Annotated in this window: 48 protein-coding genes and 2 pseudogenes; 31 read left to right on the top strand and 19 right to left on the bottom strand. The window is 68.3% G+C overall.

All coding sequences use genetic code 11. The features are described 5' to 3' along the window. Both QM624_RS04560 and murJ read left to right on the top strand, forming a co-directional pair. On the top strand, positions 1-886 hold an 886-nt coding region (locus QM624_RS04560), incomplete at its 5' end, for a DUF6049 family protein (protein WP_415089179.1). Further along, positions 883-4,425, top strand: coding sequence for a murein biosynthesis integral membrane protein MurJ (gene murJ, locus QM624_RS04555; protein ID WP_415089177.1), 3,543 nt, complete (start codon positions 883-885; stop codon positions 4,423-4,425). The genes QM624_RS04560 and murJ, both read left to right, overlap by 4 nt. 2 nt (positions 4,426-4,427) lie before the next feature. Here the strand turns inward: murJ and QM624_RS04550 are convergent, their stop codons facing one another. Continuing rightward, entirely contained in the window at positions 4,428-5,699 is a 1,272-nt protein-coding gene (locus tag QM624_RS04550; protein WP_415089174.1) for an RNA polymerase sigma factor, read from the bottom strand. 5 nt (positions 5,700-5,704) lie between these two features. Beyond that, positions 5,705-6,049: a YciI family protein gene (locus tag QM624_RS04545; protein ID WP_415089172.1), complete on the bottom strand. Its 345-nt coding sequence runs from the start codon at positions 6,047-6,049 to the stop codon at positions 5,705-5,707. Between the two features lie 265 nt (positions 6,050-6,314). Between QM624_RS04545 and QM624_RS04540 the strand changes: the two genes are divergently transcribed. The 3 genes from QM624_RS04540 to QM624_RS04530 all read left to right on the top strand — a co-directional run bounded on the left by QM624_RS04540 (position 6,315) and on the right by QM624_RS04530 (position 8,504). Next, positions 6,315-7,601 carry a DUF222 domain-containing protein gene (locus QM624_RS04540; protein WP_415089170.1) on the top strand — a complete coding sequence of 429 codons (1,287 nt, stop codon included), beginning with the start codon at positions 6,315-6,317 and terminating at the stop codon, positions 7,599-7,601. 68 nt (positions 7,602-7,669) lie between these two features. Next, on the top strand, positions 7,670-8,239 hold the full coding sequence (gene sigM, locus QM624_RS04535; protein ID WP_298132181.1) for an RNA polymerase sigma factor SigM: 570 nt from the start codon (positions 7,670-7,672) through the stop codon (positions 8,237-8,239). A 61-nt stretch (positions 8,240-8,300) separates the two neighbouring features. Beyond that, the gene (locus QM624_RS04530) at positions 8,301-8,504 is read left to right on the top strand and encodes a hypothetical protein (protein WP_415089168.1); all 204 of its coding nucleotides are present in this window, start codon (positions 8,301-8,303) and stop codon (positions 8,502-8,504) included. A gap of 1 nt (position 8,505) precedes the next feature. Here QM624_RS04530 and dhaK read toward each other — a convergent pair whose 3' ends face one another. The 4 genes from dhaK to QM624_RS04510 form a co-directional block, all read right to left on the bottom strand. Continuing rightward, positions 8,506-9,501 carry a dihydroxyacetone kinase subunit DhaK gene (dhaK, locus tag QM624_RS04525; protein WP_415089166.1) on the bottom strand — a complete coding sequence of 332 codons (996 nt, stop codon included), beginning with the start codon at positions 9,499-9,501 and terminating at the stop codon, positions 8,506-8,508. A 19-nt stretch (positions 9,502-9,520) separates the two neighbouring features. Next, entirely contained in the window at positions 9,521-10,156 is a 636-nt protein-coding gene (gene dhaL / locus QM624_RS04520; protein WP_415089164.1) for a dihydroxyacetone kinase subunit DhaL, read from the bottom strand. A gap of 107 nt (positions 10,157-10,263) precedes the next feature. Continuing rightward, on the bottom strand, positions 10,264-11,778 hold the full coding sequence (glpK, locus tag QM624_RS04515) for a glycerol kinase GlpK (protein ID WP_415089162.1): 1,515 nt from the start codon (positions 11,776-11,778) through the stop codon (positions 10,264-10,266). A 114-nt stretch (positions 11,779-11,892) separates the two neighbouring features. Next, complete coding sequence (locus tag QM624_RS04510) at positions 11,893-12,657, bottom strand: MIP/aquaporin family protein (RefSeq protein WP_415089160.1); 765 nt, start codon at positions 12,655-12,657, stop codon at positions 11,893-11,895. Positions 12,658-12,900: 243 nt separating this feature from the next. Here QM624_RS04510 and QM624_RS04505 point away from each other — a divergent pair, with 243 nt between their 5' ends. The 5 genes from QM624_RS04505 to QM624_RS04485 all read left to right on the top strand — a co-directional run bounded on the left by QM624_RS04505 (position 12,901) and on the right by QM624_RS04485 (position 19,911). After that, on the top strand, positions 12,901-13,851 hold the full coding sequence (locus QM624_RS04505) for a sugar-binding transcriptional regulator (RefSeq protein WP_415089157.1): 951 nt from the start codon (positions 12,901-12,903) through the stop codon (positions 13,849-13,851). Positions 13,852-13,853: 2 nt separating this feature from the next. Then, complete coding sequence (locus tag QM624_RS04500; protein ID WP_415089155.1) at positions 13,854-15,614, top strand: DUF4185 domain-containing protein; 1,761 nt, start codon at positions 13,854-13,856, stop codon at positions 15,612-15,614. A 207-nt stretch (positions 15,615-15,821) separates the two neighbouring features. Then, positions 15,822-17,399: an anaerobic glycerol-3-phosphate dehydrogenase subunit GlpA gene (gene glpA / locus QM624_RS04495; RefSeq protein WP_298132166.1), complete on the top strand. Its 1,578-nt coding sequence runs from the start codon at positions 15,822-15,824 to the stop codon at positions 17,397-17,399. After that, on the top strand, positions 17,399-18,679 hold the full coding sequence (glpB, locus tag QM624_RS04490; RefSeq protein WP_415089153.1) for a glycerol-3-phosphate dehydrogenase subunit GlpB: 1,281 nt from the start codon (positions 17,399-17,401) through the stop codon (positions 18,677-18,679). The genes glpA and glpB overlap by 1 nt, the downstream gene beginning before the upstream one ends. Beyond that, entirely contained in the window at positions 18,676-19,911 is a 1,236-nt protein-coding gene (locus tag QM624_RS04485) for an anaerobic glycerol-3-phosphate dehydrogenase subunit C (protein ID WP_415089151.1), read from the top strand. The genes glpB and QM624_RS04485 overlap by 4 nt, the downstream gene beginning before the upstream one ends. 58 nt (positions 19,912-19,969) lie before the next feature. On the opposite strand, the gene QM624_RS04480 is transcribed toward QM624_RS04485, so the two are convergent. Then, a complete protein-coding gene (locus tag QM624_RS04480) occupies positions 19,970-21,037 on the bottom strand; it encodes an NAD(P)H-dependent glycerol-3-phosphate dehydrogenase (protein WP_415089149.1) in 1,068 nt (355 codons plus the stop codon). Positions 21,038-21,341: 304 nt separating this feature from the next. Between QM624_RS04480 and QM624_RS04475 the strand changes: the two genes are divergently transcribed. The 7 genes from QM624_RS04475 to QM624_RS04445 all read left to right on the top strand — a co-directional run bounded on the left by QM624_RS04475 (position 21,342) and on the right by QM624_RS04445 (position 27,291). Then, positions 21,342-22,082, top strand: coding sequence for a DeoR/GlpR family DNA-binding transcription regulator (locus QM624_RS04475; RefSeq protein WP_415089184.1), 741 nt, complete (start codon positions 21,342-21,344; stop codon positions 22,080-22,082). A 221-nt stretch (positions 22,083-22,303) separates the two neighbouring features. Next, entirely contained in the window at positions 22,304-23,326 is a 1,023-nt protein-coding gene (locus QM624_RS04470) for a hypothetical protein (RefSeq protein WP_415089147.1), read from the top strand. 35 nt (positions 23,327-23,361) lie between these two features. After that, positions 23,362-24,219 carry an HAD-IIA family hydrolase gene (locus QM624_RS04465; protein WP_415089145.1) on the top strand — a complete coding sequence of 286 codons (858 nt, stop codon included), beginning with the start codon at positions 23,362-23,364 and terminating at the stop codon, positions 24,217-24,219. Between the two features lie 7 nt (positions 24,220-24,226). Continuing rightward, positions 24,227-25,576, top strand: coding sequence for a sn-glycerol-1-phosphate dehydrogenase (locus tag QM624_RS04460; protein WP_415089142.1), 1,350 nt, complete (start codon positions 24,227-24,229; stop codon positions 25,574-25,576). A gap of 22 nt (positions 25,577-25,598) precedes the next feature. Next, positions 25,599-25,814 (top strand): hypothetical protein, encoded by a 216-nt coding sequence (locus QM624_RS04455; protein ID WP_415089140.1) that lies wholly within the window; start codon positions 25,599-25,601, stop codon positions 25,812-25,814. A 118-nt stretch (positions 25,815-25,932) separates the two neighbouring features. After that, a complete protein-coding gene (trxB, locus tag QM624_RS04450; protein WP_415089138.1) occupies positions 25,933-26,928 on the top strand; it encodes a thioredoxin-disulfide reductase in 996 nt (331 codons plus the stop codon). Positions 26,929-26,967: 39 nt separating this feature from the next. Next, positions 26,968-27,291 (top strand): thioredoxin family protein, encoded by a 324-nt coding sequence (locus tag QM624_RS04445; RefSeq protein ID WP_415089136.1) that lies wholly within the window; start codon positions 26,968-26,970, stop codon positions 27,289-27,291. Here the strand turns inward: QM624_RS04445 and QM624_RS04440 are convergent. Next, the gene (locus QM624_RS04440; RefSeq protein ID WP_415089134.1) at positions 27,284-27,847 is read right to left on the bottom strand and encodes a hypothetical protein; all 564 of its coding nucleotides are present in this window, start codon (positions 27,845-27,847) and stop codon (positions 27,284-27,286) included. The genes QM624_RS04445 and QM624_RS04440 overlap by 8 nt on opposite strands. 49 nt (positions 27,848-27,896) lie before the next feature. Here QM624_RS04440 and QM624_RS04435 point away from each other — a divergent pair, with 49 nt between their 5' ends. From QM624_RS04435 to QM624_RS04425, 3 genes are read left to right on the top strand one after another with little or no spacing between them, the layout of a single operon-like run. Next, the gene (locus QM624_RS04435; RefSeq protein WP_415089132.1) at positions 27,897-29,216 is read left to right on the top strand and encodes a PLP-dependent aminotransferase family protein; all 1,320 of its coding nucleotides are present in this window, start codon (positions 27,897-27,899) and stop codon (positions 29,214-29,216) included. A gap of 9 nt (positions 29,217-29,225) precedes the next feature. After that, the gene (locus tag QM624_RS04430) at positions 29,226-30,185 is read left to right on the top strand and encodes a D-alanine--D-alanine ligase family protein (protein ID WP_415089130.1); all 960 of its coding nucleotides are present in this window, start codon (positions 29,226-29,228) and stop codon (positions 30,183-30,185) included. Positions 30,186-30,188: 3 nt separating this feature from the next. After that, positions 30,189-30,905, top strand: a complete 717-nt coding sequence (locus QM624_RS04425; protein WP_415089128.1) for an SURF1 family protein — start codon at positions 30,189-30,191, stop codon at positions 30,903-30,905. Here the strand turns inward: QM624_RS04425 and QM624_RS04420 are convergent. The 5 genes and pseudogenes from QM624_RS04420 to QM624_RS04400 form a co-directional block, all read right to left on the bottom strand. Continuing rightward, a pseudogene (locus tag QM624_RS04420) lies at positions 30,902-31,288 on the bottom strand (DUF3817 domain-containing protein); the annotation flags it as partial. The gene QM624_RS04425 and the pseudogene QM624_RS04420 sit on opposite strands and share 4 nt — an antisense overlap. A gap of 287 nt (positions 31,289-31,575) precedes the next feature. Then, entirely contained in the window at positions 31,576-32,481 is a 906-nt protein-coding gene (locus QM624_RS04415; RefSeq protein ID WP_415089126.1) for a ParB/RepB/Spo0J family partition protein, read from the bottom strand. A 37-nt stretch (positions 32,482-32,518) separates the two neighbouring features. After that, positions 32,519-33,415, bottom strand: a complete 897-nt coding sequence (locus QM624_RS04410) for a ParA family protein (RefSeq protein WP_415089124.1) — start codon at positions 33,413-33,415, stop codon at positions 32,519-32,521. Positions 33,416-33,636: 221 nt separating this feature from the next. Then, positions 33,637-34,233 (bottom strand): 16S rRNA (guanine(527)-N(7))-methyltransferase RsmG, encoded by a 597-nt coding sequence (gene rsmG, locus QM624_RS04405; protein WP_415089122.1) that lies wholly within the window; start codon positions 34,231-34,233, stop codon positions 33,637-33,639. A gap of 9 nt (positions 34,234-34,242) precedes the next feature. Further along, positions 34,243-35,169: a TetR/AcrR family transcriptional regulator gene (locus QM624_RS04400; RefSeq protein ID WP_415089120.1), complete on the bottom strand. Its 927-nt coding sequence runs from the start codon at positions 35,167-35,169 to the stop codon at positions 34,243-34,245. Positions 35,170-35,278: 109 nt separating this feature from the next. Here QM624_RS04400 and QM624_RS04395 point away from each other — a divergent pair, with 109 nt between their 5' ends. Next, positions 35,279-36,157, top strand: coding sequence for an ABC transporter ATP-binding protein (locus tag QM624_RS04395; RefSeq protein WP_415089118.1), 879 nt, complete (start codon positions 35,279-35,281; stop codon positions 36,155-36,157). Further along, positions 36,154-36,954 carry an ABC transporter permease gene (locus QM624_RS04390; RefSeq protein ID WP_415089116.1) on the top strand — a complete coding sequence of 267 codons (801 nt, stop codon included), beginning with the start codon at positions 36,154-36,156 and terminating at the stop codon, positions 36,952-36,954. The genes QM624_RS04395 and QM624_RS04390 overlap by 4 nt, the downstream gene beginning before the upstream one ends. 65 nt (positions 36,955-37,019) lie before the next feature. Here the strand turns inward: QM624_RS04390 and QM624_RS04385 are convergent, their stop codons facing one another. Genes QM624_RS04385 through rpmH form a run of 5 tightly spaced genes read right to left on the bottom strand, consistent with a single transcriptional unit; the run spans position 37,020 to position 39,485 of the window. After that, on the bottom strand, positions 37,020-37,547 hold the full coding sequence (locus tag QM624_RS04385; RefSeq protein WP_298132136.1) for a protein jag: 528 nt from the start codon (positions 37,545-37,547) through the stop codon (positions 37,020-37,022). Positions 37,548-37,575: 28 nt separating this feature from the next. Further along, complete coding sequence (gene yidC, locus QM624_RS04380) at positions 37,576-38,670, bottom strand: membrane protein insertase YidC (protein ID WP_415089182.1); 1,095 nt, start codon at positions 38,668-38,670, stop codon at positions 37,576-37,578. 26 nt (positions 38,671-38,696) lie between these two features. Beyond that, on the bottom strand, positions 38,697-38,996 hold the full coding sequence (gene yidD, locus QM624_RS04375; protein WP_415089114.1) for a membrane protein insertion efficiency factor YidD: 300 nt from the start codon (positions 38,994-38,996) through the stop codon (positions 38,697-38,699). Beyond that, on the bottom strand, positions 38,993-39,325 hold the full coding sequence (gene rnpA / locus QM624_RS04370; RefSeq protein WP_415089112.1) for a ribonuclease P protein component: 333 nt from the start codon (positions 39,323-39,325) through the stop codon (positions 38,993-38,995). Before rnpA ends, yidD begins: the two co-directional genes overlap by 4 nt. 22 nt (positions 39,326-39,347) lie before the next feature. Continuing rightward, entirely contained in the window at positions 39,348-39,485 is a 138-nt protein-coding gene (gene rpmH, locus QM624_RS04365; protein ID WP_105186735.1) for a 50S ribosomal protein L34, read from the bottom strand. Between the two features lie 307 nt (positions 39,486-39,792). Here rpmH and dnaA point away from each other — a divergent pair, with 307 nt between their 5' ends. From dnaA to QM624_RS04325, 8 genes are all read left to right on the top strand, one after another. Continuing rightward, a complete protein-coding gene (gene dnaA, locus QM624_RS04360) occupies positions 39,793-41,235 on the top strand; it encodes a chromosomal replication initiator protein DnaA (RefSeq protein WP_415089110.1) in 1,443 nt (480 codons plus the stop codon). Between the two features lie 500 nt (positions 41,236-41,735). After that, the gene (dnaN, locus tag QM624_RS04355; protein WP_415089108.1) at positions 41,736-42,896 is read left to right on the top strand and encodes a DNA polymerase III subunit beta; all 1,161 of its coding nucleotides are present in this window, start codon (positions 41,736-41,738) and stop codon (positions 42,894-42,896) included. Between the two features lie 90 nt (positions 42,897-42,986). Then, entirely contained in the window at positions 42,987-43,868 is an 882-nt protein-coding gene (gnd, locus tag QM624_RS04350) for a phosphogluconate dehydrogenase (NAD(+)-dependent, decarboxylating) (protein WP_415089106.1), read from the top strand. 30 nt (positions 43,869-43,898) lie between these two features. Further along, positions 43,899-45,062 carry a DNA replication/repair protein RecF gene (gene recF, locus QM624_RS04345; RefSeq protein ID WP_415089104.1) on the top strand — a complete coding sequence of 388 codons (1,164 nt, stop codon included), beginning with the start codon at positions 43,899-43,901 and terminating at the stop codon, positions 45,060-45,062. Beyond that, positions 45,049-45,531: a DUF721 domain-containing protein gene (locus tag QM624_RS04340; RefSeq protein ID WP_415089102.1), complete on the top strand. Its 483-nt coding sequence runs from the start codon at positions 45,049-45,051 to the stop codon at positions 45,529-45,531. The genes recF and QM624_RS04340 overlap by 14 nt, the downstream gene beginning before the upstream one ends. A gap of 122 nt (positions 45,532-45,653) precedes the next feature. Continuing rightward, positions 45,654-46,964, top strand: a complete 1,311-nt coding sequence (locus tag QM624_RS04335) for a hypothetical protein (RefSeq protein ID WP_415089100.1) — start codon at positions 45,654-45,656, stop codon at positions 46,962-46,964. Next, positions 46,961-47,518, top strand: coding sequence for a hypothetical protein (locus QM624_RS04330; protein WP_415089098.1), 558 nt, complete (start codon positions 46,961-46,963; stop codon positions 47,516-47,518). Before QM624_RS04335 ends, QM624_RS04330 begins: the two co-directional genes overlap by 4 nt. Beyond that, positions 47,515-48,048 (top strand): hypothetical protein, encoded by a 534-nt coding sequence (locus QM624_RS04325; protein ID WP_415089096.1) that lies wholly within the window; start codon positions 47,515-47,517, stop codon positions 48,046-48,048. The genes QM624_RS04330 and QM624_RS04325 overlap by 4 nt, the downstream gene beginning before the upstream one ends. Before the next feature lie 12 nt (positions 48,049-48,060). Here QM624_RS04325 and QM624_RS04320 read toward each other — a convergent pair whose 3' ends face one another. After that, a complete protein-coding gene (locus QM624_RS04320; protein WP_415089094.1) occupies positions 48,061-48,678 on the bottom strand; it encodes a hypothetical protein in 618 nt (205 codons plus the stop codon). A 362-nt stretch (positions 48,679-49,040) separates the two neighbouring features. Between QM624_RS04320 and gyrB the strand changes: the two are divergent. Next, positions 49,041-50,990, top strand: a pseudogene (gene gyrB, locus QM624_RS04315) (DNA topoisomerase (ATP-hydrolyzing) subunit B); the annotation flags it as partial. Positions 50,991-51,262 lie beyond the last annotated feature (272 nt).

Below are 51,262 nucleotides of genomic sequence, written 5' to 3'. Positions count from 1 at the left end.
GTCCGGTTCCACCCTGCTGCGCCTCGCCCCGCCGGCGACGGCGGGCGGGCCCGGCACCGACGACGGGCCGGTGCAACGCGCCCAGCGGCAGTACGCCGAAGCCATTCTGGGCGGCGGGCTGGTCCGGTTGATCGACACCGCGGACGCCGCCGCCGCGGACACCGCCACCAGCCCGAGCTGGGTGACCCGCACGGCACTGGACAGCCTGCTCGATGACCAGGCCGACGTTCCGGCGGCCTCGCTGGTGCTGCCCGCCAAACCGACCACCCTGCCCGCTTTCCGGTTCCGGCAGCTCAGCACACTCACCGGCGATTTCGCCGACTACCGCGATCTGGTGCCGGATTCCGAACTCGCCGGCGACGAGCCGGCCACCCTGAGCCGGCTGGTCTCCACCGGCTGGATCGGCGGCAGCAGCACCGCCCCGTGGCTGGCCGCGGTGAACGGCACGGTCGGCTCGGACGCGGTCGCCGACAACGTCCGGCTCTCGGCCAGTCCGCGGGTGTTGATGTCGTCGCGCAGCAACGAGTTCCCGGTCACCGTGATCAACGACCTCACCGAGCCGATCGTCGTCCGGGTGGTCTTCGCCTCGGACAACCCGCAACGGATCAGCATCGCCGACACGGCGCCGATCACCGTCGGCCCCGGGCAGAGCCAAACCATCAACGTCCGGCCGGAAGCCAGCTCGAACGGCCTGGTCAACGTGACCGCGAGCCTGCGGACGACCTCCGGCGAACCGATCGGCGAAAGCACCCGGATCGCGGTCGAGGTCACCGACCTGGGCGTGATCGGGTGGATCATTGTCATCGTCTCCGGTGTGGTGCTGGTGGCGACGACCGCGCTGCGCATCCGTCAGGTGCGCCGCAAGCAACGCGAGGAGGAGCTTTGAGCGACGAGGGCCGGGAAGCCCCCGCCACGACCGGACGGCGGTTGTTGACCGCCACCGCCGTGATGGCCTCAGGCACCATGGTGTCGCGCATCCTCGGCTTCGGTCGGGCGATCCTGCTCGCCTTCGCGTTGGGCAACAGCACCCGGCAGGTCGAGATGTTCGGCCTGGCCACGCTGATCCCCAACACCCTCTACATGCTGTTCGCCGGCGGTGCGCTGAACACCGTGCTGGTGCCGCAGATTGTCCGGGCCATCAAGAACGATTCCGACGGCGGGCAGACCTACGTCAACCGGGTGATGACCGCCTTCCTGGCGGGGCTGGCCGTGGTCACCGTGCTGATGGTGGCGGCGGTGCCCTGGCTGCTGACGCTGTGGACCGATCCGGCCTGGCAGAGCCTGCCGCACTGGCAGTCGCTGGTCTTCATCACCTACCTGACCATGCCGCAGCTGTTCTTCTACGGCGCGTTCTTCCTGATCGGCCAGGTGCTCAACGCCAGGGACTCGTTCGGCCCGATGATGTGGGCGCCGATCGCCAACAACGTGGTGCAGATCGGTGTGCTCGGCCTCTACGCGGTGCTCTGGGGCGGCCTCGACACCTCGGCTCCGTTCAGCACCCAACAGGCGTTGCTGCTGGGTGGCGGTTCCACCCTCGGCATCGTCGCCCAGACGCTGATCCTGATCCCGTTCTACCGCCGCACCGGCTTCCGCTACCGGCCCCGCTGGGATCTCAAGGGAACCGGACTGGGGCACACGTTCCACCTTGCCAAGTGGATGATGGGCTATGTCGCGCTGACCCTGGTCGCGCAGGCCGTGGTGACCCGGCTGGCCACCTCGGCGGTGGTCGGCGGCTCCGGTGCCGGCAGCAACGTCTACAACCAGGCGTATCTGATCTGGGTGCTGCCGCATTCACTGTTGACGGTGTCGCTGGCCACCGCGATGCTGCCGCACGCGTCCCGGCTGGCCGCCGTGAAGGACATGATCGGTGTCGCCGCCGAGGTGCAACGGGCGACCCGGCTGGCGGTCACCTTCCTGGTGCCCGCGGCGATCGGAATGATCGTGCTCGCCGAGCCGATCGCCCGGGTCGCGTTCGGCCTCGGCCAGGGCGCCACCGACTTCCACTACGTGGCCTGGACGCTGATGGCGTTCGGCATCGGCCTGGTGCCGTACACCATCCAATACCTGTACCTGCGCGGCTTCTACGCACTCGAGGACACCCGGACGCCGTTCCTGCTGCAGGTGGTGATCTCGGGCGTCAACACCGCTTTGGCCGTCGGTTTCATGCTGGCCTGGCACGACGTGAACACGGTGGCGCCCCGGCTGGCGCTGGCCTACAGCCTGTCGTACATATTGGGCGCCTGGCTCTCCCACCTGGCGCTGCGCAAGCGCCTGGTCGGCCTGGACGGCGGCGACCTGATCCGTCACCTCGCCAAGCTGGCCGTGGCGGCCGTGCCCAGCGGGGTGCTGGCCTGGGCGATCACCTGGTACTTCACCCGTTTCGAGTCGGCGCTGCTGACCCTGGTCGGCCTCGGGCTGGCCGCGCTGGTCGCCGTGCTGGCCTTCTTCTTCGCGGCCAAGCGGCTGCGGATCAGTGAAGCCACCCAGGTGCTGGGCGTGCTGCGACGCCGCCGCAATCCGCATCCGGTGGTGACCGGGCAGCCGGACGAGGTCGCCGAGGAGGTCGAGCCGCTCCGTTCCGAGGCTTCGCCGTCCGACAAGGAGGACGACCCCGAGCCGGAACCTGAACCCGAGCAGATCAACACCGACCCGGACGGCGCCGGTCAGTTCATCGTCATCGAACCCGAGGGCGATCAGGCGGTGCTGCACTACCCCGATCCGGACGACCCCGCTGCCCAGGCCGACGACAACGCCGCAGATGAAATGGTCGGCCAAGTGCTCGGCGAGCGCTATCGGCTGGACGAGTTGCTCGCCCGACGCGGCCGGGCCCTCACCTGGCGCGCCTTCGACCAGCGTCTTTCGCGGGCCGTCCTGATGCACCTGCTGCCCGCGGAGGACCCGCGCGGCGAGGAGATGATCGGCGTTGCGAAACGTGCCTCGGGAGCGCCCGATTCGGCGTTCCTGCGGGTGCTGGACGCCGGTGCCTTCGACAGCGGCGAGCACTACATCGTCTTCGAGTACGCCCCCGGAACCTCGCTCGAGCAGGTTCTGACCGGTGGGCCACTGTCGCCGGTCGAGGCGGCCTGGATCGTCAAGGAGTTGGCGCAGGCGCTCGCCGCCCTGCACACCCGCGGCCTCTACCACGAGCGGATCAACCCCGACACGGTGGTGATCACCGCCGCCGGCAACGTCCGGATCGTCGGCCTGCTGGTCGAGGCGGCCCTCGACCCCGACGATCGGGCGCTCACCGGCGAAGCCGCCGACGTCCGGGCGCTCGGTTCGCTGCTCTACGCCTGCCTGGTCAACCGCTGGCCGGACGGCGACGGCTTCGGCCTGCGCGCCGCGCCACGCGACGGCGTCCGGACTCTCACTCCGGCCCAGGTGAAGGCCGGCGTCCCGCGGATGCTGGACACGCTGTGCGACCGCATCCTCAATCCGAACCCGCGCAATCGGCAGACCAGCATCACCACCGCCCGCGCGGTCGCTCAGCAACTGGGTGCGGTGCTGGGGCAGGCCAGCGCCGCGCCGGACCTGGAGCGCCGGTTGCGGCTGCCCGTGGCGATGATCAAGACCTCCGGCACGTCGGTGTTCACCGTGCCCGTGCCCAGCCCGGAAGCAGAGCCCGCCGCACCTCCGGCGTCCCCGGCCTCGCTGGTCGACGATCCGGACGCCGACGACGAGGGCGAGTCGACCGAGCCGTGGCAGTTCCCCGGACTCAAGGCCGACGATCCCAGCACCGAGCCGTTCACCCCGATCCCGCCGCCGGCCCGGGTCGGAACCCAGCAGCTGATCCAGCCGTCCCCGCAGCGTGGCGGCATGGGACGTCCGCCGCGCCGGTTCCTGGCGCTGCTGATCGGACTGCTCGGCCTTGTCCTGGCCGGCTCGCTGGTCTGGGTCGCGGTCAACCAGCTGACCGCTCAGCGCACCCCGGCGACGTCCAGCCCGAGCGTGGCGGCGGTGATCCCGATCGTGTCGGCCACCGATTTCGACCCGGTCGCGGACCGGGGCAGCGGCAACGAGAACGCGCGTCTCGCGCCCCGCGCCATCGACAACGATCCCGACAGCGCCTGGCTGTCCGAGCGGTACCGCGGCGACGCCCGGCTGGGCAGGCTCAAGCCCGGCGTCGGCCTGGTTCTCGACCTGGGCAGCACCAAGACCGTGAGCCAGGTCAGCGTCAGCGTGATCGGCAAGGGCACCGCGGTGGAGCTGCGCATTCCCGCCGACGCGACCGTCACCGCCGCACCGATGCGTTCGCAAGCCGACTGGGCGACGATCGCCACGGTCGGCAAAGCCAGCGGAACGGCGGTGATGAAGCCGGACAAGCCGGTCAAGACCCGCTTCCTGCTGGTCTACCTGACCTCGCTGCCGCCCGAGTCCGGTAACTACTTCCAGGGTGGGATCACGAACATCGAGGTGCGCGGCTGAGCTCAGCCTCCGCGGGGACGAAGCGAATCGCGCAGCCGGGTCAGATAGGCCCGCTCGCCGGCGTTGTCGGCGGTCTCGATCGCCCGGTCGTACTCCTGCACCGCCGGTGTCGTCCGGCCGAGCCGGCGCAGCAGATCGGCCCGGGTGGCGTGGAAGGCGTGGTAGCCGTCCAGCTGGTCGGCGAGTGCATCGACCAGTTCCAACGCGGGTAGCGGGCCTGCGATCTCGGCCACTGCCACCGCCCGGTTCAGCCGGACGACCGGCGTGTCCAGCCTTGTCAGCAGCTGGTCGTAGAGGGTGACGATCTGCCGCCAGTCGGTGTCGGCGGCCGTCAGGGCGTCGGTGTGCACGGCGTTGATCGCGGCAAGCAACTGGTACTGCCCCGGGCGATTCTGCTCCAGGCAGCGCCGAACCAGGGCATGCCCCTGCGCGATCAGATCGGCGTTCCACCGCGTCCGGTCCTGCTCGTCGAGCCGGACCAGGGTGCCGTCGGCGGCGAAGCGGGCCGGACGCCGCGCCTCACTGAGCAGCAACAGGGCCAGCAGGCCGCGCGGCTCCGGTTCGTCCGGCAGCAGTTCGACCAGTTGCCGGCTGAGCCGGACCACCTCGGCCGCCAGATCGATCCGCTGCTCGGGACCGTGCGGCAGATAGGCCTCGTTGTAGCTGAGGAACAGCACCGCCAGGACGCCGCCGAGCCGCTCGGTCAGGTCGTCGGCTTGCGGCACCCGGAACGGGATGCGGGCCTCGGCGATCTTGCGTTTCGCCCGGGTGATCCGCTGCGCCATGGTGCGCTCCGGCACCAGGAAGGCTGCCGCGATCTCGGGCACCGTCAACCCGCCGAGCAGTCGGAGGGTGAGCGCCACCCGGGCCGGCTCGGCCAGCGCCGGGTGACAGCAGGTGAAGATCAGCCGCAGCCGGTCATCGGCGACCGGCCCGTCGTCGGCGGGGTCGTCGAGACGCTCGTCGACGACGCCGGCAGTGACCCGTGCGGTCGGCGACAGCATCGCCTGCGCCGCTTGCTGTTTGGGTCCCCGGTGCTGTTCTCGGCGGAGCACATCGATCGCCTTCCTGGTGGCGGTGGTGGTCAGCCAGGCGCCGGGGTTGGGTGGAATGCCGTCGGTCGGCCACCGTTCCATGGCGCTCACCAATGCCTCCTGACCCGCCTCCTCGGCGACATCGAGGTCACCGAAGCGGCGGGCCAGCGCTGCGACCACACGTCCGAACTCATCGCGGACGATCCGTTCGATCCGCTCGTCCAGCTGGGCCGTGCTCACCCGGCCTAGACCCCTTGGAAGGCGCGGACCTCGACCTTGCCCTCGCAGGCCTTGGCTGCTTCGCGGGCCAGGGCGAGCGCTTCGTCGAGATCGGACGCCTGGATCACCCAGAATCCGCCGATCTGCTCCTTGGATTCGGCGAACGGGCCGTCGGTGAGTTCGCCGCCCGGGCTGACCACGGTCGCCGAGGACGCCGCGGTGAGACCGCCCGCGAAGACCCATTTGCCGTCGCTCTGCAGCTTGGTGTTGAAGGCGTCCACCTGGGCGTACATCCGCTGGGTGTCCTCGTCGCTGACGTTGATCGTGTCGACATCGCCGTCGTGCCAGACGGAGAGCAGGTACTCGGTCATCGTGATCCTCCTGGTTCGCGGACGGCCGGTTGCCGTCCATCTTGGCAACGAACGAGCGGACAGGGATGCGACAGCGTGACCGAAATCAATTCTCCTCGATCGAGTCCTGCACCGTTGGTCGAGCTTGTCGAGACCCAGCCGCGCCATAACTGTCGGTGCCACATGGGACAATGAACTACTGGACGCTCCCTGGTCTCACCGACCACTTCGAGAAACATCCAACCTATCTCTTGTATTCAAACATCTGTACTATTACACTAGAGAGATGGAGACGCTCAGCAGGCACGACACCGCACTGACCGGCATGGTCGCCGCGGTCGTCGATCTGACCTGCGGAGACCCGGTCGAACTCATCGACCACATCACCGAACTGGAACGCCTCAAAAACGCGGCTGCTGCTGCCCAGGCGCGATTGACTGTCGAGCTGCGTCAGGTGCGCGAAACCGAGGCCCGCGCTGACGGCCGCAACGTGAAGCGAGTGCCGGTCTCGGTGGCCGGTGAGATCGGATTGGCCAGGCACGAATCCCCCCACCGGGCCAGCACCCTGGTCGGCCTCGCGGCCGTACTGACCTCCGAAATGCCCACCACGATGGCGGCCTTCACCGCCGGCGAGATCTCCGAGTGGCACGCCACCGTTCTCGCCCGCGAGACCGCGTGCCTGTCGAAGGCCCACCGAGCTCTGGTCGATGCCGAACTCGGCCCCAAGCTCGCCGAGTTGTCGACCCGGCAGGTCGCCGCCGAAGCCCGAAAGCTGGCCTACGAACTCGACCCGCACAGCGTGATCGCCCGCATCGGACAAGCCGAAGCTGACCGGAATGTCACCATCCGGCCGGCGCCCGATTGCATGACCCGCGTCTCGGCCCTGCTGCCCGTCGCTCAGGGCGTCGCCGCCTACGCCGCTCTCACCGCTGCTGCCGACACCGCCCGTGCCGCCGGGGATGAGCGCTCCAAGAACCAGGTGATGGCCGACACCCTCGTTGGCCGGGTAACCGGGGAGGAAGAAGCGGGCGAGGTCGACATCGAGATCCAGTTGGTGATCACCGACGAAGCACTCCTGGGTGGCAGCGAAACCCCGGCCCGAGTCAATGACCACGGGCCCATCCCTGCCACCATCGCCCGCGGACTCGCAGCCGACGCCATCGGCAACAACCGAGCCTGGGTCCGTCGACTCTACGTCCGGCCCGGCAGCGGTCAACTGGTCGCCATGGAATCGAGCCGGCGCCGCTTCCCCAAGGGAATGAAGACCTTCATCAAGGCTCGCGACGAGGTCTGCCGGACGCCGTGGTGCGGGGCACCCATCCGGCACATCGACCACATCACACCGGTACATGCCGGCGGAACCACCAGCCTCACCAACGGCCAGGGCCTGTGCGAACGGTGCAACCAGCTCAAGGAGCATCCCGGCTGGCGGCACAGCCTGCAACCGGACGGCACCAGCACGATCCGAACACCCACCGGCCACCGGTATCGCAGCCGGCCGCCCGACCTGCCCCACGAACCGGCCTTCCTACCGTTCCTGGTGGACCTCCGATTCTCTAGACCCGCAGCCTGACATCCGAGCATCTCCGCTAGCCTCAGGGGCGTGTTCGCCCGACCTGCTTGCCCGCCCAGGGTGCCGGCATGACCAGCGAACCCACCGACGCCCAATTGCTGGCCGCACATGTCGCCGGCGACGATCGTGCCTTCAACACGTTGATGGAACGCCACGCCGACCGGCTGTGGAGCATCGCCATCCGGGTGATGAACCGTCCCGACGACGCTGCCGACGCCCTACAGGACGCGATGATCTCGGCGTTCCGCCGGGCCGCCGACTTCCGCGGCGACGCCGCCGTCACCACCTGGCTGCACCGGATCGTCGTCAACGCCTGCTTCGACCGGCTGCGCCGGATCGCGGCCCGGCCGTCCGATCCGCTGCCCGAGGACGCCGATCGTTCACTCAGCTTCGCCTCCACCCGGGACGACCCGGAGACCGCCGCCGTCCGCTCCAGCCTCGCCGACGAGGTCACCGCCGCACTGCACCAGCTCGGCGCCGATCAACGAGCGGCCCTCGTCCTGGTTGATCTGGAGGGATACTCGATGGAGCAGGCCGCACGCATCCTCGGCTGCGCGCCCGGCACCGTGAAGAGCCGATGCTCCCGCGGCCGGGCCAAACTGGCCGTCCTGCTGCAGCACCTCAAGGAGGTGGACTGAGATGGGAACCGATGACGGGGTCGCTGCGTCCAACCCAGGGTCACCGACAGAGGGAGCGAGCATGATCTCCGAAGAGGACGTCAGCCGCTACCTTCAGGCTGCCCCGACGCTGCCATGCCCCGATGACGTCCTCTCCCGGTTGCGGGCCACCATCGCCGGCGAGGTCGAGTTCCGGCACGCCAGCCGGGTCGAGCCCGACGTGGACACCCCCGAACTGAAGACCCGGTCGCCGCTGTGGGCGGACGACCGGGTCAACGACTGCTGATTCAGAAGATCCGGTTCACAATGGACGCCGGGGCCGCCAGCAAGGCCTCGATCTCATCGTCCAGCCGCACCAGGGTGAGCGACGCGCCCGCCATCTCCAGGCTGGTGCAGTACTCGCCCACATAGCTGCGGGCCACCGTGATGCCCTGATCGGCCAGCTTCTGCGCCGCGATGCCGAACAGCAGGTAAAGCTCGCTGATCGGCGTCCCACCCAGACCGTTGATCATCAGCGCCACCCGGTCACCCGAGGTGAACGGCAGGTCGGGCACCACCGCACCCAGCAGTTCGTCGACGATCTCGTCGGCGGTGACCAGCTTGGCGCGCCGCCGTCCGGGCTCGCCGTGAATGCCGACACCGACCTCCATCTCGTCGTCGGCCAACTCGAACAGCGGCGAACCCTTCGCCGGCGGGGTGCACGCGGTGAGCGCGATGCCCATCGTGCGGGCGACGCTGTTCACCTTCTCGCCGACCCGGATCACCTCGTCGAGGTCGGCGCCCTCCTCGGCCTTGGCGCCGACCGCCTTGATCACGAAGAAGTTGCCGGCCACACCACGCCGTCCGACCGTCCAGGTGGAGTCCTGCACCGCGACGTCGTCGTCGATGAACAGGGTGGCGCACTTGATGTCCTCGGCCTCGGCCAGTTCCTGGGCCATCTCGAAGGCCATCCGGTCACCGGTGTAGTTATTCACCAGCAGCAATACGCCCTTGTCGGAAGCCACTCGCTTGGCCGTCTCGAAGACATAGTCGGCCGGCGGCGCAGCGAACACGTCGCCCGGACAGGCGGCGTCGAGCATGCCCGGGCCGACCGCCATCACATGCGCCGGCTCATGGCCCGACCCGGAACCCTGGACGATGCTGACCTTGTTGTTGTTGGGCGCGTCCGAGCGCATGATCAGGTTGTACTCGGGCACGTAGGTGATGGTGTCCGGGTTGGCCAGGGCGATGCCCTTGAGCATCTCGGGCACGAACTGCTTGGGGTCGTTGACGAACTTCTTCATGGTTTCTCCTCCATGCCTCTCATTGGGTTGGCCACTGCTCGGCCAGGCGTTCGAGGATGACGGCGACGGCCATGGCGCCGGCATCCACCGAACCGATGCTGCGTTCACCGGTGTAACTGGCGCGCCCGCGGCGCGCCTGCAGCTGGGCTGTGTCGTCCGCGGCTTTGCGGGCGGCGGCAGCCATCATCGCGACCGCCTCGGCGGAGCTGACCCCCGCGGCGATCTGCTGCTCGAGGGTGTCGATCGCCGGCACCAGTGCGTCGAGCAGCGTCTTGTCGCCGAGTTCGGCCTTGCCACGCGCCTGAATTCCGGCCACCGCGGCGCGCAGGCCCGCCACCACGTCGGTGGCGGTGAACTCCTCCTTGCCTTTCAGCGATGAGCCCATCCGGAGCATGGCCGTGCCCCAGATCGGCCCGGACGTGCCGCCCATCCGGCCCGAGATGGCCATCGCGATCTTGGTCAGGAACACGCCCGCATCGGTGCGGTCGTAGTCGTCCCAGTTCTCGGCGACCACCTCGAAACCCCGGGCCAGCGAATAGCCGAAGTCACCGTCGCCGACGACCGCGTCCAACTCGCCGAAATAGCTCTCGTTGTCGATGACGGTCTGGGTGAGCGAACGGACGACGAACTCGGCCTCAGTCAGCGAACCGGCCATCTGATCCTCCTTTGGTCAGGACGGAAATCGGACAACGCCGGCAAAGCCGGCGGAAATGCACACGACCCGCCACCGGGAAACTCCGGGGGCGGGTCGTGTGAAAGGGACTACTCGGAAGCGAGGTCGTCGTCGACCCAGTCGAAGGTCCGGGTCACGGCCTTCTTCCACTGCCGGTACAGCCGGTCGCGCTCGCCGGAGTCCATCTTCGGCTCCCAGCGCTTGGCCTCGGCCCAGTTGTCGATGACGTCCTGCTCGCCGTTCCAGAAGCCGACCGCGATACCGGCCGCGTAGGCGGCACCGAGCGCGGTGGTCTCGGCGACCACCGGACGGATCACCGGCACGCCGACCTGATCGGCCTGGAACTGCATCAGGGTCTCGTTCATCGTCATGCCGCCGTCGACCTTGAGCTCGGCCAGCTTCACGCCGGAATCGGCCTCCATCGCGTCCAGCACCTCACGGGTCTGGTAGGCGGTGGCCTCCAGTGCCGCGCGGGCGAAGTGCCGCTTGTCGACGAACCGGGTCATGCCGACGATCGCGCCGCGGGCGTCCGAACGCCAGTACGGGGCGAACAGGCCCGAGAACGCCGGCACGAAGTAGATGCCGCCGTTGTCGTCGGCCGCCAGCTCTTCGACCTCGGGCGCCGAGGAGATGATGCCCAGCTGATCGCGCAGCCACTGCACCAGCGAACCGGCCAGGGCGATCGAGCCCTCCAGCGCGTAGACCGGCTTGTTGTCGCCGATCTTGTAGCAGACCGTGGTCAGCAGGCCATTCTTCGACGGAACGATCTCTTCACCGGTGTTCATCAGCATGAAGCAGCCGGTGCCGTAGGTGTTCTTGGCCATGCCGACCTCGAACGCCGCCTGGCCGAAGGTCGCCGCCTGCTGATCACCCAGGTCGCCGGCGATCGGCACGTCGTAGAGCAGGCCGGCCGGCCGGCCCTTGCCGTACACCTCGGACGAGGACTTGATCTCGGGCAGCATCGACATCGGAATGCCCATGTCGGCGGCGATCTCGGCGTCCCAGGACAGCGTCTTCAGGTCCATCAGCATGGTGCGCGAGGCGTTGGTCACGTCGGTGACGTGGACGCCGCCGTCGACACCGCCGGTGAGGTTCCAGATCACCCAGGTGTCCATGGTGCCCATGATCAGGTTGCCGGCCTCGGCCTGCTCCCTGGCACCGTCGACGTTGTCGAGGATCCACTTCACCTTCGGGCCACAGAAGTAGGTGGCCAGCGGCAGACCGACCCGGTCCTTGTACTTGTCCTGGTCGCCGCCACCGAGCTCCTCGATGATCTTGGCGGTGCGGGTGTCCTGCCAGACGATCGCGTTGTAGACCGGCTTGCCGGTGTTCTTGTCCCAAACCAGGGTGGTCTCGCGCTGATTGGTCACGCCGACGGCCGCGAGGCTGTCCTTGTTCACCTGCGCGTCGGCAAGAGCGATGCCGACGACCTCGCGGATGTTCTCCCAGATCTCGATCGCGTTGTGTTCGACCCAGCCCGCCTTCGGGAGGATCTGTTCGTGTTCCTTCTGACCCGAGCCAACGATCTGGCCCGCGTGATTGAAGACGATCGCACGGGAACTCGTGGTCCCCTGATCGATCGAGAGAACGTATTTCTCAGCCATTGTGTTCCTTCCCACATCTTTGTAGCGGCTTGAGGTACATGGTGCCCGGTGCCGGACGGCAAGGCCAGCGATTTCTCGCCCAGCCGTCCGGAACCAGGTTTCGGTTGCTCCGGTTCAGGCCGGCAGCAGGAATCCGGAGGTGAGGCCGGCGATCACGCCGCCGATGATCGGGCCGACGATCGGAACCCAGGCGTAACCCCAGTCGGAGGAGCCCTTGTTCGGGATCGGCAGGATGGCGTGCGCGATGCGCGGACCGAGGTCACGGGCCGGGTTGATCGCGTAGCCGGTGGGCCCGCCGAGGGAGGCGCCGATGCCGACGACCAGCAGGGCGACGCCGAGCGCACCCAGCCAGCCGAGGTTCGCCGCCGGGGTGGTCCCCGAGCCGGTGAACTTGCCCGCACCGAGCACGACGAAGACCAGCACGAAGGTCGCGATGGCCTCGGTGATCACGTTCCACAACGGGCTGCGGATCTCGGGACCGGTCGAGAAGATGCCCAGCTTGACGCCCTCAGGGGTGTCCTCTTCGAACTGCTTCTTGTAGGCCAGCCAGGCGAGCACGGCACCGATGAACGCGCCGACGAGCTGCGCGCCGATATAGGTGGCGATCGATGCCGCGTCCACGGCGATGCCCGGCACGAACTCCTTGGCTCCCGAGGCCACGATCCCCAGCGTGACGGCAGGGTTCAGATGCCCGCCCGACTTGTACGAGACCAGGACGCCCGAGAAGACCGCCAGGCCCCACGCCCAGTTGATGTGCAAGGTGCCACTGCCGTGGCCTTTGCTCTTGGGCAACAGGTTGTTGGCAACCACTCCGGTACCGAGCAGCAACAGCATGGCCGTGCCGACGACTTCGGAGAGGAAGATGGTTGCGAGATTCACTATGACTCCCTTCAGGCATCGCAGGCGATGCCGAAATGCTGGAGGCCGGGATCCCCGGCCGCCGTTTCCATACGTCGCCGACCGGTTGGATCGGCGGGGAGGCGAGAGGGTGTCGGAGGGGGGTCGCCACCATTGCGACCGGCCCCCGGGCGGCCGTCCGCTTCCGGCCGTCGTGTCAAGTCTTGCCAGGCTCGAACACATGCGCTAGGTCTGTGCACGAACGTGCAGGCAGAGGGAGAACAAATGAACGACCGCTACGACGACATGTACGAAGCGGCCTCCCGCTACTACATCCAGGGCGAAACGATGGAGTCCATCGCCCATCAGCTCGGCCTGTCCCGCTCGACGATCAGCCGGCTGCTGAAGCAAGCCCGCTCTTCGGGTCTGGTGCGAATCAGCCTCGCCCATCACAATGGCTCGCGCTCACCGCTGGCCGCCGCGCTGACCCGCGCGTTCGGCGTCCGGGTGCATCTGGTCGGTGTCCGCGACGGTGCCTCCGACGGACGCCGGCTCGACCAGGTCTCCCGGGTGGCCGGACGGCTGTTGTCCGAGGCCGTCGAGGACCACCAGGTGATCGGGGTGGCGTGGGGCGTCACCACCTCACAGGTCGTCCGCCATCTGATGCCCCGGCCACTGGTCGGCGCCACCGTGGTGCAGATGAACGGCGGCACCAATCAGTGGTCCTCCGGCATCCCGTATGTCGGCGAGATCCTGACCACCGTCGGTGACGCCTTCAATTCGCGAGTCGTCTATTTCCCGGTGCCGGCCTTCTTCGACTACGCGAGCACGAAGCGGGCGATGTGGCGCGAACGCTCGGTGCAGAACGTGATCACGCTGCTGCACCGGATGGACGTCGCGGTGTTCGGGGTGGGCTGCATCAACGCCCAGGTGCCCTCGCACGTCTATTCCTCGGGCTACCTCGACGACGACGAGGTGCGCCGGTTGGCCGCGGACGGCGTCGTCGGCGATGTGTCGACGGTGCTGCTGCGCGAGGACGGCTCGTGGACCGACATCGACTTCAACGCCCGGGCGACCGGCCTGACCCCGTCCGAACTGGCCCAGGTGGGCCGCCGGTTCTGCGTGGTCGCCGACCCTTCCCGGGCCGGAGCGGTGGTCGGGGCACTGCGGGCAGGCACCACCACCGACCTGGTGATCGACGAGGGCACCGCCCGCGCGGTGCTGGCCAGGCTGTAGCAATGGCAGCTACACCCCTGATCGGGCCCGGCTCGCTGCTGGAATCGGACGACCGCCCGGCCTGGTGGACGCCGCCGGGCGCGCCACATCGGCTGGAGGCGGTGATCGGCACCGACAACGGTGACGGCACGCTGACCATTCATCACTATTTCCACGGGCAGGGCCGTCCGGACACTCCCTGGCTGCGCGGCGACGCGATCAGCACGGCGGCCGTGGCTCCTGCGGTGCTGTGGCAACGCGGGCGTGCCGGCACCGCGGCGCACGAGTTGGTCGCCTCGGTGCCCGAGGCGGACGGGGTGATCAGCTACGCGTGGGCGGTGAACGCGGCACGGCCGAATCGCTGGCGCCGGCTCGGGCCCGGCCCGGACGCCCCGGACGACTCCCGCCCGGTGTGGGACGGCCCGTCGGACGCCCGCGAGTGGGGATCGGGCCGGCTGGTCGCGGTCGCCACCGCACGCACCCGGCTGGCCAACCGCTGGGTGCAGGCCCTGGTGCAGGTGGACGGCTCGCTCTACCACCTGCACCGGCAAGTGCGCACCGGCGGCGTCCGATGGATGCGGCACGCCTGCCTGCGGCTGGCCGACCATCAAAGCGTCATCGATGCCGGCGAGCCGTCGACCAAGCTGGCCCAGGTCAGCGGCGAGCGGGACAGCCAGCCGGGCGGCCTGGGGCGCACCTTATCGGCGTCGGAGTCCCGTTCGGGGGTCCGCGGCACCGATCTCGGCGTCCGGTTCGACCATGCCGGGCGCAGCTTCCTGCTGTTCGGTGACACCCATTGGTCCGGACGCTCGTGGCTCGGCACCCGCGACTCCATCGCCGAGGTACTCGATCCGGACGCCGAACTGCCCGATGTCCGGTTCCACGGCTCACCGCTGCGGCTGCGCGGCGGGAGGACGACGATGCGCGAGTACGACGTCCCGCTGGACGCCTTCAGCCTCGACGGCGAGCTGTACGCCTTCTTCACCTCCAACCATTTCCGGCGGCACCAGACGATGGGCCGCAGCGTGCTGGCCAGGGCGACCCCGTCCGGGTTGGCGATCGAGCCCGCCCAGCGGCGGCGTCCGATCGGCTTCCGCTTCCTGACCACCTTCTCCGACCATCGCTTCATCAACGTGTCGGTGCAGCGCCGCGGTCGCCACCTACTGATCTGGGGTACCGGCGCCTACCGCGCCGACGACGTCCGGCTGGCCCGGGTCGACCTGACCGCGCCCGGCGTCGCGTCCGGTCTGCGCCGCGGCGATGCCCGGCCGTTCCTGGCCGCACTCGAGTACTGGGCCGGCGCGGAGACCTGGTCGCCGGTCGAAGCGGACGCGCTGCCGCTGCTCACCCCGGGCGCCCTCGGCGAACTCTCGGTGCGCTGGGTGCCCGCCCTCGGGCGCTACCTGATGCTCACCATGGCCGGACCGGACGACCCGGCCGGTCCGGCGGTGCTGTTGCGCAGCGCCTCCGAACCCTGGGGACCGTGGTCGCCGCGGCTACGGCTCCTGGACTGGATCGCCGGCGGGATGAGTCCCGGCGACCACAACCGAAGGTTCATCCGCTTCGTCGCCGACGGCAGCGATCCGGTCGGCGACGCCATCTTCCGCGGCCAGGACAGCTCCACCGGCGCGGCGTACGCGCCCTACCTCTACGACGCCCGGGCCGACGGGGACGGCGCGGTGCTGCGTTACACGCTGTCGACCTGGAACCCCTACCAGGTGGTGCTGATGCGACACCGGCTCAGCGGCGCCGACCTCGCCGCCACAGGTTCACAACCGATGTGAAAAAGGCAAGAAAAGAGTGTTGTTAATGAGGGCCCTGAGCTATATCAGATGCCCGTCGCGCTGGAGTAGCGTGCGCTTTGATCGGGCTGTGACTAGCGCGTCCGCACAGCATCGTGGCAGTGGGGAGCATGGGAACGACCTGACCGGGCAAGGTCCATCGGGTGGACGTCGTGGCCCACGACTCCGCCCATTCGATCGGAGGATGCAGTGAAGACCCTTACCGCAGACGTCGTGGTGGTGGGCGGAGGATCCACCGGCGCCGGCGTCGTCCGTGATGTCGCCATGCGCGGCTATTCCGCGATCCTGGTCGACCGGGCCGACCTCGGGCAGGGCACCACCGGCCGCTATCACGGGCTGCTGCATTCCGGCGGCCGCTACGTGGTCAGTGACCCGCACTCAGCCACCGAGTGCGCCGAAGAGAACGCCATCGTCACCCGCATCCAGTCCCACGCCGTGGAGCGCACCGGCGGCTACTTCGTCGCCACCCACGTCGACGACCCGGCCTGGGGCGACGACTGGGCCAAGGGCGCCACCGACACCAAGGTGCCGTTCGAGGAAGTCTCGGTCGCCGAGGTGCTGAAGGCCGAACCGCGGGTCAATCCGAAGATCTCCCGGGCCTTCAAGGTCGAGGACGGCTCGGTCGACGGCTGGCAGCTGGTCTGGAGCGCCGCCAACTCGGCCAAGCAGTACGGCGCGAAGATCCTCACCTACCACCGGGTGACCAAGATCAACCGCGACGGCGACCGGGTCTCGCAGGTGGTCTGCACCGACGAGAAGACCGGCGAAGAAGTCCGGATCAACACCAACTTCGTGCTCAACTGCGCCGCCGCCTGGGGTGGCCAGATCGCCCACATGGCCGACTGCCCCGACGTCCAGGTGGTGCCCGGCGCCGGCATCATGATCGCGATGAACCACCGGCTCACCAACTCGGTGATCAACCGGCTCACCTACCCCGCCGACGGCGACATCCTGGTGCCGGTGCACACCGTGTGCATCATCGGCACCACCGACCAGAAGGCCGACGACCCGGACAAGCTGCAGATCGCCTGGGACGAGGTGCAGCAGATGATGGACTGCGGCGAGCTGCTGGTTCCCGGCTTCCGCAACGCGCGCGCCATCCACGCCTGGGCGGGTGCCCGTCCGCTGGTCAAGGACTCCCGGGTCGGCTCCGGCGACACCCGGCACATGAGCCGCGGCATGTCGATCATCGACCACTCCGAACGCGACGGCCTCAAGGGCCTGCTCACCATCGCCGGCGGCAAGCTGACCACCTACCGGCTAATGGCCGAGAATGTGGTGAACGCGATGTGCGCCCAGCTGGGCGAGACCCGTCCCTGTCGGACAGCCGACGAGCAGTGCCCGGGCTCGGAGGACAAGAAGAACTACGTGATCACCCATCGGCTCGAGGAACGTGAGCACGACCGCACCGAGGACCAGATCCTGTGCGAGTGCGAGCTGATGAGCAAGGGCATGTTCACCCGGGCTCTGGCCGATCAGCCCAAGGGCAGCTTCGACGACCTGCGCCGCCAGCTGCGACTCGGCATGGGTCCTTGTCAGGGCGGCTTCTGCTCGATGCGGGCGACCGGCGTGGCGCTGCAGTCCGAACACATCGACATCGAGCGGGCCACCGGCTTGGTCCGGCTGTTCCTGAAGAACCGCTGGATCGGCATCTGGCCGATCCTGTACGGCGACCAGGTCCGGCAGACCGCGCTGGACAACTGGATCTTCCAGGGCACGTTGGACGTCGAACACCTGCCTGGCCCGACTCATGAGGAGGTCGTGTGATGACGCGCGTCGTGGTGATCGGAGCCGGTGTCTCCGGACTGGTCGCAGCCATCCGGCTGGCCCGGGCCGGTGCGGCGGTGACCCTGCTGGCCAAGGGCACCGGCGGCCTGCAGCTCTCCCAGGGCACGATCGACATTCTCGGCTATGCCCCCGACCGGGTGGAGCGGCCGCTGGACGCCCTGGGCGACTTCGCGAAGGCGAACCCCGAGCATCCCTACGCGTTCCTGGACGCCGAACTGGTCGGCGCGTCGGCCAGTTACGTCGCTGAGTTGGTCGGCCCCGAGCTGCTGGTCGGCGACCCGGCGGTCAACCTGCAGCTGCCCACCGCGGTCGGCGCCGTCCGGCCCACCGCGCTGGCCTCGCCCAGCATGACCGCAGGTGCCTGCGTCGACGGCGCGAAGTTCGTGATCATCGGCCTCAAGCAGCTCAAGGACTTCTATCCCGAGCTGGTCGCCTACAACCTGAACCGCACCGACCTGCCGGGCGGCGGACGGCTCGAGGCGCGTCCGGTGATGCTGGGCTTCCCGGCCCGCGAGGGCGAGGTCGACTCCTCCGGCCTGACCTACGCCCGAGCACTCGACGATCCGGCCACCCGCAAGCGGTTCGCCGAAGCGGTCAAGCCGCTGGTGGCCGAGGGCGAGAGCGTCGGCCTGCCGGCCGTCCTCGGCCTGGACGACCACAACGCCTGGAGTGACATCGCCGACCTGATCGGTGCCCCGGTCTTCGAGATCCCGCTGCCACCGCCGTCCGTGCCGGGCATGCGGTTGAACCGCACCCTCACCGCGGTCGCGAAGGCGTCCGGCGTCCGGGTGGTGCCGGGCAGCAAGGTGACCGGCTACCGCAGCGCGGGCGGCTCGGTGGCCTGCGTGCAGCTGGCCACCGCGGGCGGCATCCGCGAGTTCGCGGCGGACGCGTTCCTGCTCTCCACCGGTGGTTTCGAGTCGGGGGCACTGCATGCCGACTCGCACCACAACCTGCGTGAGTCGATCTTCGATCTGCCGCTGCGGCGTCCGGAAGGTGCCCTGGTGCACGGCGACTACTGGGGTGATCCGCAGCCGCTGTTCATGGTCGGTGTCGAAACCGGTCCGGACCTGCTGGTTCGCCATCCCGGCGGCGACGCGGTCTACGACAACCTGTACGCCGCCGGCGGCATCCTGGCCGGCGCCACCCGCTGGCAGGAGAAGTCGGGCGAGGGCATCGCGCTGGCCAGCGCGGTGAAGGCCGCCGATTCGATCCTCGCCGCAAACCAAGCCGTCTCGACGCAAGGAGCAGCCTCATGAACCCCTCCGAGGGCATCGAGTTCGCCCAGACGCAGGTCGCCCGGGCGTCCCTCGACCACTGTGTGAAGTGCACGATCTGTGAGACGCACTGCCCGGTGGCCGCGGTCACCCCGAAGTTCACCGGGCCGAAGTTCGTCGGCCCGCAGGCGGAGCGGTTCCGGCACGGCGAGTCGGTCGACCACTCGCTCGACTACTGCTCGTCCTGTGGCGCGTGCACCTTGGCCTGTCCGCAGGGGGTGAAGATCGCCGAGCTCAACGGTCAGGCCCGCGCGGTGATGAAGGCCGACGAGATGCCGTTGCGCGACCGGCTGATCACCCAGACCACACTGATGGGCCGGGCGATGACGCCGATGGCGCCGGTGGCCAACGCCGCACTGTCGATCAAGCCGCTGCGCACCGTGGTCGAGAAGGTGCTCGGCATCCATCGCGACGCCCCGATGCCGCACGCCAACACCCAGACCATCACCGGCTGGCTGAAGAAGCGGACGAAGACCGCCAAGCCCGCCACCCGCGGCCCGATCATCTTCTTCCACGGCTGCGCCGGCGGGTACTTCGAGGTCGAGACGTCCAAGAAGTCGATCGAGGTGCTCGAGTACCTGGGTTATGAGGTGCTGGTGCCGAAGCAGGGCTGCTGCGGCCTGGCCGAGCAGTCCAACGGCCTGTTCGACGGGGCCAGCGCCAAGGTGCTCAAGCTGTGTGACGACCTGCGCGCGTCCGGACGTGACCTGACGATCATCTCCTCGTCCGGCTCGTGCACCGGCATGCTCAAGCACGAGGCGCACGAGATCATGGGCGTCGACGACGACCGGCTGGCCGACGTCGGCACCCGGATCCGCGACATCATGGAGTTCCTGCTGGAGCTGCACGACGCCGGCGAGCTGCCGACGGACTTCAAGGAGGTCCCGCTGACGGCGGTCTACCACGCCCCCTGCCAGCTCAAGTCGCAGGGCATGGGTCAGCCGGCCATGGAGGTGCTGAAGCTGATCCCGGGCGTCGAGGCGATCGAGTCGGGCGCCACCTGCTGCGGCATCGCCGGCACCTACGGGTTGAAGAAGGAGAAGTACGAGATCGCCCAGGCGGTCGGCAAGCCGTTGTTCGACAAGGTGCGCGAGGTGAACCCCGAGTTCGCGATGTGCGACACCGAGACCTGCCGCTGGCAGATCCGCAAGGGTTCGGGCGCCGCCGTCGAGCACCCGATCTTCCTGGTGCACCAGGCCTACGGCCTCAGCTGAAGGTGACCGAAAGAACCGTCCCCCCGATCCGGGGGGACGGTTCTTTCGGGGACTTCTCTTAGACTCCCGAGCCGTTGCTGCCGAAGAAGGTCTTCCACGGCACGTCGACGGCGGCGTCCTTGGCCACCACGGCGTGTAGGTGGCGCAGCAGCGGGAACTGCCCCGAGGTCAGCACACCGCGCTCGGTGAGCCGCTCGAAGGCGTCCCCGATCACCTTGATCGCCGCTGCACCCTCCAGCGTGACGCCCGGCATCTGGGCACGGGCCTGGGTGAACGTCATGCCCTCGCCGACCAGGGTGCCGACCTTCACGTTGCGGCCGCCCATCGAGGTGACGAAGCAGTCACCGATGCCGGGCAGTCCGAGCACCGTGGACTGCTGCCCGCCGAGCAGGTCCATGAACTGGGTCATCTCGACCGAGGCCTGGCCGAACAGCGCGGCGCCGTAGTTGTAGTTGACGTACTGCGGGTCGGTCTCGCCGAAGGCCTTCAGCTGGCCGTGCATGAAGCCGGCGCCGAAGGCGTAGCAGTTCTTGGTCGCGGCGCACACCTCGACGCCGACGAAGTCGGTGCTCGTCCAGACGTGGTAGAAGTCGGTCTCGAACAGCTCCTTCCACATCGCCAGCACCTGAGGGTCCTCACCGGTGAACACCACGCTGGTGTGCCGCCGGATCGCCACCTCGCCCGCGATCGACGGGCCGGCGATCGCCGAGATCGACACCTGGCTGCGCAACTCGTCCGGAATGTGCGCCATCAGCGCCCGGGGCAGGATGGTCAGATTGCCGTCGGAGTCGGCCTGCATGCCCTTGGCCAGCGCGATCACGTGCTGTCCCGGACGGAGTAGCCCGGCCAGCTGCTCGCCCGCCCAATCGACGCCGAACGAGTTCACCCCGCTCATCACCAGCTCGGCGCCGTCGAAGGCCTCGGCGGCATCCTCCAGCTGATAGGCGGTGACGTTGTCGGGCACCGCCAGGTTGAGGTTCGGATGCACGCGGGTCGCCTTGATCGAGTCGATGATCGCGCGGTCCAAATGGGTTCCGACCAGCCGCACTTCGTGTCCGTTGTCGGTGAAGGGGGTCGCCAGGGCCGTGGCCATGATTCCCGAGCCGAGGACCACCAGTGTTGCCATGAGGGTTCTCCTTTCCGGACGATGCCGGGGTAGCGCCGGCGACGTCGCCGACGGACCTCCAACCTAGTGGCCGACCCGCCCGACGTCACCCGAACCGGTCACCAACCGGCCGAGGGCCGACGAACCGCTGCCGCTCCCACGCCGGATTTCGGAGATCTCCACATTTCGACCGGCCTTCGTGCGAATAACGGGCGCTCGTTGTCATCAAATAGGGCATCATGAGTGTGACAACGAACGAAGGATGAAACTCGTGGCGACCAAAGGGCGCGGCCGAGGTTCTGTCGGTGCGCTGCGCGAACGTCGAATGGCGATCGCCGAACGGGTCGTCAAGAACGGATCGGCCTCAGTCGACGAACTCGTGGAACTCACCGGCGTCTCGGCGATGACGGTGTATCGCGACATCGAGTCGCTCGAGGAGGCCGGCGTGCTGATCCGGCACCGCGGCCAGGTGACCGCCGTGGCCACCGGCCTGAATGAGATCGGCGCCAGCATCAGGGTGAATCAGAACGCCGAACTGAAGCAGGAGGTGGCCCGGGTCGTGGTGGAGCAGATCCGGCCGGGCAGCTCCATCCTGGTCGACGATTCCACCACGGCGCTGTGGGTGCTGCGGATGCTGGAACTCGTGCCGCTCACCGTGGTCACCAATTCGATGCTTGTCGCCCGCGAGTTGGAGCGTCGCTCCGGGATCCGGCTGTTCGTCACCGGCGGCGAGTACCAGGCGTGGTCCGAGGCGATGGTGGGCCAGACCACCACCCATGTGATCGCCGACATCCGTGCCGACTACTGCCTGCTGTCGGCGTCCGGGATCAGCGATCTGCTCTGCTACCACCCCTACGAGGACTGCGCCCAGGTGAAGCGGGCGATGATGGCCTCCGCGGACAAGTCGATCCTGCTGCTCGATCACACCAAGCTCGACCGGCGAGCTCTGCACACCTTCGCCTCGATGACCGATTTCGACCAGGTCATCATGGACTCCCAGACTCCCGACGAGGCCATCGAGGACCTCCGCGAGAAGGGTGTGCGGGTCGTCCGTGCGGGTGGTTGACCTGATCGTTCGACCCGGCGTTTCCTCTCACAAAAGCTGTTACTAACACCTCACCCACTGGTAGGTTCACCCCAGCGGGCCAGTCGGCGGACCCGCCAACCTCGTGCAAAGGAGTACGAATGGCCTCTGCGGCCACCGAGCAGTCCTGCGACTGACTCACCAAAATCCCCCCAGCCCGGTCGGGCTGGACCAACAGCACTCAAATCGAAAGCGTGGCAACCATGGAATTTGTGTTCCTGTTGCTCGTCGCTGCGGCCGGAGGTTTCTTCGGTGCGTGTGTCGGCGGCAACTTCTCCTTCGTGATCACCGGCTTCGCCGGTCTCGCGGCGACGGCGGCCGGTGTGGCCGGCGGCTCCGACGTCTCCAGCTTCCTGTTCAGCTACGTGGCATTCGGCCCGTTCACCGGCCCGCACATCGCGTTCACCGGTGCCGTCGCCGGCTCGGCCTACGCAGCCATGAAGGGGTACACCGATAACGGCAAGGACATCGCGCAGCCGTTGGCCCGCCTCGGCAAGCCCGACGTGCTGCTGGTCGCCGCCGCGTTCGGCGTCGGAGGCTGGCTGTTCAAGACCTACGTGATCGATCCCATCCCGTGGTTCGGTGGCCACACCGACGGCGTGGCCCTCACCGTGGCCATTTCTGCGATCGTCGTCCGTTTCGCCTTCGCCGACCGCTCGCTGCTCAACCCGGAGAACTACAACAAGACCGGCAACAAGTTCTCCCCGCACGAGCACAGCGTCTGGATCCGCTACCAGGAGACCGGCCCCCAGCTGCTCACCATGGGCATCTTCCCGGGCCTGCTCGGCGCCTCGGTCGCGCTGCTGCTGGCAGTCAACTTCCCCGGTGTGGGCATGAGCGCCGCGGCGTTCCCGTGGGCCATCTCGGCGATCACGATCTTCTTCCTGAACATCGGCTACAACTCGCCCGTCACCCACCACATGACGATCATCGGCGGCCTGGGCGCAATCGTGTTCTACCCGATCCTGGCCGGCCAGCACGTGATCTCCGCTGCCACGCTGCACGGCCTGCAGGTGGACACGCCGCTCGGTGTCGACTACGGCCTGGCGGTCGGGGCGATCCTGATCGGAACCGCGTTCGCCACGTTGTCGTCGTTCCTCGGTGAGGCCTCCGCCCGACTGTTCCAGTCCCGCGGCAAGACCCACATCGACCCGCCGGCCGTCGCCATCTTCCTCGCCACCACCCTGATCTGGATCGTGGCTGGACTGATGGGCGCCAGCAACTAACCATTGTTCGACCAGAAAAAGGAGAGCGTGCCGCCATGCAAGATGTCCTGAACCACCCCGATGAGTTCTACGACGCCTATGTGTTCGACATGGACGGCACGATCTACTTGGGGGACCATCTCCTGCCCGGCGCAGCCCGGATGATCAACGAGCTGCGCCGGCGGGAGATCCCCATCCGCTATCTCTCCAACAACCCCACCAAAGACCCCGAGATGTACGCCCGGAAGCTGACCAAGCTCGGGCTCCCCACCCCGGTGGAGGACATCTCCAACACCATCGTCACCACCACCAAGTGGCTGCTGGCGAACCATCCGGACGCGGTGCTGTTCCCGATCAGCGAGGAACCGCTCAAGCGCGCACTGGTCAAGGCGGGCTTCACCCTCAGCGACGATCCCGAAGAGATCGACATCGTGATCGCCAGCTACGACCGGACCTTCGAGTACCGCAAGCTGCAGATCGCCTTCGACGCGATCTGGTTCTACAAGCGAGCCTTCCTGATCGAGACCAACCCGGACCGGTTCTGCCCGTTCCCGGGCGGACGCGGTGAGCCCGACTGCGCCTCGATCACCGCGGCCATCGAGGCCTGCACCCGCACCAAGTGCGTGAAGTCGCTGGGCAAGCCCGACCCGATCATGCTGCAGGTCACCATGGAGGGCCTGGACGCCCGCGTGGAGCACTCGGTGATGGTCGGCGACCGGCTGCAGACCGACATCCAGATGGCGCTGGACACCGGCATGGTGTCCGGTCTGGTGCTCACCGGCGAAGCGACGGCGGCCGACGTCCGCGCGCTCTCGCCGGAGCATCAACCCTCCTACGTAATGGACCGGGTGGATCGGCTGATTCCGCAGTCCGCCTGGGACGAGCTGGGCTGGACCGACGACAACTGGGAGTGAGCGGATCGTGTCCGAACTGATCGAACGCGCCCTGCGCACCTCCACCGACACCAAGGCCGTGCTGGCCGAACCCGGCGCCATCGCCCGGATCGCCGAGGTCTACCGCACCACCTTCCCCGGACGCACCGCGCTGGTGGTCGGCGACGAGCGGACGATGACCGTAGCCGGCGACGCCGTGCTGGAGGCGCTGCGCGCCGGCGGCGTCGACGTCGCCGAGCCCCACGTCTTTCCCGGCGCTCCCGAGCTGTACGCGAAATACGAGAACTGCGAGCTGCTGCGCGACGCGATGAGCGGGCAGGACGTCGTCGCCGTCGCGGTCGGTGCCGGCACCCTCAACGACATCGTGAAGCGGGCCTCCGGTGAGCTGGGCCGCCCTTACCTGGTGGTCGCCACCGCCGCGTCGATGGACGGCTACACGGCCTTCGGTTCGTCGATCGCCGTCGGCGGCTACAAGCAGACCCTCGACTGCCCGGCACCCGCCGCCTGCATCAGCGACTGGACGGTGCTGGCGGCGGCGCCCGCGGTGATGACCGCGTCCGGCTACGGCGACCTGCTGGGCAAGGTCACCGCCGGCGCCGACTGGATCCTGGCGGACGCCGTCGGCGTCGAAGCGGTCGATCCCGACGTCTGGGAACTGGTGCAGGGCCCGCTGCACGCCTCGCTGTCCCGTCCGGAGGCGCTGGCCGCCGGCGACCTGCAGGCCACCGGCGAACTCGCCGAGGGCCTGATCATGTCGGGTCTCGCGATGCAGGCCGCGGCGTCGTCGCGTCCGGCGTCCGGGGCCGAGCACCTGTTCAGCCATCTGTGGGAGATGGAGGGCCACGGCGTCGACATCACTCCGCGGCGACTCTCCCACGGCTTCAAAGTGGCGGTCGGCAGCGTCGCGGTGGCCGCGCTCTACGAGCGGCTGCTGGAACGCGACCTCTCGGCGCTCGACATCGATGCCGCTGTGGCGGCCTGGCCGAGCGCCGAGCAGATCGAGGCCCGGGTCCGCGCCGATCATCAGCCGCATCTGGCCGACGAGATCGTCGCCCAGTCGCTGGCGAAGTACTGCGACGCCGACGCGCTGGCCGCCCGGCTGTCGCGACTGGCATCGATCTGGCCGGCGCTGAAGGAGAAGCTCACCGCGCAGATGATCGGGGCCGCGGAACTGCAGCGGATGCTGCGCGCCGCCGGCGCACCGGCGCACCCGTACGACATCGAGCTGACCTGGCAGCAGTTCCGCGACACCTACCGGCGGGCCCAGATGATCCGCAAGCGATACACAGTGCTCGACCTGGTGCTGGAGGCTAATCTGGCTGCAGAGCTGGTCGATGAATTATTTGCCCCGAACGGCTTCTGGGGCAAGCAATCATGAGCGACCTGAGAAAGAGGGAGTTATGACCGAAGAGCAAAGCCCGAGCGTCGACCCGAGCTACGGCGGGTCCGAGCATCCGCATCCGCACAACGACCCTGAGGTCGATCCGAGCTACGGCGGCGAGAACGCCCCGCACAAGCACGATCCTCGTGAGCCCGGCGTCGACCCGTCCTACGGCGGCGACCAGTCTCCGGGGTACGTCCATCGCGCCGGCCTGGACGCCAAGGAAGGCTCCTGAACCGGCTCACCACTCAACCCAAGCGCCTCCGGGAATACCGCCCGGAGGCGCTTGTGTTGTCCCAGCGAAGCGACCGGCGGTTAGGCTGGCCTTCTCCCCTTACTCCACGAAGGACGCTATGTCAGAGATCCGCGACGTCATCATCATCGGCTCCGGCCCGTCGGGCTACACCGCGGCCATCTACGCCGCCCGGGCCGACCTCAGGCCGTTGGTCTTCGAGGGTGCGCTGGAATCCGGCGGTGCCCTGATGAACACCACCGAGGTGGAGAATTTCCCCGGCTTCCCCGAGGGCATCATGGGCCCTGAACTGATGGCGAACCTGCGGGCGCAGGCCGAGCGGTTCGGCGCCGAGATCGTCACCGACGACATCGTCGAGGCCGACCTGACCGGCCCGATCAAGTCGGTCACCGACTCCGAGGGCGGCACCCACCGCGCCAAGGCGGTCATCCTGGCGATGGGCTCGGGCTACCGGCGCCTCGGCCTGCCCGGTGAGGACCGGCTGTCCGGACGCGGCGTCAGCTGGTGCGCCACCTGCGACGGTTTCTTCTTCCGCGACAAGGACATCGCGGTGATCGGCGGCGGCGATTCGGCGCTGGAGGAGGCCACCTTCTTGTCCCGGTTCGCGTCCTCGGTGACCGTGGTGCACCGCCGCGACGAGCTGCGGGCGTCCAAGATCATGGTGGCCCGCGCAGCGGCCGACCCGAAGATCTCCTTCGCCTGGAACTCGGCCGTGGCGTCGATCAACGGTGAGCAGTCGCTGACCTCGCTGACGCTGACCGACACGGTCACCGGCGAACAGCGCGAGCTGGCCGTGCAGGGCTGCTTCATCGCGATCGGCCACGACCCGCGCTCCGAGCTGGTGCGTGGCCAGGTCGACACCGACCCCGCCGGCTACGTGCTGGTCCAGCCCGGCTCCACCCAGACCAACCTGTCCGGTGTCTTCGCCGCCGGCGACCTGGTCGACCACACCTACCGGCAGGCGATCACCGCGGCCGGCACCGGCTGCTCCGCGGCTCTGGACGCCGAGCGGTACCTGGCCGAGTTGCACGATGCCGGCGAGCCGGGCGCCGACCTGCAGAGCGCTGAATTGTCGGCGCTCGAAGCTATCGTCTGACCGACGCCGCTCCCGCCGTCCGCAACGAGAGGAAACCCCGTGGCCAACGTCACCGCCGTCACCGACGACACCTTCGAGTCAAAGGTCATCCGCGCCGGCAAGCCGGTGCTGGTCGACTACTGGGCCGACTGGTGCGCGCCGTGCCGCCAGATCGCCCCGATCATCGAGGAGCTCGCCGGCGAATACGGCGACCAGATCGACTTCTACTCCCTCGACACCAACACCAACCCGCGCATCCCGACCGAACAGGGTGTGCTCGGGCTGCCGACCATCCAGATCTTCTCCGGTGGCGAGCTGGTCAAGTCGTTCACCGGCGGCAAGACGAAGGCCGCACTGCTCCGGGCCCTCGACGAGTTCATCTGATCCCGTTCCGGCGGGCCGGCTCCGGGGGCGCCACCGGGCGGACCGCCCGCACCAGCCGTCCGAGCCGCACCAGCACGGACCGTTTCGCAACGGGCACGGCCCCGTTGAGGTCCAGTCGCCAGTGGTGGGCGGGGTTCATCGCGATGAAGCCGGTGCCGTCCAGGAAGCCGGACGGCAGCGCGGCACAGCCCCGATGCGGATCGGAGCTGGCGAAGAGGGTGCCGACCCGGGCGCGATGCAGGCCGCCGGCCAGCGCGTGCAGCATGGCCCGGCCGGTTCCCTGCCGGACATCGCCCGCGCGCACCCAGCCGGCACCGATCCTGGCCACCGTCACCCGTGGATCGCCGGACGTGGCGGCCGAGACCAACAGCAGTCCCGCCGTCCGGCCGTCCTCGATCGCCAGCGCACCGCACCAGCCCCAGGCCGCCTGGGCGGCGATCATGCCCGCCTCGTCGAGCGGCATGGGGCGTCCGCAGTAGGGGCAGGCCAGGCCGCGCACGGTCCCCGGTCCGACCAGCTCGATGCTGACCACGGTGTCCTCCTGGGCTCCGACCACCTGGGCACGGAAGTCACGTTCATCTTAGGCAGCTGGATAAGCTGGCGCGGTGAGCCTGCCGGAACCCGTTCAACGTCGTGACACGGTGCTCGATCCGTGGATCGACACCTATGCCGAGCGCACCCACGGGCTCACCGTGTCGGCCGTCCGGGCCCTGTTCGCGGTGGCCAACCGGCCCGAGGTCGTGTCGCTGGCCGGCGGCATGCCGAACATCGCCGATCTGCCCCGCGAAGCGATCGGTGAGGCGATCTCGTCCCTGATCCGCGAGCGCGGCACCCAGGCGATGCAGTACGGCTCGGGCCAGGGTGAGCCGTTCATGCGCGAACAGATCACCCAGGTGATGGCCGAAGAGGCGATCGCCGCCCATCCTGACGACGTGGTGGTCAGCTGCGGTTCGCAGCAGGCCCTCGACCTGGTCACCCGGGTGTTCTGTGACCCGGGCGACGTGATCCTGGCCGAGGCGCCGTCCTATGTGGGCGCGATCGGCACCTTCCGCGCCTACCAGGTGCAGGTCGTGCACGTCGCGATGGACGAGTTCGGCATCGTTCCGCAGGCGTTGCGCGAGGCGGTGGCCGCCTGCCGATCCGCCGGCAAGCGGATCAAGTTCCTCTACACCATCCCGAACTTCCAGAACCCGACCGGCGTCACGCAGACCATCGAGCGGCGACGCGAGCTGATCGCGATCGCCCATGAGCTCGACCTGCTGATCGTCGAGGACAACCCGTACGGGCTGCTCGCCATCGAGGGCGAGCCGCTGCCGGCGCTGCGTTCGATGGATTCCGAGCGGGTGGTGTACCTGGGGTCGTTCTCGAAGACCTTCGCGCCCGGTTTCCGGGTGGGCTGGGCGCTGGCGCCGCACGCCGTCCGGGAGAAGCTGACCCTGGCACAGGAGTCGGCCACGCTGGCGCCGCCGGTGTTCAGCCAGTTCGCCATCTCGACCTATCTGCATCAGTTCGATTGGCGCGGCCAGATCCAGGTGTACCGCGACATGTACCGGGCGCGCCGCGACGCCATGCTGCAGGGGCTGGCCGAGAACCTGCCCGAGGGCAGCACCTGGACGCACCCGACCGGCGGCTTCTTCGTCTGGGTCACCCTGCCGGAAGGGCTGGATTCGCAGGCGATGCTGCCCCGGGCGGTGTCGGCCCGGGTGGCCTACGTGCCCGGCACCGCGTTCTACGCCGACGGGATGGGCAGCCGGAACATGCGACTCTCCTACTGCTTCCCCACCCCGGAACGGATCATCGAGGGCACCCGCCGGCTCGGCGAGGTGCTGCGCGACGAGCTCGACACCCTGCACACCTTCGGGATCAGTGCCGGCGAACACCTGTACCGCGACGTCACCGCCGGTCCCGCACCGGACATCACCTGAGGATCAGTCATGAGCAGCCAACCGGGCACCGTCGTCGTCCTCGCCGGAGGACTCTCCCACGAACGCGACGTGTCGCTGCGATCCGGACGCCGGGTCGCCCAAGCGCTGCGTGACCAGGGCTTGAGCGTGATCGAGGCGGACGTCACCCGCGGGCTGGCCGATCTGCTCGCCTCCACCCCGGACGCCGTGGTGTTCCCGGTGCTGCACGGCGGCGACGGTGAGGACGGTTCGCTGCGCGAAGTGCTGGACCTGTTCGGCGTCCCCTATGTCGGGTCGACCGGGCCGGCCTCGCAGCGGGCTTTCGACAAGTCGATCTGCACGCCGCTGCTGGAGGTTTCCAAGCCGGCCCAGGTCGCCCTGCCGAACTCGGTCTTCCGTGAACTCGGCGCGCAGGCCCTGGTCGCGGCGCTCGTGGAACGGCTCGGACTACCGCTGATGGTGAAGCCGAACCGCAGCGGCTCGGCGCTCGGCTGCACCAAGGTGTCGGTGGCCGAGGCGCTGCCAGCGGCCATGGTGGCGGCGTACGCCTACGGCGAGATGGCGGTCATCGAGCAGTTCATCGAGGGGACCGAGGTCGCCGTGACCGTGGTGGACACCGGTGACGGGCCACGTGCCCTGCCCGCGGTGGAAATCCGGCCGCGGTCCGGGGTCTACGACTACACCGCCCGCTATACCGCCGGCGAGACCCGGTTCATCTGCCCCGCCGAGCTGGACGACGAGGTCGCACGAGCTTGCGCGGAGCTGGCGCTACGGGTGCACGACCAGCTGGGGCTGCGCGATCTGTCCCGCACCGACATCATCGTCGGCGCCGACGGCCCGGTGTTCATCGAGACCAACGTCTCCCCCGGCATGACCGAGACGTCACTGGTGCCGCTGGCGGTCGAAGCGGCCGGCGAGGACTTCGGACGGCTGTGCGCCGCGCTCGTCCGGCAGGCGTACCGCCGGGGCCCGTCCGGCGTCCGGGGCTGAACGATGCCGCTACGAGTGAAACAGGCGCTGGTGCTGCTCGCCGGCGTGGTGGCGGCGGTGGTGATGACCTGGCTCGGGCTGTGGCAGCTGCAGGTGTTCACCGACCAGGGCAACGCGTCCGCACAGGCACGCGCGCAGCAGGCGCCGGTGCCGCTGCTCGACTTCGTCGCGGCCGACGGCACCGTCGGCGACATCTACGGCAAGCCCACCAGTGTCTCTGGGCACTATCTGCCCGATCAGCAGGAGCGGGTGCTCGGCGCCGACGGGGTGGTCCGGGTGCTGTCGGCGCTGCAGTTGGCCGACGGACGGGTGCTCCCGGTGGTGCGCGGCACCATCCCTCAGGGAGCCGACGCACCTGCCCCGCCGAGTGGCGAACACGCCCAGACCGGCATCTTCCTGCCCTCCGAACCCGGTGCCGATCACTCGTTGGCTAGGGGTTATAACCTCGGTTCCGTCCGGCTGCCACAGCTGGCGCAGCTCTGGGACGAACCGCTCATGCCCGGCTTCATCACCCTGGACTCGACCGAGTCCGGGCAGCAGGGGCTGGCGCCGGCGTCCGTCACCCTTCCGGACGGCGAGGGCTCGTGGCGCAACAGCGGCTACGCCCTGCAGTGGTGGGTGTTCGCACTGTTCGCGCTCGGAATGACCTGGAAGATCGCCCACAGCATGGGCAAGCGCGGCGCCCGCACCAGCGGCATGGGCATCGGTAGGGACGCCTAACCCTCTGCTGTCTGCACCTCGGGCTGGTCGTCGCCGACCACTCCCCCGCTCTCTGCCTCGGCCAGCCGCCGATGGACGTCCTTGGTCGCGTAACGCTCGGCCACGAAGGACAGGAACGGCACCGTGCCGGCCAACGCGATCAGGATCAGCCGCAGCCACGGCCAGTTCACCCGGCGGCCGAGGTCGTAGGCGGTGATCAGCAGCAGCAGGTAGAGCCACCCGTGCGGCACACCCGTCCAGGTCACCACGGTGTCGTTGTGCCCGAAGTACTTCATCGGAACGCCCACGCACACCAGGACCACCAGCAGAACGCCGACGATCCAGGCCATCACCCGATAACGCAGCAGGGCGGAGCGAACAGCAGGCACATCTTCGGCGGTGATCACCCTGCCGAGGCTACCCGCGATCGCCGGCGATGGCGCCGCCGTCCCGCCGAGCAGCCTCGCTACAAGGCGATTTGTCGACAAGTATTCTTATAGATAAATCGCTGGGAAATAGGTCGGTTCTTTGGACACCGGGGACGGTTCCGTTGGACACCAGGGTCGGTTCCTTTGGACACCGGGGACGGTTCTCTTGGACACCGGGGACGGTTCCTTTGGACACCTTGGCGGTGGCTCGCGGGAAGAGATCCCGGGGCCGAGCCCGGGATGACGGTGTTTTCGGCTACTGATCAGGCCAAGAGTTCGACGAGGCGTCCGAGGTCGTCGTCGTTGGCGAAGTCGATCACGATCCGACCGCGTCCCTTGGCGCCCATCACCACGTTGACTCGGGTATCGAGGCGTTCGACCAGGCGCTCCGCAAGGCCGCACGCCCGCTCGCTCGGTTCGCGGGCGATCCGCTGCCGGGGAACCTTGGGCTCGCGTCCGTCACCAAGAGCGACGATCTCTTCGACCGCACGCACCGAGAGGTTCTCGGCCACCACGCGCTGCGCCAGCCGTTCCATGGCCAGCGGATCACCCAGACCGAGGATCGCGCGCGCGTGACCCGCGCTCAGCACGCCCGCGGCGACCCGACGCTGAACCGGCGCCGGCAACTGGAGCAACCGGATCGTGTTGCTGATGTGCGGACGGCTGCGCTTGATCCGGGTGGACAGCTCTTCCTGCGTGCAATCGAAGTCGGTGAGCAGCTGCTGATACGCAGCCGCCTCCTCCAGCGGATTCAGTTGCGCGCGGTGCAGGTTCTCCAGCAGGGCGTCCCGCAGCAGGTCGTGCTCGGACGTCGGCCGCACGATCGCGGGAATGGTGGCCAGACCGGCCGCCTGGCTGGCCCGCAGCCGGCGCTCCCCCATCACCAACTCGTAGTGATCTTCGCCCAACGGGCGCGCCACGATCGGCTGCAGCAGCCCGACTTCGCGGATCGACTCCACCAACTCGTCCAGCGCGTCCTCTTCGAACACCTGGCGCGGCTGCTTGGGATTGGGACGGATGCTGTCGACGGGGAGTTCCGCGTAATACGAACCCTCGGGTGGCTCGACCGCCAGCGGCTCGGGCCGCTGCGGTTCCAGCTCCGGATCGGTGCGGTGAATCAGGTCGCCGAGGCCCCGACCCAGTCCGGAACGCGGTTTCGTGACGGTCATCGTCGTCCTTTCACTTCACTCACTTGAGGCTGTTCGGCTACTTGGCGCCGCGTCGGGCGATCTCTTCGGCCGCGGCCAGATAGGCCTGGGCTCCGGCGGACGCCTGGTGATAGGTGATCACCGTCTGGCCGTAGCTGGGTGCCTCGGAAACCCGCACCGAGCGGGGGATCGCGGTGGTCAGCGTTTCGGTGGGGAAGTGGGTCCGCACCTCGTTCGCGACCTGGGTCGACAATCGGGTTCGTCCGTCGAACATGGTCAGGACGACGGTCGAAAGCCGCAGCCGATCGTTCATGCTGCCCTTGACCAGGTTGATGGTGCGCAGCAACTGGGAGACGCCTTCCAGCGCGTAGTACTCGCACTGGATCGGAACCAGGAGTTCCTGGGCAGCCACCAGAGCGTTGAGGGTCAACAGGCCCAACGACGGGGGACAGTCGATGAAGATGTAGTCGATGCGGTGACGGGCGGTCAGCCGGTCGATGGCTCGCAGTAGCCGGCTCTCACGTCCGGGCTTGTCGACCAGCGCGATCTCGGCACCCGCTAGGTCGATGGTGGCGGGAAGCACCCAGAGGCCGTCGACGTCCGGGCAGGGCTGGACGTGGCGCTCGATCGCCTCGCCGTCGATCAACACCTCGTAGGTGCCTGAGACCCCAGCCTCATGCTCGACACCCAGTGCCGTGGACGCGTTGCCCTGCGGATCGAGGTCGATGACCAGGACATTGAGGCCGCCGCGGGCGAGTCCCGCCGCGAGATTGACGGCGGTCGTGGTCTTCCCGACGCCGCCCTTCTGGTTCGCGATGACGATCACGCGAGGCGAGTCCGGCGCGGGGAGCACCGATGTTTCACGTGGAACGGAGGCGTCGGGCAACTCGGCCGGGGGAGGCGTGAACTCGACGGTGTCGTAGGCCACGCGGCGCGGGGCGGTGGATTGCGTCACTGCAGTGCTCCCATCAGAGGGGGAAGTGTTCCACGTGAAACGGACGCCATCGAGGGTTACCTGCCTGCTTTCGTCGGACCGAATGCTCGGTTCCCGAGCCTACAGCCGCAGACCGGGGACGAGCGTCTACGCGCGGGCGTGGCTGGGTAATCGCACCCACACGCCGCTGATCGAGCTTGTCGAGATCCTTCCGAGGGTCTCGACAAGCTCGACCAACAGATTCAGCGGATGCGCACCACCCAGGTGGTCTCGTCAGTGCCGGGCGTGGGCACCTTGACCACTTCGCCGCCCAGCCGCCGCCGGCGGAGCAGCTTCTGCGCCTCGACCAGTTCCTGCTCCGCGCTTTCGCCCTTCAGCGCCAGCAGTTCACCCCGCGGCGCCAGCAGCGGCAAGCACCAACCCAGCAGCTTGGGTAGTGCCGCCACGGCCCGCGCGGTGACCACGTCGTAGCGCTCGTGGTGTTCCTCGGCACGCCCACGCATCACCGTGACGCGATCGGCCAGGCCCAGCTCGGCCACCACCTCGGTGAGGAAGTTCGCCCGTCGGAGCAGCGGTTCGAGCAGCGTCACCGACAGATCCGGTCGCTTGATGGCCAGCGGGATGCCGGGCAGGCCCGCGCCCGACCCGACATCGACCACCGTGCGTCCATCGCCGATCATGGGCTCGATGGCCAGTGAGTTCAGCACATGGCGTGGCCAGAGCCGGTCCACCTCGCGCGGCCCGATCAATCCCCAGTCGACACCTCGATTTGCCAATATGTCGACATATTGCTCGGCCAACCGATAGCTGTCACCGAACACGTCACGCGCGATCTCCACGCCCTATTTCTACCGGGACGCCTGCTTGGCCGCGAGCTTCGCCGCCTCTTTGACCACGGCCTTCGCACGGTCGCGCGCGACCCGCAGTCGGCCCTCCCGCTTCTCCAGCTCACTCGCCCGTCGCTGGGTCGCTCTGCGGAGCGCCTGGGTGGCCGCCAGTTCTGATTCGGCCGCGGCCAGTTCCTGCTCCGGCGTCCGTTCAGGCGGAGCGGGCTCCTCGTGCATGCCGGCGAGCGCACTCTCGATGCCGGGCAGCAGCAACCCGAGCGCGATCCCGAAATCGTCCGCGCCGGTTGCCTCATCGCCGAAGTAGCTGCCGCCCACCACCAGTGGCTCGAGATCCGGCAGCCGACCGTTGGTTGCGACTTCTCTCACCAGGTCCTTCGTCGCGGCACTGATGGCCTGCCCGGGCTTGGAGATGTCCCGCGTCATCAGAGCGAATCCGCGGACCTGCACCGACAGCATCATCAGCACAGCGAGCTTGCCCTCAAGCGGACCGGGCAGCGTGCGCATCGCGCGGAGGCCCGCGTCGACGGCCCGCATCTGGCCCGGCATCAGCAATGCCTCCATCGACACCGGCAGGTCGAGGACCCAGGGGTGCCGCGCATATGCGGCACCGATTATCCGAGCCCACTGCTCCAGTCCGGCCCGCCAATCGTCGGTGTCGACCGCCCAGGCCTCGTCCACAACGGCCGCATCGAGCATGAGTTGGTACAGGTCGTCCTTGGAGGCGACGTAGCGGTACATCGCCATCGTGGTGAATCCGAAACCCTGGGCGATGCGCTGCATGGTCACCGCCTGCAGACCCTCAGCATCGGCCAGTGCTATCGCCGCGTCCACGATGCGCTCGTGGCTGAGTTCACGCTTCGGGCCGCGTTGCGGAGCCGCCGCAACACCCCAAGCCAGCGCCACCAGACGCGAGACCTCGTCACTCATCCGCACCTCGCTCTCCTGATCAGTATGTCGCAACTGTGTTGCCTATATACAGTTACAGTCCTACTGTGTGTCACACATACAGTGTGTGTCGCATACAGAAAGGTTGGCCATGGCTGGTTCCATCGAGATCGCCGGACTCGGCAAGACCTATCGGGAACCTGTTCTCGATGGGCTCGACCTCACCATCGGCGGCGGCGTATTCGCCCTGCTCGGCCCCAACGGCGCCGGCAAGACGACACTCGTCTCGATCCTGACCACCCTGATCCGGCCCAGCACCGGCTCCGCCCACATTCTCGGCGTCGACGTGGTCCGTGAACCGGGGGCGGTCCGGCAGCTGATCGCAGCAACCGGGCAGAACACCACCCTCGACGAGTACCTCACCGGTCGCGAGAACCTGGTGATGTTCGGACGACTGCGCGGACTCGGCCGCCGGTCCAGGGGCCGGGCCGACGAACTGCTCGCACAGTTCGGCCTGGAACAGGCAGGGCCACGCATGGTGAGCACCTATTCGGGTGGCATGCGGCGCCGGCTCGACCTCGCCGCCTCCCTGGTCACCCAGCCCGCCGTGCTGTTCCTGGACGAGCCGACGACCGGGCTCGACCCGGTCGCCCGCCGCTCGGTGTGGAGCGACGTCCGCCGCCTCGCCGACGACGGAACCACCGTGTTCCTGACCACACAGACGCTGGACGAGGCCGAGGCGCTCGCCGACCGGATCGCCGTGCTCCGGGCTGGCCGGATCGTCGCCGACGGCACGGTCGCGGAACTCACCGCGACGGTCGGCGGGCAGCGACTCGTCCTGCTCGATCACGACGGCACCGAGGTCCGCTCCATCGACACCGACGGCACCGCAGCGTCACTGGACGCGGCGCTCGGTGCAGTGCCGGACGCCGAGCGCGCACTGCGCGCGACGCTCCGTTCACCCACCCTGGACGACGCCTTCGTCGCCCTCACCCAGTCCGCGACCGACCATCAGGAGGCAGTGGCATGACCACAACGACGACCAGGACCCTGCCGCCGACGGTCCGCCACGGCAGCGTCGGCGCCTTCCGGTCCGCCGCGATCTTCATCGACCGCAGCCTCAGGCACAGCCTTCGTGACGGCGAAGGCATCATCATGGCGATCGCACTGCCGGTGATGCTGATGCTGATGTTCACCTTCATCTTCGGTGGCGCCATCCAGGCCGATGGCTACGTCGACTTCGTGGTGCCCGGCGTGATCCTGATCTGTGCCGGCTTCGGTGCCTCGAGCGTCGCGGTCTCGGTCAACCGCGACATCACCGACGGCGCCATGCGCCGGTTCCGGACATTGCCGATCCGGTCGGCCACCGTGCTCGCCGGGCATGTGGTCGCGAGCCTGCTCCGCAATCTGGTGGCGACCGCCGTCGTCATCGCGGTGGCGGTCGCGATCGGGTTCCGGCCCACCGCGTCCGCGACCGGATGGCTGGTCGCGCTCGCACTGGTGGCGCTGTGGATTCTTGCCATCACCGCTTTGTTCGCCTTCGTCGGGCTGATCAGCTCGAGCGCTGAGGCGGCCAACAGCTACGGCTTCGCCCTGCTGTTCCTGCCCTACCTCTCCAGCGCGTTCGTACCGATCGCCACCATGCCCGGCTGGATGCAGCCGCTCGCAACTCATCAGCCGATGAACCCGCTCGTCGTTTCGATCCGCGCCCTGCTGGTCGGCCAGGGGGAGGCACAGATCGGGTCCTCGCTCGCGTGGTGCTTCGGCATCGCTGTGACCGCCGTGCTACTCATCGGCTGGAGCTTCCGCCGGTCCCACGACCGCTGAAGTCAGCCGGTGCGAACACGAAAACGGCCGGGGGAGTGATCCCCCGGCCGTTCTGGCGACTTGCGTCAGTTCTTGGGCAGCACCACGACGCGGCGGCGCGGCTCCTCGTCCTCGGACTCGCTGACCAGGCCGGCCCCGGCGACGACGTCGTGCACGATCTTGCGTTCGAACGGGTTCATCGGCGACAACCGGACGGGCTCACCGGTCTCGACGACCTCGGCGATGGCGTCCTTGGCCAGGATCTCCAGCTCCTTGCGGCGCTTGTCGCGGTGACCGGCCACATCGAGCATCAGCCGGGAGCGGTGCCCGGTCTCGGTCATCACCGCGAGTCGAGCCAGCTCCTGCAGCGCCTCGAGCACCTCGCCGTCGCGGCCGACCAGCAGATCGGTGTCGGTGACGATCGACACATGCGCGCGACCGCCCTCGGTGAAGGTGTCGATGTCGCCGTCCAGGTCGGCGATGTCGAGCAGCTCTTCCAGGTAGTCGGCGGCGATCTCGCCCTCATTCACCAAGGCCTGCTCGCGCTTCGACCGGTTCGACTCTTCACCGGCGGGCGCCTCGGCGACCTCAGTTTCGGTTTCCACGTCGCTCATCGTTTCGTTTCTCTCCTGTCGGGCCTGATCAGGCCTGGCCGGGGTTGGTCTTCGGCTTGGGCGGCCCCTGCTTGCGCGAGGCCCGGTTGCTCCGCTGCGGCTGCTGGCGCTGCACCTGCTGACGCTGCACGCCACCCTTCGAGCTGGAACCGCTGCCGCCCGCGGACGGCGTCGAGTCGGACGGCTTGCCACCCTGCCGGGCGACCTTGCCGGTGTCGGTGGCCGGCTGAGCGGGGGCCTGGCGTCGACCCTTGCCGGCCCGCTTGCGCGCCAGATCGTCGGGATCCTTGCCCTTGGCCCGCATCCGCTCCTCCCAGTCGAGGTAGGCGGGGGTGTTCGGGGCCGGGTTGTTGTGGATCAGGATGTACTGCTGCACCATCGTCCAGACGTTCGAGACCAGCCAGTAGAGCAGCACGCCGACCGGAATGTTCACGCCCATGAACAGGTACATGAACGGGAAGACGTAGAGCATGATCTTCTGCTGCTGGGCGAACTGCCCGGTCAGCGCCTCGGGCGGCATGTTCTTGCGCATCAGCTGCAGCTGGGTGACGAACAGCACCGCGGTCATGCTGATCACCAGCACGGCACAGAGGATCTGAGTCGCGCCGAAGCCGTTGGTCAGCGGCCAGAAGATGCCGGACAGCTTGGCGCCGAGGATGGTGGCGTTGCGCAGCGATTCGGACTGCTCGACGCTCAGCACGCCGATCGCGTGACCCTGGGACGCGTTCCACAGCACCTGGTACAGCGCGATGAAGATCGGCATCTGCAGCACCAGCGGAAGGCATGACGCCATCGGGTTGACGCCTTCCTCCTTGTACAGCTTCATCGTCTCTTGACCGAGGCGCTCGCGGTCGTGGCCGTACTTCTCCTGCAGCGCCTTCAGCTGCGGCTGCAGGATCTGCATATTGCGCGACGACCGGATCTGCCGGACGAACAGCGGAATCAACAGGGTGCGGATCACCACGGTCAGCGAGATGATCGCGAGCGCCCAGGACCAGCCGTTCTCGGGGCCGAGGAACGAGGCGTACAGGGTGTGGAAGCTGGACATGATCCACGACACCGCCAGGTACAGCGGCTGCATCATGGTGTTCAGCGCACCGAGGAAATCACCCCACAGGTCCATCGGCACGATCTGCGGAATCGGTGGGATCACGTTGCTCCTCGATATTCGGTTGAAGAGTGGAACTCATGGGGGACGGCGCCGGCCTGCTCAGCGGCCCAGGCCCGAGCGGCCTCGGTACCCGGAACCGGGTCGTAACCGCCCAGTGACCAGGGGTGACAGCGACCGAGCCGACGCAGGGCCAGACCGGTGCCACGCCACGCGCCGTGCACGGTCACAGCCTCCAGGGCGTAGGCCGAGCAGGACGGGTAGTACTTGCACACCTGGCCGTAAATCGGGCTGATCACCGCCCGATACCCCTTGAGCAGGGCGATCAGGACGGACTTCACGAGGCACCCAGGCGGCGGGTGGCCGTCGTCCAGGCCGAGTCGAGGTCGGCGGCTACTCCGCCGGCGTGGGGGAGTGCCCGCACCACGACATCGACTTCGAACGGGGCTCGGGCCAGCCGCTCGGCGACCAGATGCCGCAGTTGCCGCTTCACCCGGTTGCGCCGGACGGCGTTACCGACCGCTTTCGACACCACGAAGCCCGCTCGGGACGGCGGCTGATCGGTGCGCACCATGTGCAGCACCAGGCCGGGACGTCCACAACGGACGCCCCGGCGCATGGTGGAGCGGAAATCCTCGGCGGTGCGAAGCCGCGCGGCCTTGGCCAGCACCTGACGGCTCGTCGGGCGTTGGTCAGCCGGCGAGGCGGGCGCGGCCCCGGCTGCGGCGGGCCGAGATGATGGCGCGCCCGGCGCGGGTGCGCATGCGGAGGCGGAAGCCATGGGTGCGGCTGCGACGCCGGTTGCTCGGCTGGAAAGTGCGCTTGCTCACGGAAGTGCTCCCCGTTCAGTTTCGCTGTCTTGCTTGGCTTGCATAATGTTCTCGAACCGATGCGCCCACTGTGGGCGCACGCGATGGGTCGCTGGTAGCGACCTGCCAAGATTACGCGTCCGGGCCGACTCTGGGCAAACCGAGCGCTCTCCGACGCCGTCGAGCCGACACGCCGAGAGGGTCGGAATTTTCTGGGAATCAGTTTGCGGATGGCCCCCGGGCGGACTAGCGTTTCGCTCCGTTGACCTGTCACGCGGCATCGTTCCCGTGGGGCCGTGCTCCCATTCACACCCTGTGGATAACTTGTGTGGATGACTGGTCGATCGAGCAGTACCTCGTAGGGAAGGGAGCGCAGGTGCCCGACCATCAGGCCACGACTCCCGGTCCCGTTGATCTCGAGGACGCCTGGCGGTTCGTCTGGTCGGAAGCCGATCCCCCTTCTCGCGCGTGGCTACGCAGCACCCATGCGGCCACCATGCAGGACAACACGGTCATCGTCAGCGTTCCCAACGAATTCACCCGCGGCCGGGTGGAATCCCGCCTCCGCGGCTGGGTCGAGGATCAGCTGACCACCTACTTCGGACGTCCGATCGGCATCGCCACGGTGGTGCTGCCCGGTGCCGGAGAACTCAGCGAGGACGACTTCCCGGCCGGCCCGGACGAGACCAGCTCCGAACAGCCCGCCGAGCGCATCGTGGTTGACGACCAGTCCGGCGGCCGGCTGAACCCGAAGTACACCTTCGAGTCCTTCGTCATCGGCAGCTCCAACCGGTTCGCGCACGCGGCCGCGGTGGCCGTCGCCGAGGCGCCCGGCAAGGCGTACAACCCGCTGATGATCTACGGCGAGTCGGGGTTGGGCAAGACCCACCTGCTGCATGCGCTGGGTCATTACGTGCGCAGCTATCACGCCAACCGCCGGGTCAAGTACGTCTCCACCGAAGAACTCACCAACGACTTCATCAACGCCATCAGCGACAACCGGACGGCGGACTTCCGCCGCACCTACCGCGACGTGGACGTGCTGCTGATCGACGACATCCAGTTCCTGGAGTCGAAGATCCAGACCCAGGAGGAGTTCTTCCACACCTTCAACACGCTGCACACGGCGCAGAAGCAGATCGTGATCACCTCCGATCGTCCGCCGAAATCGTTGGAGGCCCTGGAACCCCGGCTGCGCAGCCGCTTCGAGTGGGGGCTGATGACCGACATCCAGCCGCCCGACCTGGAGACCCGGATCGCCATCCTGCGCAAGAAGGCGGCCGCCGAGCGGCTCACCGCCGGCCCGGACGTGCTGGAGTTCATCGCCAGCAAGATCCCCACCAACATCCGCGAGCTCGAGGGCGCGCTGATCCGGGTGACGGCCTTCGCCAGCCTGAACCGCCAGGAGGTCGATCTGCCGCTCGCCGAGGTGGTGTTGCGCGATCTGATCCAGCACGGCGATGACACCCCGATCACAGCGAACCTGATCCAGTCCGAGACGGCCGCCTACTTCTCGATCAGCACCGACGATCTGTGCGGCGCCAGCCGCGTCCAGGGCGTGGTGATCGCCCGGCAGATGGCGATGTACCTGTGCCGCGAACTCACCGACCTGTCGCTGCCGAAGATCGGCCAGTCGTTCGGCGGACGCGACCACACCACCGTGATGCACGCCAACAAGAAGATCCGCCACCTGATGGGTGAGGACCGCAAGGTCTTCAACCAGGTCGCCGAGCTCACCAACCGGATCAAGCAGCGCGCCGTTCAGCGCTGACGCAACAGCTTCCTGCCCAACCGGGCGCCGTCGTCATCCGACCCCTCTTCGTCGACCAGCGAGCTCTTCGTCAACCCGGCGGACTCTTCGTCAACCCGACGGACTTTCGTCATTCCGGCGGACGCCGGGATCTCCGTGCTCGCGCAGACATGAGGTTGCGAGATCCCGGATCAAGCCCGGAATGACGTCGCTCGTCGCGGTGATTCCCGCCGTGGAGAACTCCTGTGGATAACGCGGTGGGCTGTGGACGGCGTTCGCGGCCCCGAAGTCGTCCGCAACTACTACCCGTGTGATTTCGAGTTACGCACAGGCCCCTACCGCCGCGAAACGCCGTCTGACAAGGCTTGTCAAGCGTTATCCACAGTGTCCACAGCAGTGATGACTACCACTGACGGTTACACGTCGAATGACACTAAAAGTAAGCCGGTCCGTGAGGTGTGGAAGAGCTGTCGGACGACACCGTTATGATCGTCGTCCGGAGTACTGAGCAAGGGAGCCCCGTGAAGATCCGTCTCGATCGTGATGTTCTCGCCGAAGCCGTCGCCTGGACGGCTCGTAGCCTGCCGAGCAGGCCCAGCGTCCCGATCCTCGCGGGCCTGTTGGTGAAGGCCTCCGGTGGTCAGGTCGTGATGTCGAGTTTCGACTATGAGACGTCCGCGCAGATCGGTGTGCCGGCGCAGGTCACCGACGACGGTGTCGCGCTGGTTTCGGGCAAGCTGCTCGCCGACATCGCCCGTTCGCTGCCCAACAAGCCGGTCGACATCACCGCTGACACCTCGCGGATGGAGTTGGTCTGCGGCAGCGCGCGGTTCACCCTGCAGACGCTGCCGGTCGACGACTACCCAGCGCTCCCGACGATGCCCGAGGCGACCGGCACGGTGAAGAGCGAAGACTTCTCCCGCGCGGTGGCCCAGGTCGTGGTGGCGGCGGGTCGCGACGAGTTGCTGCCGGTGTTCACCGGCGTCCGGATGGAGATCGAGGGCGACACCCTGTCGCTGCTGGCCACCGACCGCTACCGGATGGCCCTGAAGGAGATTCCCTGGACGCCGAGCGGTTCCGGCGGCGACGGCGCGGCGCTGGTGCCGGCCCGGGTGCTCGGCGAGACCGCCAAGTCGATGACCTCGGGTGAAGTGGTGACGCTGAGCCTGGCCAGCGGCGGCAACGGCGACGGCCTGATCGGCTTCGAAGGTGCCGGGGCGGCCGGCACCCGCGAGATCACCACCCGGTTGCTGGACGGCGAGTTCCCGAAGGTCCGGCACCTGATGAACGTGCAGCCCACGGTCAGCGTGCGGGCCAACACCGCCGAGGTGATCGCCGCGGTGAAGCGTGTCGCCCTGGTGGCAGAGCGCAACACGTCGCTGCGCATGCTGATCGGTGACCAGACGATCACCCTGGAGGCTGCGACCGGTGATCAGGCGCAGGCCGTCGAGGCACTCGAAGCGGTGGTCACCGACGAGACCGGGCAGGGTTTGGCGATGACCGCGGCGGGCTTCAACCCGCACTACCTCGCCGACGCGCTGACGGCGCTGGACGCCCCGTATGTGCATTTCTCGTTCACCGCACCCGGCAAGCCCTGCCTGCTGACCGCGCTGAACGAGCTGGACGGCGAGCAGCAGACCGACTACCGGCACGTGATCATGCTGATGAGGCTCCCCGCCTGAGGCCTGCGGGGTCTCGACAACACCGTTCGTCCGCGACATCCTGACGACGGATCGCGAACGCGCGACCGCACGCCCCGCGGAAGGAACGTCATGGAACTCGGTCTGGTCGGTCTCGGCAAAATGGGCAACAACATGCGCGAGCGGTTGCGGCGCGGTGGCCATACCGTGGTGGGTTACGACCGGAATCCGGAGGTGAGCGACGCCAGTTCGCTCGCCGACATGGTGAACCAGCTGACCGGCCCCCGGGTGGTGTGGGTGATGCTGCCGATCCAGGTGGTCGACGCCACCGTCGAAGAGCTCAAGGGGCTGCTCGAGCCTGGTGACCTGGTGATCGACGGCGGAAACTCCAAATGGACCGCCGACGCCCGGCATGCCGCGAACCTGGGCGAGAAGGGCATCCGGTTCCTCGACTGCGGCGTCTCCGGCGGCGTCTGGGGGCTGCAGAACGGGTACGCGCTGATGGTCGGCGGCGCCGACGAGGACGTGGCGCTGGCCCAGCCGATCTTCGACGCACTCAAGCCGGACGGCGATGTCGGTTTCGTGCACGCCGGGAAGGTCGGCGCCGGGCACTTCGCCAAGATGGTGCACAACGGCATCGAGTACGGCCTGATGCAGGCCTACGCCGAGGGCTGGGAGCTGCTGGAGGCGTCCGGTGAGGTGACGAACGTGCCCGAGGTGTTCAAGTCGTGGCGCGAGGGCACGGTGATCCGCTCCTGGCTGCTCGACCTGATGGTGCGGGCACTGGACGCCGACCCACACCTAGACGGCATCGAGGGCTATGCCGCCGATTCGGGCGAGGGCCGCTGGACGGTGAACGCCGCCGTCGAGCTGGGCGTCCCGGTGCCGACCATGGCGGCCGCCCTGTTCGCACGGTTCACCTCGCAACAGGAGGACTCCCCGTCGATGAAGATGGTTGCCGCGATGCGCAACCAGTTCGGTGGGCACGCGGTGAAGAGCGAGGGCGGCCACTAGGGCACCGCTCTGCTGCCGTAAGGTGACGGGGTGTTTGTCACCCACCTTTCGCTTGCGGATTTCCGCTCGTACGCGAGCGTCGAGCTGGGGCTGGAGCCGGGTGTCACCACGTTCACCGGCGCCAACGGGCAGGGCAAGACGAATCTGGTCGAGGCCGTCGACTACCTGGCCACCCTGGGATCGCACCGGGTGGCGTCCGAGGCGCCGCTGGTGCGGCACACCGCCGAGCGGGCGATCGTCCGGGGCCGGGTGCAGGCCGGGCTGGACGACCCGCGCCAGCTGCTGCTCGAGATCGAACTGCTGCCCGGACGGCAGAACCGGGCCAGCCTGAACCGGGCGCCGCTGCGCCGGCCGCGGGAACTGCTCGGCGCGTTGCGCACCGTGCTGTTCTCGCCCGAGGACCTGGCGCTGATCAAGGGCGACCCGAGTGAACGCCGGCGCTTCATCGACGAACTGATCACCACCCGCTGGCCGCGGCTGGCCGGCGTCCGATCCGATTACGACCGGGTGCTGCGGCAACGCTCGACCCTGCTGAAGTCCTTGTCCGGACGGGGTCGCTCGATCCCGGACGGCGCGGCCGCCACGCTGGAGGTGTGGGACGAGTCGCTGGCCGGTTTCGGTGCCGAACTGATCCAGGCCCGGGTGCGGACCCTGGCCGACCTCACCCCGCATCTTCAGCGGGCCTATCTGGCGATCGCGCCGACCAACAACGACGCCCAGCTGGCCTACCGCAGCCCGATCGGGCCCGAGCCGGACACCTCGGTCGAGGAACTGCAGGCCCGGCTGATCCTGGCCATGTCGGAACGCCGCTCCGACGAGATCGCCCGCGGCGTCTGCCTGGTCGGCCCGCACCGTGACGACATCGTGCTGAGTCTCGGCGAGCTGCCGGCCAAGGGCTACGCCTCGCACGGCGAATCGTGGTCGTTCGCGCTGGCGCTGAAGCTGGCGTCCTTCGACCTGCTGCGGGCCGACGGCGTGGAACCGGTGCTGATCCTGGACGACGTGTTCGCCGAACTCGACCAGATGCGCCGCGAGCGGCTGGCCGGCATGGTCGCCGAGGCCGAACAGGTGCTGATCACCGCGGCGGTCGCGGCCGATGTGCCGGCGGCGCTGGGCGGACGCCGGTTCCAGGTCGGCGGCGGCGAGGTGAAGGAGATCGACGAGGCGAGCGAGGTGGAGCATGGCCGAGCATGACCCGTCCGGCATCGACCTGGCCCGGATGATCGCCCGCAACGCCCAAGGCATGCCGTCCGCGCCGCAGCCGCGGAAGAAGAAGCCGAAGTCGAAACCGGCCGCCCGCAACGCCGCTGACCCGCAGCCGCTGGGTGAGGCCCTCGACGAGCTGATCACGAGCCGCGGCTGGTCGAGGGAGGTCAACCTGCAGCACCTGCTGGGCCGCTGGGCCGACCTGGTCGGACCGACCAACGCCGAGCACTCCCACCCTGAGGGCTTCGACAAGAAGGTGCTGCGGGTGCGCACCGATTCGACCGCCTGGGCGACCAACCTGCGGATGCTGGCGCCGTCCATCGTGGCCCGGCTCAACGAACAGCTCGGCGACGGCACCGTGACCCGGATCGTGGTCAAGGGCCCGGACGCCCCGAGCTGGAAACACGGCCCGCGCAGCGTCCGGGACGGCCGCGGCCCGCGCGACACCTACGGCTGAAAGTGACCAAAGGAACCGTCCCCAGTGACCGTGGGGACGGTTCCTTTGGTCACCAAGTGGGACGAAAAAGAACCGTCCCCGCGTACCGGGACGACCCCGTCCGCCGGTTAGGATCACTCGCGATGGAGGCCGTCCGTTCCCTCGCGGGATCCCTGAATCACCTTGTCACCACCACCGCCGTGGTGTGGTGGCGGACGCTGCCGCGGCTGCTCGTGGTGGTGCTGCTGGGCTGGCTGGGGTATCGGGTCTTCGCGCAGCTGGCGGCGTTGGTGGTGGACATCAGTGCCTGGCTGTCGCTGCTGATGCTGTCGCTGGGATTCGTCGTCCGGCTCTCCACGATCATCATCGGGCTGCGGATCACCGGGCAGGAACTGCAGATCAGGCAGGCGCTGCCGCTGCCTGAGGAGGATCCCCGGGACACCTCGATCTCGCATCTGCTGTCGCTCACCCTGCTGCCCTTCCTGGGCATCTACGCGGTGTTCGACGTGGTCACCGACGCCGCCAACGACATCCAGATCAACTACTACGTGTTCGGCGGGCTGACCTTCGAGCGTCCGGTGCTGGCCCAGCTCAACCCGCAGGGAGCGGTCGGTGCCTGGGTGTTGGTGGGGGTGATCGTCGGGCTGTACGTCGTCAGACGGCTGATCGACCGGTGGTTCGAACGCACCGGGTTCCGGCCGCTCGGGCTGCTGGCTGCATTGGTCGAGGGCTTCTTCATGCTGATCGTGCTGATGAGCGGACGCCAGCTGCTGGTCCGGTTGCGGCACTGGGTGGACGATCGGGCCTTCCGGGTCTGGCTGGACTACCCGTCCTGGGGGTTGCAGCAGCTGTTCGCCGGCCTCGGCATCGACATCTCGGACGTGCTGGCGCAGCTCGGCACGTTGTGGTGGGACGTGATCTGGCCCGGGGTGACCGCGATGGTGGTGGAACCGATGCTCTGGCTGGCGCTGGCCGCCCTGGTGTTCGGCAGCCAGGTGGTCTCCATCGCCGACCTGTGGCGCCAGGGCCAACCGGTCGGGGTCGGTGTGCGACGCGGCCGGGTCGAAGTCGGCGACCGGGAGCGCAGCCTGGCGCTCGGCGTCCAGGAAGCCTTCTTCGGTGACCTGAACGACAAGTACCTGCCCACCTGGCAGTCGTTGCGACTGGTGCTCGGAGTGGGGCCGGCCTTCTTCGCCGCCTTCATCGTCTGCTACGGCGTGCTGAGCACCGGGGAGGAACTGCTGCGCCGCGGCCTGGACAGCCTGCTCGGCGGGCACCCGGCAGCGTTCTGGGCGGTGGCCGGTCCGCCGATCGACCTGGTGGTCACAGCGGTCGCCGAGCCGCTGCGGTGGGCGCTGCTGGCCACCGCCTTCCACGCCTGCCTGGGCCATTTCGCCGCGAATGCCGGAGCCGAAGCCGAAGCGCCGACGACCCTCGCCGAGGAGTCCCGGTGAACCGGCGGTGGGCCGGCGGCCTGATCGCGATGCTCGCCTGCCTGGCGATGATCGGCCTGCACACTTGGCTCGGCGAGACGCCTCAGGAAAACACCACCCGGGTCTCCGTCGGCAAGCCCGGACGGCTCTACGACTCGACCATCACCGTCAACTCGTCCACCATCGGGCAGGCGCTCTACTCCGACAACCTCTTCGTCGGCCGCTCCGGGGTGATCTTCCTGGCGGTGAACGTCACGATCGCCACCGACGGCAAGCGACGCAGCCTCGACTGGACGGTGGGCGGCGAATCCAACGGCCGCAGCTTCGCCGCTCGCGACCCGATCACCGTGCCCGAGCCCGGCTTCCGGATCACCCAGGACGTGGTCTTCGAGATCAGCCCGGACGACCTGGCCGGATTCACCCTCACGGTGCTGGACCGGGGACCGATCTACGCCTACGACCCGCAGCTCGAGATCGACCTCGGAATCAGCCCGGACGCCGCCGCGCAGTCGATGGAGAAGGATCGCTACGCCGTCGTCCGCACCACCCGGGGCCGTGTCGAGGTGGATCGGTGAACGCGCGCACCCGACAGTGGATGGTCGCCGGTGCGGTGTTCCTCGCCGTGCTGGCCGTCACCGTGGGCTGGGTGGGCTTCCTGAACGCCCGGAGCACGCCGCGCTGGCAGCAGACCGCACCGGGGGCCTGGGCCGACCCATTGCCCGAGGGCGGCATGCCGATGCGGGTGGCTTCGCTGACCACCACCTCGATGCTGATCACCGATCGCGGTGACCAGCCGGCACCAGCCGGCGCGCTCTGGGCGGTCGCGGTGATCGACTACCGGCCGCCGCCGGACGGCAGCTACTGCTCGTTGATCCTGCTGGCCGCCGACGGACGGCGCTGGAGCGGGGTGAGTCCACTGGACTACTCGGGCAAGCGGACCATCGACAGCGGCTGCGGTTTACCGGCGGGCGTGGACGGGACGGCACGCGGCGAGCTGATCTACCTGATCCCCGAGGACGCCGCCGGCTCGTTGGCGGGGCTGGCCGGGGTGGTCACCGCCTACCGGGGGACGGCGCCGCACCCGGTGCTGACCCCGGCCCAGTGAGTGTTGGTTCCCTCAGGGAGTGTCGGGTTCCAAGACGATTGGCACTTCGAAGCGGTACGCCATTCGGGCTGCCGACCAGACCATCTGGCCCTCGCCGGTGGGACTGGCGTCGATCCATTCCAGTTCCGAGGCACCGACCGAGATGTAGTCGGTGGCCGGGAAGTCGTCCGGGTTGAAGACCAGCGTGCAGGGCACCATCGGGGTGCCGGGGTTGAGCACGTCGGACTTGCCGAGGGTCTCGCCGGGGCCGAAGAACAAGCTGGCCTCGCCGGTCACCTGCCGGTTCACCGGATGCTGCATCGAGAACGCGTTGCGCACCAGCCGGTCCTTCGTCGACGCCAGCGGCTCGTCGGTGTTGTTGCGGCAGCGTCCGAACACGTACACCGTCCAGGAGTCGGTGCGCTGGCGCGCCCGGGCCCGGTCCACCGCGAACGACATCGGCCCCAGATCGACCTCGGTGCCCACCGGCAGCCGGGCGAGTCGATCGTTGGCCTTCTCGAAGCCGCCGGCCAGCCAGGTGCCGGCCAGGGCCAGCACGACGATGCCGACCAGCAGCCAGCGGGCGGGGAGAGATCCCGGCGTGCGCCGGGATGACGAAGGCGTCCGCAGGGGCGACGAGGTGGACGGCACGGCTCGCAGTCTAGGACGGCACCGGGGCCGTCCGGGTTCGATGCGGCTCAGAACCACGCAGGTCGAGGGACCGTATGGGGGCCTACGAACGGGGGGAAATCGGCTCAGAGGGCCGCTCAGTGCCCTCCTATCCACAGATCGACCCGGAAATGGACGTCGATATTAGGGTCGGGGCCGTGCACAGGGTAGACTGGGCGAGTTCCGAACGCCGCCGCCACCCTCGGGTACCGCTGGGCTGAACCCAGACCGGGGTTGTGGGCGGTGTTCGTGTGAGTGAGACCCGAACAGCGAGGGGTACCTGAGTGAGCGAACCGACGACCGGTGGCCACACGGTCGGCGCGGCGGCGCATGCCGTCGAGGCCGGCAACTACGACGCCAGCGCGATCACCGTCCTGGAAGGCTTGGAGGCGGTCCGCAAGCGCCCCGGCATGTACATCGGGTCGACCGGTGAGCGCGGCCTGCACCACCTGGTGCAAGAGATCGTCGACAACTCCGTCGACGAGGCGCTGGCCGGCTACTGCGACACGATCATCGTCCGGCTGCTCGACAACGGCGGCGTCCAGGTCATCGACAACGGCCGAGGCTTCCCGGTCGACCTGCACCCCAAGGAGAAGATTCCGGCCGTCACGGTGGCGCTCACCGTGCTGCATGCCGGCGGCAAGTTTGGTGCCGGTGGCTACAAGGTGTCCGGCGGCCTGCACGGCGTGGGTGCCTCGGTGGTGAACGCGCTGTCCAGCTCGCTGACGGTCGACGTCCGCCGTGACGGGTACCACTGGCAGCAGAGCTTCACCCTGGGTGACCCCGACGGTCCGCTGGAGCAGCTGGAGCCGTCCGACGAGACCGGCACCACGGTCACCTTCTACGCCAGCGCGGACATCTTCGAGACCACCACCTACAGCTACGAGACGTTGGCCACCCGGTTCCGCGAGATGGCGTTCCTGAACAAGGGCCTGTCGATCACGCTGATCGACGAACGCACCGACCGCCGCACCGATGAGGAGGACGAGCCGCAGCGCGACGTCTTCCGCTACGACGACGGCCTGATCGACTTCGTGAAGTTCCTCACCGGCAGCAAAGAGACGATCCACCCGTCGGTGATCGCGATCGACGCCAACAACGACGAGCAGCAGCTCAGCCTCGAAGTGGCGATGCAGTGGAACTCGTCGTTCAACGAGAGCGTGCACACCTTCGCCAACACCATCAACACCCACGAGGGCGGCACCCACGAAGAGGGCTTCCGGGCCGCGCTGACCAACACCGTCAACCGCTGGGGCGAGACCTGGGGGCTGATCAAGAAGCGCGAGGACCGGGTCTCCGGCGACGACATCCGCGAGGGCCTCACCGCGATCATCAGCATCAAGCTCGGCGAGCCGCAGTTCGAGGGGCAGACCAAGACCAAGCTCGGCAACACCGAAGCCCGGTCGTTCGTCCAGCGGGTCACCAACGACCTGCTCGGTGACTGGTTCGAGAAGAACCCGGCCGAGGGTCGCGACATCGTCCGCAAGGCGCAGGCGGCGGCGTCGGCCCGGATCGCGGCCCGCAAGGCCCGCGACATCGCCCGTAGCCGCAAGGGCCTGCTGAAGACCGGCCAGTACGGCAAGCTGTCCGACTGCCAGTCGACAGAGCCGTCCGAGTGCGAGGTGTTCATCGTCGAGGGCGACTCCGCCGGCGGCTCGGCCAAGGGCGGACGCGACCCGCGGATCCAGGCGATCCTGCCGATCCGCGGCAAGATCCTGAACGTCGAGAAGGCGCGGATCGACAAGATCCTGCAGAACCGCGAGGTCGAGGCGATCATCAACGTGCTCGGCACCGGGGTTCAGGACGATTTCGACGTCAACAAGCTGCGCTACCACAAGATCGTGCTGATGGCCGACGCCGACGTCGACGGTGCGCACATCCGCACCCTGCTGCTCACCCTGCTGTTCCGGTTCATGAAGCCGCTGATCGACCACGGCTACGTGTACCTGGCGCAGCCGCCGCTGTACCGGCTGCGCTGGACCAACGCGCCGCACGAGCTGGCCTATTCGGACGCCGAACGCGACGCCCTGCGCGACACCGGCTTCGCGGCGGGCAAGAAGCTGCCGGCGCCGAACAACAACCCGATCCAGCGGTACAAGGGTCTGGGCGAGATGAACGCCGACGACCTGTGGGACACCACGATGGACCCGGACAAGCGTTCGCTGCTGCAGGTGACCCTCGAGGACGCCGCCACCGCCGACAACATGTTCTCGATCCTGATGGGCGAGGAGGTCGAGCCGCGGCGGCACTTCATCCAGCGCAACGCCAAGGACGTCCGCTTCCTCGACATCTGATGACCTCAATCCGTCATCCCGGCGAACGCCGGGATCCCCCGAGGCAGGGATCCCGGGTCAAGCCCGGGATGACGAGGAAACAACGAATGGAGACTGACCGATGACTGACGGTCCCATCGACAACGATCCCACCGGCGACGTCCCCGACGAGCCGGTCGAGGGCAACGACGACGCCGGCACCGAGCCGACCCAGGCCCGCACCGACGAGATCGACCTGAACGTCGAGATCCAGCGCTCCTACCTCGACTACGCGATGAGCGTCATCGTCGGAC

This window comes from Micropruina sp. (assembly GCF_047606365.1).
In the GTDB taxonomy this organism is placed as follows: Bacteria; Actinomycetota; Actinomycetes; order Propionibacteriales; family Propionibacteriaceae; genus Micropruina.
The sequence above is the reverse complement of the archived record's forward strand: the minus strand, read 5'-3'. Positions and strand labels throughout refer to the sequence as shown.

Coding starts and splice junctions, on each gene's coding strand:
- QM624_RS04455 (WP_415089140.1), top strand. CDS start 25,599: ATGACCGAAGAGCAAAGCCCGAGCGTCGACCCGAGCTACGGCGGGTCC.
- QM624_RS04335 (WP_415089100.1), top strand. CDS start 45,654: ATGGAGGCCGTCCGTTCCCTCGCGGGATCCCTGAATCACCTTGTCACC.
- QM624_RS04470 (WP_415089147.1), top strand. CDS start 22,304: ATGGAATTTGTGTTCCTGTTGCTCGTCGCTGCGGCCGGAGGTTTCTTC.
- dhaK (WP_415089166.1), bottom strand. CDS start 9,501: ATGAAGAAGTTCGTCAACGACCCCAAGCAGTTCGTGCCCGAGATGCTC.
- QM624_RS04485 (WP_415089151.1), top strand. CDS start 18,676: ATGAACCCCTCCGAGGGCATCGAGTTCGCCCAGACGCAGGTCGCCCGG.
- glpB (WP_415089153.1), top strand. CDS start 17,399: ATGACGCGCGTCGTGGTGATCGGAGCCGGTGTCTCCGGACTGGTCGCA.
- glpK (WP_415089162.1), bottom strand. CDS start 11,778: ATGGCTGAGAAATACGTTCTCTCGATCGATCAGGGGACCACGAGTTCC.
- trxB (WP_415089138.1), top strand. CDS start 25,933: ATGTCAGAGATCCGCGACGTCATCATCATCGGCTCCGGCCCGTCGGGC.
- yidC (WP_415089182.1), bottom strand. CDS start 38,670: ATGGACCTGTGGGGTGATTTCCTCGGTGCGCTGAACACCATGATGCAG.
- gnd (WP_415089106.1), top strand. CDS start 42,987: ATGGAACTCGGTCTGGTCGGTCTCGGCAAAATGGGCAACAACATGCGC.
- QM624_RS04390 (WP_415089116.1), top strand. CDS start 36,154: ATGACCACAACGACGACCAGGACCCTGCCGCCGACGGTCCGCCACGGC.
- QM624_RS04430 (WP_415089130.1), top strand. CDS start 29,226: ATGAGCAGCCAACCGGGCACCGTCGTCGTCCTCGCCGGAGGACTCTCC.
- dhaL (WP_415089164.1), bottom strand. CDS start 10,156: ATGGCCGGTTCGCTGACTGAGGCCGAGTTCGTCGTCCGTTCGCTCACC.
- QM624_RS04475 (WP_415089184.1), top strand. CDS start 21,342: ATGGCGATCGCCGAACGGGTCGTCAAGAACGGATCGGCCTCAGTCGAC.
- QM624_RS04340 (WP_415089102.1), top strand. CDS start 45,049: ATGGCCGAGCATGACCCGTCCGGCATCGACCTGGCCCGGATGATCGCC.
- QM624_RS04385 (WP_298132136.1), bottom strand. CDS start 37,547: ATGAGCGACGTGGAAACCGAAACTGAGGTCGCCGAGGCGCCCGCCGGT.
- QM624_RS04400 (WP_415089120.1), bottom strand. CDS start 35,169: ATGAGTGACGAGGTCTCGCGTCTGGTGGCGCTGGCTTGGGGTGTTGCG.
- sigM (WP_298132181.1), top strand. CDS start 7,670: ATGACCAGCGAACCCACCGACGCCCAATTGCTGGCCGCACATGTCGCC.
- QM624_RS04505 (WP_415089157.1), top strand. CDS start 12,901: ATGAACGACCGCTACGACGACATGTACGAAGCGGCCTCCCGCTACTAC.
- QM624_RS04500 (WP_415089155.1), top strand. CDS start 13,854: ATGGCAGCTACACCCCTGATCGGGCCCGGCTCGCTGCTGGAATCGGAC.
- QM624_RS04545 (WP_415089172.1), bottom strand. CDS start 6,049: ATGACCGAGTACCTGCTCTCCGTCTGGCACGACGGCGATGTCGACACG.
- QM624_RS04425 (WP_415089128.1), top strand. CDS start 30,189: ATGCCGCTACGAGTGAAACAGGCGCTGGTGCTGCTCGCCGGCGTGGTG.
- QM624_RS04395 (WP_415089118.1), top strand. CDS start 35,279: ATGGCTGGTTCCATCGAGATCGCCGGACTCGGCAAGACCTATCGGGAA.
- QM624_RS04540 (WP_415089170.1), top strand. CDS start 6,315: ATGGAGACGCTCAGCAGGCACGACACCGCACTGACCGGCATGGTCGCC.
- QM624_RS04465 (WP_415089145.1), top strand. CDS start 23,362: ATGCAAGATGTCCTGAACCACCCCGATGAGTTCTACGACGCCTATGTG.
- QM624_RS04530 (WP_415089168.1), top strand. CDS start 8,301: ATGATCTCCGAAGAGGACGTCAGCCGCTACCTTCAGGCTGCCCCGACG.
- QM624_RS04480 (WP_415089149.1), bottom strand. CDS start 21,037: ATGGCAACACTGGTGGTCCTCGGCTCGGGAATCATGGCCACGGCCCTG.
- QM624_RS04415 (WP_415089126.1), bottom strand. CDS start 32,481: ATGACCGTCACGAAACCGCGTTCCGGACTGGGTCGGGGCCTCGGCGAC.